The sequence below is a fragment of the Pseudomonas sp. BF-R-30 genome, assembly GCF_019956175.1.
GTDB classification, from domain to species: Bacteria; Pseudomonadota; Gammaproteobacteria; order Pseudomonadales; family Pseudomonadaceae; genus Aquipseudomonas; species Aquipseudomonas jessenii.
In genome coordinates this window covers 1-49,697 of the sequence record NZ_JAHBDE010000036.1, presented here as the reverse complement: position 1 = coordinate 49,697, position 49,697 = coordinate 1, and the positions used below count along the sequence as shown (strand labels likewise).

At 59.4% G+C, this 49,697-nt stretch carries 44 protein-coding genes; 24 read left to right on the top strand and 20 right to left on the bottom strand.

Features of this window, described 5'->3' with window-relative positions; genetic code table 11:
* Positions 1-589: 589 nt before the first annotated feature.
* The 6 genes from KGB20_RS19195 to KGB20_RS19170 all read left to right on the top strand — a co-directional run bounded on the left by KGB20_RS19195 (position 590) and on the right by KGB20_RS19170 (position 5,799).
* Positions 590-1,366: an ABC transporter substrate-binding protein gene (locus KGB20_RS19195; protein ID WP_154910548.1), complete on the top strand. Its 777-nt coding sequence runs from the start codon at positions 590-592 to the stop codon at positions 1,364-1,366.
* Positions 1,367-1,457: 91 nt separating this feature from the next.
* Positions 1,458-2,147 (top strand): ABC transporter permease, encoded by a 690-nt coding sequence (locus KGB20_RS19190; protein ID WP_057715357.1) that lies wholly within the window; start codon positions 1,458-1,460, stop codon positions 2,145-2,147.
* A 12-nt stretch (positions 2,148-2,159) separates the two neighbouring features.
* The gene (locus KGB20_RS19185) at positions 2,160-2,858 is read left to right on the top strand and encodes an ABC transporter permease (RefSeq protein ID WP_154910549.1); all 699 of its coding nucleotides are present in this window, start codon (positions 2,160-2,162) and stop codon (positions 2,856-2,858) included.
* A gap of 9 nt (positions 2,859-2,867) precedes the next feature.
* Entirely contained in the window at positions 2,868-3,980 is a 1,113-nt protein-coding gene (locus KGB20_RS19180) for a succinylglutamate desuccinylase/aspartoacylase family protein (protein WP_154910550.1), read from the top strand.
* A gap of 18 nt (positions 3,981-3,998) precedes the next feature.
* Positions 3,999-4,763 (top strand): ABC transporter ATP-binding protein, encoded by a 765-nt coding sequence (locus KGB20_RS19175; RefSeq protein WP_057715360.1) that lies wholly within the window; start codon positions 3,999-4,001, stop codon positions 4,761-4,763.
* 127 nt (positions 4,764-4,890) lie between these two features.
* Positions 4,891-5,799: a MurR/RpiR family transcriptional regulator gene (locus KGB20_RS19170; RefSeq protein ID WP_223532863.1), complete on the top strand. Its 909-nt coding sequence runs from the start codon at positions 4,891-4,893 to the stop codon at positions 5,797-5,799.
* A gap of 57 nt (positions 5,800-5,856) precedes the next feature.
* On the opposite strand, the gene KGB20_RS19165 is transcribed toward KGB20_RS19170, so the two are convergent.
* The 3 genes from KGB20_RS19165 to kynU all read right to left on the bottom strand — a co-directional run bounded on the left by KGB20_RS19165 (position 5,857) and on the right by kynU (position 10,015).
* Positions 5,857-7,266, bottom strand: a complete 1,410-nt coding sequence (locus KGB20_RS19165) for an amino acid permease (RefSeq protein WP_150814845.1) — start codon at positions 7,264-7,266, stop codon at positions 5,857-5,859.
* Between the two features lie 85 nt (positions 7,267-7,351).
* Entirely contained in the window at positions 7,352-8,665 is a 1,314-nt protein-coding gene (locus KGB20_RS19160; protein WP_154910551.1) for an OprD family porin, read from the bottom strand.
* Between the two features lie 99 nt (positions 8,666-8,764).
* A complete protein-coding gene (gene kynU / locus KGB20_RS19155) occupies positions 8,765-10,015 on the bottom strand; it encodes a kynureninase (protein ID WP_154862213.1) in 1,251 nt (416 codons plus the stop codon).
* Between the two features lie 209 nt (positions 10,016-10,224).
* On the opposite strand from kynU, the gene KGB20_RS19150 reads away from it, so the two are divergent.
* On the top strand, positions 10,225-10,698 hold the full coding sequence (locus KGB20_RS19150) for an Lrp/AsnC family transcriptional regulator (protein WP_007971266.1): 474 nt from the start codon (positions 10,225-10,227) through the stop codon (positions 10,696-10,698).
* Positions 10,699-10,713: 15 nt separating this feature from the next.
* Here KGB20_RS19150 and KGB20_RS19145 read toward each other — a convergent pair whose 3' ends face one another.
* A complete protein-coding gene (locus tag KGB20_RS19145; RefSeq protein WP_150814848.1) occupies positions 10,714-11,727 on the bottom strand; it encodes an AraC family transcriptional regulator in 1,014 nt (337 codons plus the stop codon).
* Between the two features lie 379 nt (positions 11,728-12,106).
* Here KGB20_RS19145 and antA point away from each other — a divergent pair, with 379 nt between their 5' ends.
* Genes antA through antC form a run of 3 tightly spaced genes read left to right on the top strand, consistent with a single transcriptional unit; the run spans position 12,107 to position 15,030 of the window.
* Entirely contained in the window at positions 12,107-13,498 is a 1,392-nt protein-coding gene (antA, locus tag KGB20_RS19140; RefSeq protein ID WP_154910552.1) for an anthranilate 1,2-dioxygenase large subunit, read from the top strand.
* On the top strand, positions 13,498-13,989 hold the full coding sequence (antB, locus tag KGB20_RS19135) for an anthranilate 1,2-dioxygenase small subunit (RefSeq protein WP_150814850.1): 492 nt from the start codon (positions 13,498-13,500) through the stop codon (positions 13,987-13,989). Before antA ends, antB begins: the two co-directional genes overlap by 1 nt.
* Before the next feature lie 18 nt (positions 13,990-14,007).
* Complete coding sequence (gene antC / locus KGB20_RS19130) at positions 14,008-15,030, top strand: anthranilate 1,2-dioxygenase electron transfer component AntC (protein ID WP_154910553.1); 1,023 nt, start codon at positions 14,008-14,010, stop codon at positions 15,028-15,030.
* Positions 15,031-15,113: 83 nt separating this feature from the next.
* Here the strand turns inward: antC and kynB are convergent, their stop codons facing one another.
* A complete protein-coding gene (gene kynB, locus KGB20_RS19125; RefSeq protein WP_154862210.1) occupies positions 15,114-15,770 on the bottom strand; it encodes an arylformamidase in 657 nt (218 codons plus the stop codon).
* 299 nt (positions 15,771-16,069) lie between these two features.
* Between kynB and KGB20_RS19120 the strand changes: the two genes are divergently transcribed.
* From KGB20_RS19120 to KGB20_RS19100, 5 genes are all read left to right on the top strand, one after another.
* Entirely contained in the window at positions 16,070-16,411 is a 342-nt protein-coding gene (locus KGB20_RS19120; RefSeq protein WP_057715362.1) for a hypothetical protein, read from the top strand.
* 100 nt (positions 16,412-16,511) lie between these two features.
* A complete protein-coding gene (locus KGB20_RS19115; protein WP_154910554.1) occupies positions 16,512-17,768 on the top strand; it encodes a TolC family protein in 1,257 nt (418 codons plus the stop codon).
* Positions 17,765-19,249, top strand: a complete 1,485-nt coding sequence (locus KGB20_RS19110; RefSeq protein ID WP_154910555.1) for an efflux RND transporter periplasmic adaptor subunit — start codon at positions 17,765-17,767, stop codon at positions 19,247-19,249. Before KGB20_RS19115 ends, KGB20_RS19110 begins: the two co-directional genes overlap by 4 nt.
* Entirely contained in the window at positions 19,246-22,404 is a 3,159-nt protein-coding gene (locus KGB20_RS19105) for an efflux RND transporter permease subunit (RefSeq protein ID WP_154910556.1), read from the top strand. Before KGB20_RS19110 ends, KGB20_RS19105 begins: the two co-directional genes overlap by 4 nt.
* On the top strand, positions 22,401-22,751 hold the full coding sequence (locus KGB20_RS19100; protein WP_150814857.1) for a copper-binding protein: 351 nt from the start codon (positions 22,401-22,403) through the stop codon (positions 22,749-22,751). The genes KGB20_RS19105 and KGB20_RS19100 overlap by 4 nt, the downstream gene beginning before the upstream one ends.
* 299 nt (positions 22,752-23,050) lie before the next feature.
* Here the strand turns inward: KGB20_RS19100 and KGB20_RS19095 are convergent, their stop codons facing one another.
* Positions 23,051-23,917, bottom strand: a complete 867-nt coding sequence (locus KGB20_RS19095) for a hypothetical protein (protein WP_223532861.1) — start codon at positions 23,915-23,917, stop codon at positions 23,051-23,053.
* A 359-nt stretch (positions 23,918-24,276) separates the two neighbouring features.
* On the opposite strand from KGB20_RS19095, the gene KGB20_RS19090 reads away from it, so the two are divergent.
* The 3 genes from KGB20_RS19090 to KGB20_RS19080 all read left to right on the top strand — a co-directional run bounded on the left by KGB20_RS19090 (position 24,277) and on the right by KGB20_RS19080 (position 26,791).
* Positions 24,277-24,762 carry an adenosine-specific kinase gene (locus tag KGB20_RS19090; RefSeq protein WP_057715369.1) on the top strand — a complete coding sequence of 162 codons (486 nt, stop codon included), beginning with the start codon at positions 24,277-24,279 and terminating at the stop codon, positions 24,760-24,762.
* A 332-nt stretch (positions 24,763-25,094) separates the two neighbouring features.
* A complete protein-coding gene (locus KGB20_RS19085; RefSeq protein ID WP_150815227.1) occupies positions 25,095-25,904 on the top strand; it encodes a glycosyltransferase in 810 nt (269 codons plus the stop codon).
* Positions 25,905-25,987: 83 nt separating this feature from the next.
* Positions 25,988-26,791: a 2OG-Fe(II) oxygenase gene (locus tag KGB20_RS19080; RefSeq protein ID WP_057715371.1), complete on the top strand. Its 804-nt coding sequence runs from the start codon at positions 25,988-25,990 to the stop codon at positions 26,789-26,791.
* Positions 26,792-26,883: 92 nt separating this feature from the next.
* On the opposite strand, the gene KGB20_RS19075 is transcribed toward KGB20_RS19080, so the two are convergent.
* From KGB20_RS19075 to KGB20_RS19060, 4 genes are all read right to left on the bottom strand, one after another.
* Positions 26,884-27,633, bottom strand: a complete 750-nt coding sequence (locus KGB20_RS19075) for a hypothetical protein (protein ID WP_154910557.1) — start codon at positions 27,631-27,633, stop codon at positions 26,884-26,886.
* A 102-nt stretch (positions 27,634-27,735) separates the two neighbouring features.
* Entirely contained in the window at positions 27,736-29,361 is a 1,626-nt protein-coding gene (locus tag KGB20_RS19070) for a DUF5666 domain-containing protein (protein ID WP_223532860.1), read from the bottom strand.
* Complete coding sequence (locus KGB20_RS19065) at positions 29,358-30,200, bottom strand: DUF6502 family protein (protein WP_150815230.1); 843 nt, start codon at positions 30,198-30,200, stop codon at positions 29,358-29,360. Before KGB20_RS19065 ends, KGB20_RS19070 begins: the two co-directional genes overlap by 4 nt.
* 205 nt (positions 30,201-30,405) lie before the next feature.
* Positions 30,406-30,978 (bottom strand): DUF2214 family protein, encoded by a 573-nt coding sequence (locus KGB20_RS19060; protein WP_150815231.1) that lies wholly within the window; start codon positions 30,976-30,978, stop codon positions 30,406-30,408.
* Positions 30,979-31,245: 267 nt separating this feature from the next.
* On the opposite strand from KGB20_RS19060, the gene KGB20_RS19055 reads away from it, so the two are divergent.
* Complete coding sequence (locus KGB20_RS19055; RefSeq protein ID WP_154910559.1) at positions 31,246-31,878, top strand: dihydrofolate reductase family protein; 633 nt, start codon at positions 31,246-31,248, stop codon at positions 31,876-31,878.
* A gap of 89 nt (positions 31,879-31,967) precedes the next feature.
* The gene (locus KGB20_RS19050) at positions 31,968-32,774 is read left to right on the top strand and encodes a glycosyltransferase family 2 protein (RefSeq protein ID WP_154862201.1); all 807 of its coding nucleotides are present in this window, start codon (positions 31,968-31,970) and stop codon (positions 32,772-32,774) included.
* 76 nt (positions 32,775-32,850) lie between these two features.
* Here the strand turns inward: KGB20_RS19050 and KGB20_RS19045 are convergent, their stop codons facing one another.
* From KGB20_RS19045 to mqo, 3 genes are all read right to left on the bottom strand, one after another.
* A complete protein-coding gene (locus KGB20_RS19045; RefSeq protein WP_154910560.1) occupies positions 32,851-33,489 on the bottom strand; it encodes a c-type cytochrome in 639 nt (212 codons plus the stop codon).
* Between the two features lie 10 nt (positions 33,490-33,499).
* Positions 33,500-34,759 (bottom strand): molybdopterin-dependent oxidoreductase, encoded by a 1,260-nt coding sequence (locus tag KGB20_RS19040; protein WP_154910561.1) that lies wholly within the window; start codon positions 34,757-34,759, stop codon positions 33,500-33,502.
* A gap of 1,130 nt (positions 34,760-35,889) precedes the next feature.
* Positions 35,890-37,536, bottom strand: a complete 1,647-nt coding sequence (gene mqo / locus KGB20_RS19035; RefSeq protein ID WP_150815240.1) for a malate dehydrogenase (quinone) — start codon at positions 37,534-37,536, stop codon at positions 35,890-35,892.
* A 391-nt stretch (positions 37,537-37,927) separates the two neighbouring features.
* On the opposite strand from mqo, the gene ilvD reads away from it, so the two are divergent.
* Entirely contained in the window at positions 37,928-39,610 is a 1,683-nt protein-coding gene (ilvD, locus tag KGB20_RS19030) for a dihydroxy-acid dehydratase (RefSeq protein ID WP_090454829.1), read from the top strand.
* 190 nt (positions 39,611-39,800) lie between these two features.
* Here ilvD and KGB20_RS19025 read toward each other — a convergent pair whose 3' ends face one another.
* Complete coding sequence (locus KGB20_RS19025; protein WP_154910562.1) at positions 39,801-40,451, bottom strand: DUF2238 domain-containing protein; 651 nt, start codon at positions 40,449-40,451, stop codon at positions 39,801-39,803.
* A gap of 157 nt (positions 40,452-40,608) precedes the next feature.
* Here KGB20_RS19025 and KGB20_RS19020 point away from each other — a divergent pair, with 157 nt between their 5' ends.
* Complete coding sequence (locus KGB20_RS19020; RefSeq protein ID WP_102672517.1) at positions 40,609-41,040, top strand: nuclear transport factor 2 family protein; 432 nt, start codon at positions 40,609-40,611, stop codon at positions 41,038-41,040.
* A 541-nt stretch (positions 41,041-41,581) separates the two neighbouring features.
* Here the strand turns inward: KGB20_RS19020 and KGB20_RS19015 are convergent.
* Entirely contained in the window at positions 41,582-42,397 is an 816-nt protein-coding gene (locus tag KGB20_RS19015; RefSeq protein ID WP_090454826.1) for an AraC family transcriptional regulator, read from the bottom strand.
* Between the two features lie 134 nt (positions 42,398-42,531).
* On the opposite strand from KGB20_RS19015, the gene KGB20_RS19010 reads away from it, so the two are divergent.
* Complete coding sequence (locus KGB20_RS19010; RefSeq protein ID WP_102672513.1) at positions 42,532-43,050, top strand: carboxymuconolactone decarboxylase family protein; 519 nt, start codon at positions 42,532-42,534, stop codon at positions 43,048-43,050.
* A 164-nt stretch (positions 43,051-43,214) separates the two neighbouring features.
* Here KGB20_RS19010 and KGB20_RS19005 read toward each other — a convergent pair whose 3' ends face one another.
* Together KGB20_RS19005 and KGB20_RS19000 are read right to left on the bottom strand one after the other, a co-directional pair.
* Positions 43,215-44,303 carry a polyamine ABC transporter substrate-binding protein gene (locus KGB20_RS19005; RefSeq protein ID WP_154910563.1) on the bottom strand — a complete coding sequence of 363 codons (1,089 nt, stop codon included), beginning with the start codon at positions 44,301-44,303 and terminating at the stop codon, positions 43,215-43,217.
* 54 nt (positions 44,304-44,357) lie between these two features.
* Positions 44,358-45,659, bottom strand: coding sequence for an NAD(P)/FAD-dependent oxidoreductase (locus KGB20_RS19000; RefSeq protein WP_154910564.1), 1,302 nt, complete (start codon positions 45,657-45,659; stop codon positions 44,358-44,360).
* Between the two features lie 163 nt (positions 45,660-45,822).
* On the opposite strand from KGB20_RS19000, the gene KGB20_RS18995 reads away from it, so the two are divergent.
* Positions 45,823-46,710: a LysR substrate-binding domain-containing protein gene (locus KGB20_RS18995; protein WP_154910565.1), complete on the top strand. Its 888-nt coding sequence runs from the start codon at positions 45,823-45,825 to the stop codon at positions 46,708-46,710.
* Between the two features lie 233 nt (positions 46,711-46,943).
* On the opposite strand, the gene KGB20_RS18990 is transcribed toward KGB20_RS18995, so the two are convergent.
* From KGB20_RS18990 to KGB20_RS18980, 3 genes are all read right to left on the bottom strand, one after another.
* Entirely contained in the window at positions 46,944-48,452 is a 1,509-nt protein-coding gene (locus KGB20_RS18990) for a tripartite tricarboxylate transporter permease (RefSeq protein WP_154862373.1), read from the bottom strand.
* Between the two features lie 15 nt (positions 48,453-48,467).
* Positions 48,468-48,950: a tripartite tricarboxylate transporter TctB family protein gene (locus KGB20_RS18985; RefSeq protein WP_154910566.1), complete on the bottom strand. Its 483-nt coding sequence runs from the start codon at positions 48,948-48,950 to the stop codon at positions 48,468-48,470.
* 1 nt (position 48,951) lies between these two features.
* Positions 48,952-49,697 (bottom strand): tripartite tricarboxylate transporter substrate binding protein (locus KGB20_RS18980; RefSeq protein WP_223532858.1); only part of this gene is annotated, 746 nt, incomplete at its 5' end.

The following is a 49,697-nucleotide window of genomic DNA, read 5'->3' as shown; positions in this document are numbered from 1 at the left end:
CCACCGCCGTGACCTCCACCGCCTCCACCGCTGCCGCCATCCTTGGCATACACGCTGGAGAAACTACCGATGTAATCGGGCACCAGGACAGTCGAAGCCGACAGGACTCCGCCGATTGCCAGAGCCAATAAACATTTCTTGAGCAGCATGCTGCACCTCCGCATGGAGTTGCGTACCCATCTCCGTATCGAACGCAATGTCCAGTGAGTTCCCGGCCGCCCGTTGGAGCGGCCGGCCAACCGGCACGGCCATCAATCTGCAGCATGAACGAGCTACTGCGGTATCCGCACGATCCCTGAAAGCCAGTTGGCATCGTTGCGTGGGAAACATTCCCATATTTTTTGGATAAGTGCTTTCAGCCCGAGTTCAAAAAATGAGCATCAGGGCTTACCCATGGGTTGAGCAAAAACGTCTACCTGGCCCAATGGAGCATCGTTGCGATCAAAACTGATATGTTTATTTTCAGTTTATTTGCATATAGAATTTTATTGTGTCATTTATAGACTCGCCGATCACAGGACTGATCCACCACGCCAACCTGGATGGCGGGCACCCGTTTCCCCCAAATGCCTTCCAAGGAGTCAACAATATGAACAAGACAGAACTTCTAGGTGCTCTGGCGCTATGCGCTTTCAGCTTCCTGGCACATGCCGACGAAGACAGCCTGCGTATCGGTATCGAAGCCGCCTACCCACCCTTCTCCTTCAAGACACCAGAGGGCAACGTCAGCGGGTTCGATTACGACATCGGCAACGCCTTGTGCGAAGAAATGAAGGTCAAGTGCGAGTGGGTCATTCAGGAGTTCGACGGCATGATCCCGTCGCTCAAAGTGCGCAAGATCGATGCCGTGCTGTCGTCGATGTCAATCACCGAAGACCGGATGAAGTCCGTGGACTTCAGCAAAAAGTACTACCACACACCGGGCAAGTTCGCGATGAAGGCCGGCAACGTGATCAATGATCCTTTGGTGGACCTCAAGGGCAAGAAAGTCGGCGTGCAACGCTCCTCGACTTACGATCGTTTTGCCACCGAGCAACTGGAAAAAGCCGGCGTCCTCGTGGTGCGCTACTCCTCACAAAATGAAGCCTTTCTCGATCTCGCCTCGGGTCGTCTGGACGCCACCCTCGCCGACATCGTCAACACCGATGAGAGCTTCATCAAAACACCGGCTGGCCAGGGCTTCACCCTCACAGGGCCCGACATCAACGACCCGAAGTATTTTGGCCGTGGCGCCGGGATCGCCGTGCGCAAAGGCGACAGTGCCAACGTTGCGCGCCTGAGTGCCGCGATCGACGCCATTCGCGCCAACGGCAAGTACCAGCAAGTGATGGCCAGGTACTTCGCGTTCGATATCTACGGCAAGTAAGCCTTACCCATAGCCCCGGTGCCGGCCTATTGCAGGCGCCGATTCGGGCTTGTCTTGCGCGCCTCGCGGCGCTCGCTTGAGGAACTTCATCATGCTTCACGGCTACGGATCGAGCATTCTCGATGGCGCCTGGCTGACCATAAACCTGGCCCTGACTTCCATGTCCCTGGCGATTGCCCTGGGCCTGGTCGGCGCGGCCTTTCGCCTGTCACCGCTCAAATGGCTGGCCCTGCTCGGGGAAAGTTACACCACCCTGATTCGCGGCATTCCAGACCTGGTGCTGATCCTGCTGATCTTCTACGGCGGCCAGGATCTGGTGAACCGTATTGCCCTGGCGCTCGGTTACACCCGCTATATCGACATCAACCCCTTTATCGCCGGCGTCTGCACCATGGGCTTCATTTTTGGCGCCTACCTCTCGGAAACCTTTCGCGGCGCCTTCATGGCAATCCCCAAAGGTCAGGCCGAAGCCGGCGTGGCCTATGGCATGGGCGGTGCGCAGGTGTTCTGGCGAATTCTGGTACCGCAGATGATTCGTTTCGCCATTCCTGGGTTCACCAACAATTGGCTGGTACTGACCAAATCCACCGCGCTGATCTCGGTGATCGGCTTGCAGGACATGATGTTCAAAGCCAAGAACGCAGCGGATGCCACACACGAGCCATTCACGTTTTTCCTCGCGGTGGCGGCGCTGTACCTGATGCTCACCAGCCTGTCATTGCTGGTGCTGCGCTATCTGGAAAAACACTACTCGGTCGGCATCAAAGCCGCCGAATTGTGAGGGGAGCCGCCCATGATTCTCGACTACAACCTGATTTGGGAAAACCTGCCGCTGTACTTCAATGGCGCCTTGTTGACCCTCAAAGTCCTGCTTATTTCCCTGGCCCTGGGCCTGGTATTGGCGATTCCACTGGCGTTGATGCGGGTGTCGCGATCACCGCTGATCAACTTCCCGGCCTGGCTCTATACCTACGTGATTCGCGGCACGCCGATGCTGGTGCAATTGTTCCTGATCTATTACGGCCTGGCGCAGTTCGAAGCAGTGCGCCAAAGCGTGCTCTGGCCTTACCTCTCCAGCGCTACCTTTTGCGCCTGCCTGGCCTTCGCGATCAACACCAGCGCCTATAGCGCAGAGCTGCTGGCCGGCAGTTTGAAATCCACCCCCCATGGTGAGCTCGAAGCCGCCAGGGCCATGGGCATGTCACGCCTGACCCTGTATCGCCGCATTCTCATGCCGTCGGCCTTGCGCCGGGCATTGCCGCAGTACAGCAACGAGGTGCTGATGATGCTGCAAACCACCAGCCTGGCCTCCATCGTCACCCTCGTCGACATCACCGGGGCCGCGCGTACTGTCAGCTCACGGTTCTATCTGCCGTTCGAGGCGTTTATCACCGCCGGCCTCTTCTACCTCGCCCTGACCTTCATTCTGGTGCGCCTGTTCAAGCTGGCCGAGCGCCATTGGCTGGCGTATCTGGCACCGCGCAAGCACTAAGGAGCTGCTATGGAGCACATTCAATACCTGTTGCCGTGGAGTGCCTCGGGCACCGAACGAACACTGTCACTGTTTCGTTTTGGCAGTGGAGCACGCAAAGCGTACATCCAGGCGTCATTGCATGCCGACGAATTGCCAGGGATGCGCGTCGCCGTCGAGCTCAAGCGCCGTCTTCTGGAACTGGAAACACAAGGCCGCCTGACCGGGGTGATCGAGTTGGTGCCAATGGCCAATCCGATCGGTATCGCCCAGATGTTCCAGGCCACCCATCAGGGGCGCTTCGAGTTCTCCAGCGGCAAGAACTTCAATCGCGACTTCCCGGAGTTGGTCGATGCCGTTGCACCGCTGCTGGAAGGCCGATTGGGAAGCGATGCCGACGCCAACATCGCACTCATACGCCGCGCCATGGGCGATGCCCTCGCCGCCATGCCGGCACCGACCTCGGAACTCGACGGCCTGCGCCGCCTGTTGCTGCAGCATGCCTGTGACGCCGATGTGGTGTTGGACCTGCACTGCGATTTCGAATCGATCATGTTGTTGTATGCGATGCCACAAAACTGGCCACGCCTGCAGTCACTCGCCGCTCGCCTCGGTGCCGGGGTCACGTTATTGGCCGAAAATGCGGGCGGCAGTGCCTTCGACGAAGCCTGCGCCATTGCATGGCTACGCCTGGCCGAGCTGTTTCCCCAAGCCAACATTCCCCTGGCGTGCGTGGCCACCACCATTGAATTGCGTGGCATGGCAGACACCGAACGCGAGCAATGCGTCGACAGTGCCCAAGCCATTCTCGGGTATCTCGCCGAACAAGGCCTGATCAGCGGTGACTGGCCAGCGGCACCGCCGAGCCATTGCCAGGCCGTGCCATTCGCCGGCGCGCAGTACGCCTGTGCGCCCCATCCCGGTGTGGTGAGTTTTCTGCAACCGCTGGGCGCGCAGGTCAAGGTCGGCGATCCGCTGTTCGAGGTCATCGACCCGCTGACCGACCGCCATAGCGTGGTGAGCGCCAGCACCGACGGCATTCTTTATGCCCGCGAACGGCTGCGCTTTGCCCAGCCTGGATTGTGGCTGGCCAAAGTTGCCGGTTCTACCCCCATTCGCCAGGGTCGCTTGCTCAGCGACTGATTCCAGAGAGTTCAAACCATGTACAAACTTGAAGTTCAGGACCTGCATAAAAGTTACGGCGCGCACCAGGTGCTCAACGGCGTGTCCCTGCAAGCACAGGCCGGTGACGTGATCAGCATCATCGGCTCCAGCGGCTCTGGCAAAAGTACGTTCCTGCGCTGCATCAACCTGCTGGAGCAACCCAATGCGGGCAATATCGTGCTCAATGGCGAACCGCTCAAGCTGGTGGCCAACAAGCTTGGCGGGCTGAAGGCGGCCGAACCCAGGCAGTTGCAACGCATGCGTTCGCAGCTATCGATGGTATTTCAACACTTCAACCTCTGGTCACACATGAGCGCTCTGGAAAACGTCATGGAAGCCCCGGTGCATGTGCTGGGCCTGGGCAAGAAAGAGGCACGGGAAAAGGCCGAGCACTACCTGAACAAAGTTGGTGTAGCGCACCGCATGAACGCCTGGCCGGCGCATATGTCCGGTGGCGAGCAGCAGCGCGTGGCCATTGCCCGCGCACTGGCGATGGAACCGCAAGTGATGCTGTTTGATGAGCCGACTTCGGCGCTCGACCCCGAACTGGTCGGCGAAGTGCTTAAAGTCATGCAGGATCTGGCGCAGGAAGGCCGCACCATGGTGGTGGTGACTCACGAAATGGGCTTTGCCCGCGAGGTTTCGAACCAACTGGTGTTCCTGCACAAGGGCGTTGTCGAAGAGCGCGGCGACCCGCGCGAAGTGCTGGTCAACCCACAGTCCGAACGCCTCCGGCAGTTTCTGGCCGGGAGCTTGAAGTAAGACCGCCGCCTAGCCATCGACTGCTCGGCGCTGCCCTGACAAGGTTGGCTTCGGATACACTCCAGCCAACCTTGTCAGGGCATCAGGCACAGCCCTTCTCTCACCTTCAGGAAATGTTGAGCCGGATATGCCCACCCCATCGAAAGACACCACTGTCTATGCCGCGCCGGTCATGCGCAAACTGACGGAAATCGTTTCCGAACTGCCGCCGTCATTGCGCAAGGTCGCGGACTTTATCCTGCGTCACCCGCTCAAAGCCGCGACGCTGACCATCGAGGAGATGGCTCACGAAACATTGACCTCACCCGCCGCCGTCAACCGCCTGGCCAAAGCACTGGACCTCGGTGGCTACAGCGGCATGAAGGCCGAACTGGTCGCAACGTTGCAGCAAATGGTGTCGCCGGTCGACAAACTGCGCAACGAACTTGCCCATCGCCCGGGCGGCGCGTTTGGTCTGCATGAGCAACTCCAGAGCGCCAGCAGCAACCTGGCCACCGCTGCGGGCAACAACCACGCCGACACCTTTGAAGCCTTCGTCACTCGCCTGACCAAAGCGCGCAAAATCTACATCCTGGGCTTTGGCAACAGTGTCTACTTCGCCGGTCTCACCGCCTCGACCCTGATGCCCTTTTGTGCGGACGCCACTGCCATCAGCATGGAGGGCGGTAACGAAAACGCCGCTTACCGTCTGGCCGCCATCACCGACCAGGACGTGCTGCTGGCGATCTCCCTGCCACGCTACTCCCTCGACACCCTGCAACTGGCACGCTTCGCCAATGAACGTGGCGCATCAGTGCTGGCAATTACCGACTCACCCGCCTCGCCGCTCACCGGCATTGCCGAGCACACGCTGTTTGCGCCTTGCGATCACCCGGTGCTGACCAGTTCCAACATCGCCGTACTGGCCTTGATCGAAGGCTTGGTCGCCGGCGTGATGGCACGCAATAAAGAAGCGGTCAAACTGGCAACCGAACTGACTGAAAGCGTGATGTCCTACCTGCACATCCCTGCCAGCGGTAAACCAGCGAAAAAGTGAGCGATGGAAATCCAACGCCCGCTTCTTGCTGATTGCCGCCCCGGCACGCCCTTCAGGCTATGGCTTGGGCTGCGCACTCAGCACCGCAACGGTCCTGGTTTTCCTGAAGAAAACACCGTAGACAATCGACAGCACCAGCAGGAACGGCACACCGAATACCAGGGTCATCTTGAAGGCTTCAGTGAAGTACGTCGTGATCATCACGGCCCCCATCAGTACCAGCCCGAGCAATGTGCTGTAGGGAAACAGGCGCATGCGGAACGACAGTTTGCGGTTGCCATTGCGTTCGTGAAAACGACGAAAACAGAAGTGCGTCAGGAAGATCATGAACCAGGTAAAGATCGCGCCGAACATCGAGATCGCCATCATCAGGGTGAACGAACTTTCCGGGTACAGGATGTTGAGCAAGGTCGCCAGGGCGATACCTGAACTGGAGAGCAACAGCGCGTTCAGCGGGATCCCGGTCTTGCTCAACACCCCCATGGATTTTGGCGCGTAGCCGGCACGGGACAGGCTGAACATCATGCGCGTGGTGATGTACAACTGGCTGTTCATGGCTGACAACGCCGCAATCAGGATCACGAAATTCATCACGCCCGTGGCGCCGGGAATGCCGATGGCTTGCATCACGGTGACGAACGGACTCTGGGCATGGCCAGCCTGGACCCAAGGCACGATCGCCAGCATCAACGCCAGGGTCAGCAGGTAGAACACCACCAGGCGCACGATAGTCCCGCGAAAGGCTTTCTTCACCGCTTGCTCCGGGTCTTTTGCCTCACCGGCCGCCACCGCGATCATCTCCACGCTCAGGTAGCTGAAGATCGACACGATCACCGCTATCCACATCCCTTGCAGACCATTGGGAAAGAAGCCGCCGTGAGCGCTGTAATTGTGCATGCCGTATTCCGGATTGCCGGAACCGAACACCACATACACCGCCAGGATGATGAAGCCGACAATCGCGCCGATCTTGATGGTCGAGAACCAGTACTCGAAGGTGCCGAAAGTCTTCACGCTGATGGCATTGAGCACGATCAGCACGCTGGAGAACGAGACGATCCATATCCACTCCGGCACGTTGGCAAACCAGTACTTCATGTACATCGCCACCGCCGTCACTTCCGTGCCCACCGCGAGCACAATCGCCGCCCAGTAGGCATAACGCACCAGGAACCCGGCCAGCGGGCTGACATAAAATTCGGCGTAGGCGCCGAACGAACCCGAGGTCGAATGGGCCACGGTCATTTCCGCCAGGCAGCCCATCAGCAGCAACGTGATGATTGCGCCAATGGCATAGCTGAGCAATACGCTCGGCCCGGCATAACCGATGGCATAGGCGCTGCCCATGAACAGCCCGGTGCCGATTGCACCGCCAATGGCGATCATGCTCATCTGCCCCGACGTCAGCTGACGCCGCAGGCCGTGTTCACGGTTGGATATCGTTTCGAAACCGGAGTTATCGGTCATTTTTATGTCCTCTGGATTTTGTCTTTCTTGAAGAGCACGTCGTGGGTTTAACGGTGGGGATCAGCCACACACAGCAGGACACGGATCAGAAAATACTCAGTGGATACTCGATGATCACCCGGACTTCGTTGTTGTCCGTGGTGTCGGCGCGGGCGACTTGCGCGGTGGAACGCACACTGGCCTGACGCACGCGGATTGAAAGATCCCGGGCCTTGCCCGACTGCACGACGTAGCGCGCCTCGATGTCGCGCTCCCAGCGCTTGCCGTCATCGCCGTAACGTCCGTAGGCGCCATTGGGGCCGCCGTCATAATGGCTGTCATCGATGTGGTCGCCATTGACGTAACGCGACATGAAGCTCAGGCCCGGCACGCCGAAAGGTGCCATGTCCAGGTCGTAACGCAGTTGCCAGGAGCGTTCGTTGGGGGCGTTGAAATCGAGGACCTGAATCGAGTTGGCGAGGAAAATCGAGGTGCCCGGTTGCCGATCGAACCCCAGGTAATCGAACGGTTCATCGCCATCGACCCGCTGGTACGCCAGGGTCACTCGATGGGCGCCGAACCTGTACGCGGTGGACAGCGACCAGGTGGTGTTGTCGATCTTGCCGGCCAGGCTCTGGCCGCTGTCGTTGGTGCGATAGAGATTGAAATCCAGGTTCAGCGACTGGCCTTCACCAAGGGCATAGGTGTAGTTGGCGTTGCCGTAGTACTGGCGCCAGATGTCGGTGAACTGCGAACCGTAGAGGCTGACACTCAGTTGATCGCTCAGGGCGTAACTGCCGCCCAGATAATCGACGCTGCGGGTTTCCACGCCGGCGTACAGCGCTTTGAGCGCGCCATCGGCATTGGTCGAATTGCTGTCGTTACCGGCTGTGAAGTGACCGATGTCCAGTTGCAACGCCTTGAGTTCATTGCTGGTCAGCTGAAAGCCGGTGGCAACACTGGTGAACAGTCGCGCATTGCCGGTGCCGAACACCGGGTTGAGCGGTGTCAGGTTGCCGTACTTGAGCTCGGTCTGCGAAATCCGCGCCTTCACCGCACCGCCCGCTTCGGAGTACTCATCCTCAGGGCGGCCATCGGAGTCGATCGGCAACAAACCCGTGCCCGTGCGTCCCTTGCCACTGTCGAGCTTGAGGCCCAACTGCGCATAGGCATCGACGCCGAACCCCACCGTTCCCTGGGTGTAGCCGGAGCGGTAATCGAGCATGATCCCGTGGGCCCACTCGTCCCGATAGTTCTGCCCGCCCGGGTTGTTGAGGTTATTGCGGTAGAAATAGAAGTTACGGTTGGTCAGGGTCAGGCTACTGTCTTCGACAAATCCGTTGTCAGAGGCAGCACAGGCCATTTGGCCAAGGCAACTGGAGATGGCAAGCGGCAAGGCAGGCCAGAGGGACAGTTTCATTCTGCGTGCTCCTTATTATTGTGATTGCAGAACTGGTTATTGGACGACCGAAACCCTGCCGCGTGGAAAATCCCGCAGCAGGACACGGACATCGGGGGTTCAGGTCACGCTGTGGCGAACCTGGAATTGCGCTTGCGACCAGGTGTTCCGGTCGAGGATCTCGCCGAGGATCTGTACCGCATCCCAGACTTCGGTGAAGGTCGTGTACAGCGGGGTGAAACCGAAACGCATGATGCGCGGCTCGCGGTAGTCACCTATCACGCCCCGCTCGATCAGGGCCTGGATTACCGCATAACCTTCGGGGTGTTCGAAGCTGACGTGGCTGCCACGTTTGGCGTGCTCACGGGGCGTGATCAACTTCAGCTCGTGCGCCGCGCAACGCTGCTCGACCAATTCGATGAACAAGTCCGTCAGGGCCAGGGATTTGCGGCGCAAGCTGGCCATGTCGGTCTGGGCGAACACATCCAGGCCACACTCGACCATCGCCAATGAGGTAATCGGTTGGGTGCCGCACAGGTAACGCGCGATGCCGCTGCTCGGTTCGTAATGCGACTCCATGGCGAACTGCCGCGAATGGCCGAACCAGCCGGACAAGGGTTGCGGCACCAGATCGCACAACTGCGGCGAAACCCAGACAAAGGCCTGGGAACCCGGCCCGCCATTGAGGTATTTGTAGGTGCAGCCGATGGCGTAATCGGCACCCGCCTGGTGCAGGTCGACCGGCACCGCGCCGGCGGAATGGGCCAGGTCCCAGATGGCCAACGCGCCACATTCGTGGGTCAGCGCGGTCAGGGCCTGCATGTCGTGCATGTAGCCGGTCTTGTAATTGACGTGGGTGAGCATGACCACTGCCGTGTCCTGGTCAATGGCTTGCGGCAACTGTTCGGGACTGTCGATCAGGCGCAGGGTGTAACCCTGTTGCAGCATCTGCGCCAGGCCTTCGGCGATGTACAGGTCGGTGGGGAAGTTACTCGATTCGCTGACGATCACTCGCCGCTGCGGCGACCTTGTAGCCTGTACGCGCAAGGCGGCGCTCAGCACCTTGAACAGGTTGATCGAGGTGGTATCGGTCACCACGACTTCACCCTCCCCCGCGCCGATCAAACCGGCCAGGCGATTGCCCAATCGCTCGGACAGCTCGCGCCAGCCTGCGCTGTTCCAGCTGCGGATCAAGCCATTGCCCCATTCCTCGGCAACCACCGCTTGCGCCCGCGCCAATGCAGCGACCGGCCGCGCCCCCAGGGAATTGCCATCGAGATAGATAATCCCTTCGGGGAGCGCAAATTGCTGGCGCAGGGGCGCCAGCGCGTCCTGGGCATCAAGCGCCAGGCAACTGTTTCTTGTCGTCATCGGGTGTCCTGTTTTTTGTTATGCGACGCCATCCGGGCAGGTTGCATCAGCCGGTTCAGGCGCCCTGATTCAAGGCGATTCACTTGCCTTTCGATGGAGAGATAATGAACGAACCTTTGAAGAATTTTCGTGCAAAGTAACCGACCATGTAGTAGTTATTTCGCAGAATATTCGAATCAAACCCCAAAAATCGCGGATTTATTCAAACCATGAATCTTGACTCGACAGACCTGAGAATCCTGCATCAATTGCAACAGGATGGCCGTATCAGCAATCAGGAATTGGCGGAGAAAGTCGCCTTGTCACCCTCGGCTTGCCTGCGACGTTTACGCCTGCTGGAAAGCGAAGGAATCATCACCGGCTATCGCGCGGTGCTGAATGCCGAGCGGCTGGGCATTGAGCTGGAAGCCATCGTTCATGTGTCGTTGCGACAGGACGTCGAGGACTGGCACGAGACCTTCATCAAGAAGGTTCAGCAGTGGCCGGAGGTGGTCACCGCGTACGTCATTACCGGGGCGAGCAACTATGTGTTGCGGGTCCAGGCCCGCAACCTCAAGCACTTCTCGGATTTCATCGTCAATCACCTCAACCGCACCGCCGGCGTCACCGACATACGTTCGGAAATCGTCCTGCAAAAAATCAAGGAGCGCGAACAGTTGCTCGATCTGGTGGTACGCAAGTAAGGCCGGGGCAGCCCGTCAAAGTCCCTGCTGGCGCCGGGCTTCATTGCGCTGCAAGGTCATGCTAGGGGTTTCGTCGAACAGCTTGCGGTACTCGGTGGAAAAACGCCCCAGGTGCATGAACCCCCAGCCCATGGCGATCCCGGAAATACTGCGTGCCGTGCCGTGCTCGAGGATCTCCTGGCGGACGGCATTCAAGCGATACTTTTTCAGGTAGGCCATCGGCGAAAGGGCGAAGTACTTCTTGAATGCGTCGAACAACTTGAAGCGCGAAACGCCGGCAGCGGCTTCGATGTCCTCCAGATGCAGCGCTTCCCGCGCGTTGTCGTGGATGTATTGCCGGGCCCTGACCAGGTAGTGCGGCAACTTCACCCCCAGCGCGTCCCGCAGTTCTTGCGAATAGTTGTTTGGCTGGGCGAGGATCAAGCCTTTGATCAGCGAGCTTTCAATGTCCCGGGTGAAGGCCACCTGCTCGAAGAGTTCACTGCTGCGCTCCATCTCGTCGATGAAATAACGCGCCATGCGCCACCAGGACGCCGATGGCCCATCGATCGCATCCATCATCGGCTCGAAACGCAGCGGCGCATCCAGAGGCCGTTGCAACATCCCCTCCAGAGCCTCGCTCATCGCCACTCGGGTAATCACCACCTGGACCTTGCGACAGTCACCGGAAATCGCCAGCAACTGGTTTTCATTGGGGGAAATGATGACCCCTTGATCGCGGTCGGACCTGACCACACTGCCATCCTTGCTCAGCTCCTGTTCACCCACCAACGGCAAGCTCAGGCTGTAGCTGCTGAAGTGCTCGGCGTCCTCGATATCGATGGTGACATCGGTACCGTATTCGATAGTGCCCAGGGTGGTGGCCATCGACTTGAACATGTTGGCGTTGTGATGAAAGCGGATCCGCTCGGGATTCGCGCTCACCAGCCGATGGGGTCCACAGATACCGGACATCCAGCTTCTGGCGGCCTCCAGGTCATCGCTGTCGACACGAATGTCGCGAAACTGCGGATCGACTTTGTTGCTCATCACGGTGCACTCAAGGTTTTTTTTCAGCGCGCTCTGATGGCGCGTATAGGGTTTGCCAAGGCAAGTTCCAAGCCACAAAAAGACGGCGCTGACCGGGTGGATAGCAATCGCCAATTAAGTGGATAACGCCTGGCGACTGCAGCCTGGAAATGCCATCAAAGGGTCTCGAACGCCCGCTCGAACAGTACCTGATTACCGCAAACCGCAGCAGCCGTTTATCGCCTTGTGCATACCGCTGGGTATTCGCTGCCCAGCCCGCCCCTTGAGTGTTACCGCCAAACTTTACGGACTGCCTTCGCCCACAAAGCGGATAGACCCAGGCACGCCCCACTCCCTCTAATGACGCACCGATTAGCCCCAATAAAAACAGGTACACCTCATGAGTGGCGAAAGAAACGTCGAGCAATGGAAAACGTTTATCGAAAGCTGCCTGGACTTCCGTCCGGCAGAAGGCGTATTCCGCATCGCCCGGGACATGTTCACCGAGCCGCAGCTGTTCGATCTGGAAATGGAACTGATCTTCGAGAAGAACTGGATCTACGCCTGCCACGAAAGCGAGCTGGCCAACAACCACGACTTCGTGACCCTGCGCGCCGGCCGCCAGCCGATGATCATCACCCGCGACGGTGACGGCCAGCTCAATGCACTGATCAATGCCTGCCAGCATCGCGGCACGACGCTGACCCGCGTCGGCAAGGGCAACCAGTCGACCTTCACCTGCCCCTTCCATGCGTGGTGCTACAAAAGCGATGGCCGCCTGGTCAAGGTCAAGGCACCGGGCGAGTACCCGGAAGGCTTCGACAAAGCCACCCGTGGGCTGAAAAAGGCGCGTATCGAGAGCTACAAGGGATTCGTTTTCATCAGCCTTGATGTACACGCCGACAACAGCCTGGAAGACTTCCTCGGCGATGCCAAGGTGTTCTTCGACATGATGGTCGCCCAGTCGCCCACCGGTGAGCTGGAGGTACTGCCCGGCAAGTCGGCGTACACCTACGACGGCAACTGGAAACTGCAAAACGAAAACGGCCTCGACGGCTATCACGTCAGCACCGTCCACTACAACTACGTGGCCACGGTGCAGCATCGCCAGCAGGTCAACAGCGAAAACGGCACCACGGCCAGCGGCACCCTCGACTACAGCAAGCTAGGCGCCGGCGACGCCAATACCGATGACGGCTGGTTCGCGTTCGATAACGGCCACAGCCTGCTGTTCAGCGACATGCCAAACCCGTCGGTACGCTCCGGATACTCGACCATCATGCCGCGACTGATCGAAGAACACGGCCAGCAAAAGGCCGAGTGGATGATGCATCGCCTGCGCAACCTGAACATCTATCCGAGCCTGTTTTTCCTCGATCAGATCAGCTCGCAATTGCGCATCATCCGCCCGGTGGCGTGGAACAAGACTGAAATTATCAGCCAGTGCCTGGGGGTCAAGAACGAGTCGGACGCCGACCGTGAAAACCGCATTCGCCAGTTCGAGGACTTCTTCAATGTCTCGGGTCTGGGCACACCGGATGACCTGGTGGAGTTCCGTGAAGCCCAGCGTGGTTTCCAGGCGCGACTGGAGCGCTGGAGCGACATCTCCCGCGGCAGTCACCGCTGGGCCAGCGGCGCCACCCCCAACAGCGAATCGATCGGCATTGCCCCGGCCATGACCGGCACCGAATTCACCCACGAAGGGCTGTACGTCAACCAGCACAGCAACTGGCAGAAATTCCTGCTCGATGGTCTGGACGCCAAATCCCTGAAACTCCGTGAGGTGCAATGATGAATGCGCAATTGCAGTACCAGGTCGAACAGTTTTTCTATCGCAAATCCGAACTGTGCGACGCCCAGGACTGGGATACCTACATCCAGCTGTTCGCCGAACACAGCGAGTTCCACTTGCCGCAATGGGACTCCGAACATGTCTACACCCGCGACCCCAAGCGCGAAATGTCGCTGATCTATTACCCCAACCGTTCAGGGCTGGAGGACCGCGTGTTCCGTCTGCGCACCGGCAAGTCCGCGTCCTCGACGCCAATGCCGCGCACCTTGCATCAGATCAATAACGTGCGAATCAGCGAGCTGGAAAACGGCGAGTTGGAGGTGCGCCTGAACTGGCACACGCTGTACTACCGCCTGGCGACATCCGAACAGTTTTTCGGCCGTGCGACCTATCACCTCAAGCCCCACGCCGATAGCTGGCTGATCACCCGCAAGCATGTGTTGCTGCTCAACGACACCATCAACTCGGTACTCGATTTCTACCACCTCTGAACCCAAGGAGACCGGGGCATGAACCATAAGGTCGCGTTCAGCTTTGCCGACGGCAAAACGCTGTTCTTTCCCGTGCAACCCAACGAAATTCTGCTCGACGCCGCCCTGCGCAATGGCATCAACATCCCCCTGGATTGCCGCGAAGGCGTCTGCGGAACCTGCCAGGGGCGTTGCGAGTCAGGCGATTACAGCCAGGACTATGTGGATGAGGAAGCCCTCTCCAGCCAGGACCTGCAACAACGCAAGATGCTCACCTGCCAGACACGGGTCAAATCCGACGCCGCGTTCTATTTCGACTTCGCATCCAGCCTGTGCAACGCCGCCGGCCCCGATCAACTGAGGGCAAGGGTTACCGATGTCAAACAGGTGTCGGCCAGCACGGCGATCCTGCATCTGAACCTGGGCAATGCGGGCCAGTCGCTGGATTACCTGCCCGGGCAGTACGCCCGTCTGTCGATCCCTGGGACCGAGAACAAGCGCTCCTACTCGTTCGCCAATCGGTCGAGCGCCAGCAATGAGCTGCAGTTTCTGATTCGCCTGCTTCCCGATGGGGTGATGAGCAACTACATCCGCGAACGCTGCCAGGTGGGCGACGAAATCGTCCTGGAGGCACCACTGGGGGCGTTTTATCTGCGACACGTCGCCAGGCCGTTGATCCTGGTGGCCGGCGGCACCGGCCTTTCGGCATTGCTGGGCATGCTCGACGAACTGGCCGAGCGCGGCTGCGAGCAGCCCGTGCACTTGTACTACGGCGTGCGCAATGCGGCAGACCTGTGCGAACAGGCGCGCATCCAGGCGTATGAACAACGCATCCCGGGGTTTCGCTACACCGAGGTGGTCAGCGAACCGTCGCCGCACTGGACTGGCAAGCGCGGCTACATCGCCGAACACTTCGACATCGCCGAACTGCGTGATGGCCAGGTCGACATGTACGTCTGCGGGCCACCGCCGATGGTGGAGTCGATCAAGACCTGGTTGCAGGCACAGGCACTGGACAGCGTGCACCTGTACTACGAAAAATTCACCGAGAGTAATGCCTGATACCGCTCACCCGAAGGGGACGCCGGAACCGGGCGCCAGGCGGGTGCCCGGTTCCGGCGTCCCCTTCGGATCTGTTGAATGGGTTACACGCGTTGTTGTGACGTACTCAGCGGCCGCAAAATTGCCCTGACCGGACTGGCGTCCAGATGAGCAAACCGCAACGGCAAGGCGATCAACTCATAATCCCCTTCCGGGACCTCATCCAGCACGATGCCTTCAAGAATCGCCATGTGATGGTGGGCCACGGCGCCGTGGGAATCCATGGTTTTGGATTGCTGCGGGTCCAGTGACGGCGTATCGATGCCGATCAAGCGCACGCCAAGGCTCGCCAACAGGTCGATGGTTTCCTTGGCAACCGCCGTGAAGTTCGAATCCCAGGTCGTCAGCGGTGCCTGTCGATAGGTTCGCAGCAGTACCCGCTCGGGCACATCGTGCAAACGCCCTTCCAGTTGCCCGGGCTGCACCAGCTCGCCGCTGTCCAGACAATGCAAAACGCGGCAAGGCCCGATATAGACATCCAGACCGACCTCGCCAATCGCCGCGCCGTCTGCGCTGTAATGCAGCGGCGCATCGACATGGGCGCCGGTATGGGGCGACAAGGTGATGCGTCCGACATTCACCGGACACTCGGGACCGTAGGTCCAGACGCGCTCCTCCCGGAATGGCGTATCACCCGGCCAGGTCGGTGTTTCGCTACTCAAGGATGGACTGATGTCCCACAACGTTGTGTTTTTTGTCATCGCAATGCTCACCGTGGTTTCCGGGTGAAATGATACGAGCGGCAGCCGTGAAGATTCGTGCAAAAAACCCAGGCAGCCCGGCGGGCTTTCGCACAATCCACCAAGGATGGGCGGGATGGCGGCAGGAAATTTCAACACATGTCGCTTGTGGGTTATTGCACAGGCTGCGTAAAGCCTCTGTCAGCGATAATGCTGGCTTAATTCCGGCACGGTGATATCGCCTGAATCAACGCCTTCGGCAGGCTGTGAGAACATTCATCCAATTGTAAGAGTCCATTTCAGCCTCTACACTCCAGCCCATGAAACGCTACCTGCGGTTTTGCCTCATTTTCGTGATTAGCCTGGTGCTTCCCCTCAGCGGGATGGCGGGTGTCCAGGCGCCCACAGAACCGTGCCCAATGAAGACGATGGGCATGGCGATGATGGATGACATGGGAATGGACTGCTGCAACGACATGAAAAGCCCGACAGAGCATGGCAAGCCCTGCAAGCCGGGCCAGGAATGCAAGACAGGCGGTATGCTGCAAGTCTCGATCCTCAAGCCTCCTGTAACCGTGTTCAGCCCCGTAGTGGTTTCCTTCTTCAGTGATTCCATGCCCGTACAAACCCCGTCCGGGGTATGGCGACCCCCTCGCGTTTGATTCCTGTCCAACATTGAGCCTCATTCCGTATTAGCGGGATGGACTGGCTGTGCGCATGTCTTTTTGACGCGTGCAGTGGATGATCACAGGAATCGTAAACATGAACTCCAAGTGCTATTGCACAGGCTGGTCCCTCGTGGCCGGTCTGGCGGCAAGCGTACTGGCATTGCCGAGCTTCGCTGCCGCGCTGACCCTCGATGAAGCGCTGCGGCTGGCCGAAAACAATGCGCCGTCGCTGGCTGCACAAGATGCAAAGATTCAGGCTGCCAGCAGTGCGGCTATTCCAGCGGGTGAATTACCTGACCCCAAGTTGCTGGCAGGTGTGCAGAACTACCCCATCGGCGGTCCGGATCGCTGGAGCATCAACGACGACTTCATGACCATGCAAATGGTCGGGGTCAGGCAAGAGATGCCCAACGGTGACAAACGCAAGGCTCGCATCGAGGTCGCCAACGCCGCCGTTGATCGCGCTGCCGCCGAGCGTCGGGTTGCACGACTGAACGTACGCCAGTCCACGGCATTGGCCTGGATCAACAGCTACTCGGTCGAGCGCAAAGATGCGCTGTTCCAGGACTTCTACAAAGAAAACCGCCTGCTGACCGATACCGTCCTGGCCCGGATTGCCGGTGGTCGCGCTCAACCCGCCGATGCGGTGACGCCCAGGCAAGAAGCGGCTCGACTGGCGGAGCAGCAGGACGATCTGGTGCTCCAGAGAGCGCAGGCCCGAGCGGCCCTCAAACGCTGGATTGGCTCCGCCGCCAACGACAAGCCTGTGGGCAGCTTGCCGCAGTGGCCTGTCGATTCCTCGAGCTACGCCCATAAACTGCAACACCACCCCGAGTTGGCAGCGTTTGCGCCGATGACCCGCGAAGCGCAAGCCAAGGTTCGTGAAGCCGAGTCGGAGAAAAAGTCAGACTGGAGTTGGGAGCTTGACTATCAACATCGCGATCGCCAGTTCGGCGACATGGTCAGCGTGCAATTGTCCTGGGACTTGCCACTGTTTCCTGACTCCCGGCAAAACCCCAAAATCGCAGCCAAACAGGCTGAGCTCAGCCAGCTTGAGGCTGAGCGCGAAGCCCTGTCACGGGAGCACACTCAGCAACTGGAAAACGAACTGGCTGACTATGAGCGCCTCAATCGTGCGGTAACCCGCAACCAGGAAAGCCTGCTGCCGCTGGCCAGGGAAAAGGTTGAACTCAGCATGGCCAGCTACCGTGCCAGCACAGGCGATTTAAACGCCGTTGTCGCCGCCCGACGCGAACTCATCGAAGCCCGACTCAAACAGATCGACGTGGAGGAGCAGCGAGCGCTGACCAGTGCGCGTCTGTATTTTGCTTATGGGGAGTCCGGCCAATGATCCTTGAAAAATGGAACGGAGCATTGCTGGTTGGCATCTCGCTGGCATTGGGTGTTGCCGGTGGCTACTGGTTCGCCCACCCGCGCATGAGCGCGGTACCTGTTACCGCCCAGGAGCAGAAACTCAATTCGCCGGACGAACGCAAGGCACTGTATTGGTACGACCCCATGTACCCGCAGCAAAAGTTCGATAAACCGGGCAAGTCCCCCTTCATGGACATGCAACTGGTTCCCCGGTACGCCAGCGGTGACGAGGATCGTGCGACCGTGAGCATCGATCCGGGTCTGACCCAGAATCTCGGTCTGCGTTTTGCGACCGTCACCCGTGGAGTTTTTGACTCCAGCCTCGATGTGACAGGTGTCCTGGCATTCAACGAACGTGATGTGGCGGTGATACAGGCACGTACAGCCGGCTTCGTGGAGCGAGTCTATGCCCATGCTCCAGGCGACCTGCTTAAAGCCAATGCGGCACTGGCGGATATCCTGGTGCCGGAGTGGGCGGCCGCCCAGACAGAGTTCCTTGCCCTGAAGCGCAACGGTGATGCCGACCTGTTGGCTGCGGCCCGCCAGCGACTGCGGCTCACAGGGATGCCGGCGGCGCTGATCGGCCAGGTAGAGCGCAGTGGCAAAGTCCAGCCGAACCTGACCATCACCAGCCCCATCAGCGGTGTGCTGCAAGAGTTGAACGTACGTGCGGGTATGACCGTGACGGCTGGCGAGACTCTGGCACGCGTCAATGGCTTGAGCCGTGTCTGGCTCGCCGTGGCCGTTCCGGAATCGGATGCCGCAGCCATCACCGTGGGGCAGGCAGTCGAAACGCGACTGCCCGCCTTCCCGGGGACAATGTTCAATGGCAAGGTCAGCGCGATTTTGCCCGAGACCAATCCGGACAGCCGCACCCTTCGCGTACGTGTCGAGTTACCCAATCCCGACGGGCGCCTGAGACCAGGTTTGACCGCGCAGGTCCGCCTCAAACACTCGACCGGGCACAGTGTGTTGTGGGTGCCTAGTGAGGCGGTTATCCGCACTGGCCGACGTGCCCTGGTAATGCTCGCCGAAGACGCCGGCCGCTACCGCCCGGTGGAGGTGCAACCCGGGCAGGAAAGCGATGGCAAGACGGAGATTTTGAAAGGTCTGGAAGAAGGCCGGAAGGTGGTTACGTCTGGCCAGTTCCTCCTCGATTCCGAGGCCAGTCTCAAGGGCATTGTTACTACCTCCGAGCAAGAGTCACCCGCCAGTGGAGCAGCCGCCAGTTTGCATGAGGCGGATGGGCAGATCGTTGAGATCAACGACAAAGAAGTTACGCTCGCCCACGGTCCTTTCAAGACGCTGGGCATGCCTGGCATGACGATGACTTTCCCTCTCGCCAGTGCGGCGCTGATGCAGGGCCTCAAGGCGGGTGACAAGGTTCGGGTCGCGGTGAGCCAGACCGACGATGGCTTGCGTGTCGAGCGCCTGGCCAAATCGGGGAGCCAGCCATGATCGCTGCCCTCATTCGTTGGTCAGTGGCCAACCGGTTCCTGGTACTACTGGCGACGTTGTTCGTCACGGCTTGGGGTATCTGGACGGTGCAGAGAACCCCCATTGATGCACTGCCAGATCTCTCGGATGTGCAGGTGATCATCCGCACCCCTTATGCAGGACAAGCGCCGCAGATTGTCGAGAATCAGGTGACCTATCCGTTGGCCACCACCATGCTCTCGGTGCCGGGCGCCAGAACCGTGCGTGGTTACTCCTTCTTCGGCGACAGCTTCGTTTACGTGCTGTTCGAAGACGGCACGGACTTGTACTGGGCTCGCTCGCGGGTGTTGGAGTACCTGAGCCAGGTACAAAGCCGGTTGCCGGCCAGCGCCAAGCCGGCGTTGGGGCCGGATGCGACGGGAGTGGGCTGGATCTACCAGTACGCACTGGTGGATCGCAGTGGTGGACACGACCTGGCGCAACTGCGCGCGCTTCAGGACTGGTTCCTCAAGTTCGAACTCAAGACGCTGCCGAACGTTGCGGAAGTGGCCACGGTGGGTGGCATGGTCAAACAGTACCAGGTGCAGCTGGACCCGCTGAAACTGGCCAGCTTCGGTATCACTCAGGCTGAGGTGACCGACGCTATCGGCAAGGCCAATCAGGAAACCGGTGGCGCGGTGCTGGAGATGGCCGAGACCGAGTTCATTGTGCGCGCGTCCGGCTACTTGAAAACGCTCAATGACTTTCGGGCAATCCCGCTCAAGCTGGGCTCGGGCGGTGTTCCGGTGACCCTTGGCGATGTTGCCACGATCCAATTGGGACCGGAAATGCGCCGTGGCATTACTGAACTCGACGGCGAAGGCGAGACCGTCGGCGGTGTGGTGATTTTGCGCAGCGGCAAGAACGCTCGCGAGACCATTGCAGCGGTCAAGAGCAAACTCGACGAACTGAAAAGCAGTCTGCCGGCCGGGGTGGAAATCGTCACCACCTACGACCGCAGCAAGCTGATCGACCGCGCTGTGGAAAATCTCAGCCACAAGCTCATCGAAGAGTTCATCGTCGTCGCGTTGGTCTGCGGGATCTTTCTCTGGCACTTGCGCTCATCGCTGGTGGCGATCATTTCGCTGCCGGTGGGGGTGCTTGCTGCCTTCGTCGTCATGCACTACCAAGGCATCAACACCAACATCATGTCCTTGGGCGGGATTGCCATCGCCATCGGCGCCATGGTCGATGCCGCCGTGGTGATGATCGAGAACGCCCACAAAAAGATTGAGGCCTGGCACGTAGCCAATCCAGGGGAGGAATTGAAGGGCGAGCGTCATTGGCATGTAATGACCGAAGCAGCGGTGGAGGTAGGCCCGGCGCTTTTCTTCTGTTTGCTGATCATCACCCTGTCGTTCATTCCGGTGTTCACGCTGCAAGCTCAGGAAGGACGGCTGTTCGGCTCTTTGGCTTTCACCAAGACCTATGCCATGGCCGCAGCGGCGGGATTGTCAGTGACCCTGGTGCCGGTGCTGATGGGCTACTGGATTCGGGGGCGAATTCCCAGTGAGCAACAGAACCCGTTGAACCGGTGGTTGATTCGTATCTATCAGCCGGCCCTGGACGCGGTCTTGCGCCGCCCAAAGATCACGCTACTGGTCGCGCTGTTGGTTTTTGTCAGTGCGCTATGGCCAATGTCTCGCCTGGGTGGCGAGTTTCTCCCCCCGTTGGACGAGGGCGACCTGCTCTACATGCCTTCTGCCCTGCCGGGATTGTCGGCGCAGAAAGCGGCGCAACTGCTGCAACAGACCGACCGGTTGATCAAGACCGTGCCAGAGGTCGAACACGTCTTCGGTAAAGCCGGTCGTGCCGAAACCGCCACCGACCCGGCACCGCTGGAAATGTTCGAAACCACCATCCAGTTCAAGCCACATGAGCAATGGCGTGCAGGCATGACTCAGGAAAAGCTGGTGGAGGAACTGGATCGCGTGGTGCGCGTTCCCGGTTTGACCAACATCTGGATACCGCCGATTCGTAACCGTATCGACATGCTGGCGACGGGTATAAAGAGCCCGATCGGTGTGAAGGTTGCCGGCACCAATCTGACGGAGATTGATGCCGTCACCCGGGCCGTCGAACGTGTGGCCAAGGACGTGCCCGGTGTCAGTTCGGCACTGGCCGAACGACTGACCGGTGGCCGCTACATCGACGTGGATATCGACCGCAAGGCGGCCGCACGCTACGGGCTGAATATCGCCGACGTGCAGTCGATCGTCGCCGGCGCTATCGGCGGTGAAAACGTTGGGGAGACGATTGAAGGACTGGCTCGCTTCCCGATCAATGTGCGTTACCCCCGTGAGTGGCGGGATTCGCTGGGTGCCCTGGAGCAGTTGCCGATCTACACCCCTCTGGGTAGTCAGATCACTCTCGGCACGGTGGCGAAGGTCAAAGTCAGCGACGGTCCGCCCATGCTCAAGAGTGAAAATGCACGGCCGTCGGGCTGGGTGTACATCGATGTGCGGGGACGGGATATCGCCTCAGTGGTCGCCGACCTGCGCCGGATCGTCAGTGAGCAGGTCAAGTTGCAGCCCGGCATGAGCCTGAGCTACTCAGGACAGTTTGAGTTTCTCGAGCGGGCCAATGCTCGGCTCAAACTGGTTGTACCTGCCACGTTGTTGATCATCTTCGTGCTGCTTTACCTGACTTTCGCCCGCTTCGATGAGGCCTTGCTGATAATGGCCACGCTGCCGTTCGCGCTGACTGGCGGGGCATGGTTCCTCTACCTGCTGGGATTCAACCTGTCGGTCGCCACCGGGGTCGGGTTCATCGCATTGGCCGGTGTTTCTGCCGAGTTTGGCGTGATCATGCTGCTCTATCTGAAGAACGCCTGGGCCGAACGTGAAGACCTCGGTGACAGTACTGAGCACGGATTGATGGCGGCGATTCGTGAAGGCGCTGTGCAGCGCGTTCGACCCAAGGCCATGACCGTTGCCGTCATCATTGCCGGTCTGCTGCCCATTCTGTTGGGCAGCGGAACCGGTAGTGAGGTGATGAGCCGAATCGCCGCGCCCATGGTCGGCGGCATGGTCACGGCCCCCTTGCTGTCCCTGTTTGTCATTCCGGCAGCCTTTCGATTGATGCGCCGCCGGCACCTCCTGCCTGTACCCACCACACATCAAGGAAAAGTCATATGAAACTCACCCTGACCGCAGTCGCAAGCACCCTATTCGCGCTTTCACTTTCTGCCCACGCGCAGGACATGCCGGGCATGAAAATGGACGGCATGGAAGGCATGCAAATGAAGCAGGAAACAAAACAGGCTCCGGTATCCAATGCCGAAGGCACGATCAAGGCTATCGATACTACGAAGCATACGGTGACCATCTCCCACGGCGCCGTTCCCGCCCTGCAATGGCCACCGATGACGATGGCCTTTTCCGTGACGCAAGATCAGTTGTCAGGGTTGGCGCCTGGAGACCGGGTATCGTTTTCCTTCCGGCTAGAGGGTAACAGCGCCTCGATCGTGTCGATTAACAAGTAAATTCCGGTGGTGGAAGTGTCCGGCACATATTGTCGTGCCGGACTAACCCGTTAAATCGGCTGGTTCAGGAAAAACGGAGGGTTCGGGGGATTGTGAACGGCTGGCAATTGCTTACCCGTCCAGTTCCGTCTCCTCTTGCGTCATCCTCGTCAGTGTTTCGGACCTGCAACAGATTTCGAAAAAAAGTCGCAAGCCCCCGAGATTCTTCAGGGCTTGCGACTCATTGCCGATACGTCCTTCAAACTCCCCGGACGTCATCGACGGGTATGCCTGCCGTGTTCATTGCCGAACGTGCGGGCCTAGTTCTGCACCTCAACCGTGTCGAAATCCGGCGCGTCTGGTGCATCTGGTGCGTCTGGAGCATCCGGTGCATCCGGTGCATCCGGGGCGTCCGCTACATCCTCTCTGGCGGCCCTCGCCTCAGCTTTGGCAGCCTCTCTGGCTGCGTTCGCCTCGGCTTTGGCTGCGTCCCTCGCGGCATCCGCAGTAGCCCGAGCAGCATCTCTGGCTGCATCTGCCTCGGCCTTGGCAGCGTCCCTGGCTGCATCCGCAGCGGCCCGGGCAGCGTCTCTGGCTGCATCCGCTTCTGCGCGCGATACGCCAGCAGCTCTTGCAGCATCCCGGGCTGCATCCGCCTCAGCCCTGGCGGCGTCACGGGCGGCATCCGCAGTCGCTTTTGCTGCATCCCGGGCTGCATCTGCATCAGCCCGAGCAGTGTCCCGGGCAGCTTTGGCATCAGCCCTGGCCGCATCCCTGGCAGCATCTGCGGCATCGTTATCATTGTCTTTGGCGTTGTCGTTGTCGTTGTCTTTGGCGTTGTCGTTGTCACGCGCATTGCCCGGACCTTTGTTCCCGGCTATACCACCATGGTCAGCGTCGCCGCGCCCCGGGCCTCCACGACCGTCACCGTCGTGGCCGTCACCACCATGACCGCCACCCTCTCCTCCATGACCGCCACCGCCGTCACCACCGTGACCACCGCCTCCGGAACCGCCGCCACCGCCGTGACCGCCACCGCCTCCGCCGCTACCACCACCGCCGCTGCCGCTGCCGCCATCTTTGGCATACACGCTGGAGAAACTACTGATGTAATCGGGCACAAGGACAGTCGATGCCGACAGGACCCCGCCTATTGCCAGAGCCAACAAACATTTCTTGAGCAGCATGATGCACCTCCGATTGGAGTTGCGTTTTCACCTCCGTATCGAACGCAATGTCCAGTGAGTTCCCGGCCGCCCATTGGAGCGGCCCGCCAACCGGCACGGCCATCAATCTGCAGCAATAACGAGCCACTGCGGTATCCGTACGATCCCTCAAAGCCAGCTGGTATCTTTGCGTGGGAAATATTCCCACACACCTTAGATTAGTACCCTCAGCCCAAGTGTCAACGACCACATATCAGGTCCAAGGCACGCGTTGAGCAATTGGCCAAAAACAGACAGAGGACGCAGCAACAACCAATGAGTAGCTATGCTTGGTTTGTGGCCAGGCTCTCCTGGCAACATCGTGAAAGGAGGCGTTTGAGATGCAACTCATCACGTTGAAAATCGAAAAGCCGGATGCGACGAACTTCATTCTGGGCCAGACGCACTTCATCAAGTCCGTCGAGGACATCCACGAAGCGCTGGTCAATACCGTGCCAGGTATCCAGTTTGGCGTGGCCTTTTGTGAAGCCTCTGGTCAATGCCTGGTGCGATGGTCTGGCACCGATAGCTCAATGATTGAACTTGCACAGAAAAATGCGAAAGCCATCGCCGCCGGCCATAGTTTCATCATTTTCCTGGGCGACGGTTTCTATCCGCTGAACGTGTTGAACACCATCAAAATGGTTCCAGAGGTATGCCGTATTTTTTGTGCAACAGCCAATCCAACCGAAGTGATTCTCGCTGAGACGCAGCAAGGGCGAGCGATCCTTGGTGTAGTGGATGGCTTTTGTGCCAATGACATCGAAGGCGATGAAGACATCCTGTGGCGCAAGAACCTGTTGCGGCAGATTGGCTACAAGCAGTGAATTGCAGAACGTGCTGGCACACCACATGACGTAACAAATTGCCTGAATGCCTTGCGCAAGAGCAGTTCACACCGTCCCGGGATGCTGGCCCGGCCAGCCTCCTGATGTAACGAATCAAGTCAAAATGTTTACCTGCAGAGCAGATCCTTATACGATGAAGTCCGCTTCTACTGCTCTCCATCGGGTCTGAGCAGCCCGTGGTTATTATGCATGACAAAGCGACTTAAAAAATTGTGCTCTATGGCCATGCAAGATTTTGCGCGGCAAACAAGAAAAAATTGTATACAAGTTAACTCATACAATTAAATAGAATAACATTGAGCACCTGAACGATGAACAACCCTGATTTACTGACTGAAAACTCCAAAACCTTCAGCATAGTTATAGTAAATTACAAAACACCTGAAATCACCAAGATATGCCTGGACTTATTACACCAGCATTTTGGCAGCAACAGCGTCCCGGTATGGGTGGTTGACAACTATTCCGCCGATGAGAGCACTGAGTACTTACGAACGCTTGACTGGATCAATTTGATTGAACGCTCTGTTTCTGAACCAGAAGCGGGCCATATTGCCCATGGCAAGGCACTTGACCTGGTTCTCGAGCGTATTGACACCGATTATTTATTCCTGATGCACACCGATACATTTGTTTTCGACAAGAATGTTTTTCCGATGATGCTGAATAAATGTTTGAAAAACCCAAAAGTCGTGGCCGTCGGTTGTGTCGAGCAAATTAACCGCGGCACCGCCAGAACTGTCTGGCGCTATAGCTCACGACTATTCAAGCATCACTTCAGACGCCTGAAAATCTCCATGGGATTGCGCTCCAGAGAACCAAAGCCGTACAAAGAAGTCTACTTGAAAAGTTTCTGCACATTGTGGAACTGCAAACTTGTAAAACAGCACAACATGCACTTTTCGATGGATGATCGCGTGCCAGGCTATACGCTTCAGGACCGCATGACCGAACTGGGTTATGCCGTTGAAATGCTTTCACCGCGTAAAATTTTCAGCTATCTGGATCACATTCAGTCCGGCACTGTTGCAGCGGTTGGCGGCTATGCTAAAAATCATAGACGAACCAAAATGTACAACAACATCCTTAAGCGTCTGAACAAGGACGACAGAACAAATTGAGTTGCGAATAGACGCAACGAGCAGTGCATTCAACGCTGCATGAAGTCACCCACAGGTTTTTATATCAGGTCATTGGAGCGGTAATGGCACCCATCACTCAGGCACTACCTATCACCCTGTCCCCGGAGCTTGATTTCGACCAGAATGCCGCCAGCGCCTTTGGTGCCTCATTGACCGATAGCTATGTTCAGGCTACGCCATTTCCGCACATAGTCATCGACAACTTCTTGCACGAAGACCTGATTGCGAGCATCTGCTCGCATTTCCCGGTCGAGCCAACCAACAACGAAATGCTCTACGAGCGCGGCTATAAAGGTCAACGCAAACGTCAAATCAGTCCCAACGAATGCGACCCCTATTTGAAGACTGTTTTCAACGCCTTTAACTCGGCCCCCATGTTGCAGTTTCTTGAAAAGCTCACAGGCATCGAAGGTTTGATACCCGACCCCTACTTTACCGGTGGCGGCCTGCACGAAACGAAAAGCGGTGGTTTCCTGGGGGTGCACTCGGACTTCCGGCTCAACAAAAAACTTAATGTTGAACGCAGACTGAACATCATCATTTATCTGAATGAAGACTGGCAAGAGGAATACGGCGGCAACCTGGAACTTTGGGATGTCGGCATGAAGACCTGCCTTAAAAAAGTCCTGCCCATTTACAATCGCTGTGTCATTTTCAACACAGACAAGGACAGCAATCATGGGCACCCGGAGCCTTTAACGACTCCGGAACACATCACCCGCAGGTCTATCGCGCTTTATTACTACACCGCGGGAACCATGGCGATCGATCCGGCACAAAGAAACAAAACCCACTACAAACCAAGGCCCAAGGATCGTTTGAGCCTGAAGTACTACATCAATAAACTGATCAAGAAGAAAAACTGAACTGCAAAACGCCCGGGAGTGAGGCAAGGGCCTGAGTCGAGGCGGTGAAACGCATCAATGCTGGAAGTTACCTGACAGGCAATGGCCAGGAATCAGAAAGCGTGGCTGAGCAACAGCCCGGCCTCGCCGTCCGGGCTGGCGTCGGAAAAGCCCTTGACGGCATACAACTGAAACTTCCATTCCTGATTGAGCTTGTGCGTGAGGAAGAGCGTCAGTTCCTTGATTTCGTCACCCGTGGAAACGACCTTCTGCCGCCAGTCATAGGACACGCCCGCCGTGGTGCGCACGAACACGGGCATGGCAAAGCCCAGGCCGGCGAATATCGGGTTGTCGAAGTCGGAGCCCGACGGGTCGCCGAACTTTTTCCAGCCCAGGGTCGCGAACCCGGTCACAGGACCGAAGGCTTTGGCGACATCGACCTGGGCGGAATAGTCGGTTTTGCCGGTGCCCAGGCACTCGTCTTCGTCGGCGGTGGGCAACTTGACCTTGCCGACCAGGTCCACGAACAGCCCTCCAACGCTGCCGTCCAGCACGGCATAGCCGGCACCGGCAACGGTGTCGCCCAGACCGCTTTCCACCTTGCCGCAACCGCCGGGCAGCGGTTCGCCGTCAGGGCCGACCGAAGGATTGGTGATGCGTAGCCAGGGCACGGTGAGCTTGTAGGTCATGGGGCCGGTTTCGTATCTGCCCACCAGCGGGACGTACCATGTTTCGGAAGTCGTACCGGTGCCATAGTCGCCCCGGGAGTAGTCGGTTCCGATCGAGGTCGTAAAGGTATCGGCCAAGGTCGGCAAGGCCAGGCTGGCAAGCCAACCGACGAGCAGGATGCGCTTGGGGTCCATGTTCACCTCGTGTCTGACGTCATCGAAGTTCACACGCATGTTTTGTTGCGTGACTTACCCAGCCTAGTTACTTATGACGAAAGTGCATCATGACTGCACTGCTTAACCCGACTTGCCGGAGCGATCGACTTTTTCAACCGGCTCGACTTTTTCGATCTTCTCAACTTTTTCTGGCCGATCAACTTTGTCTATCTTCTCAAACTTTTCTGGCCGATCAACTTTCTCGACTTTCTCCGGACGTTCGACTTTCTCCACCTTCTCTACCTTCTCCACCCTCTCCACCCTCTCCACTTTCTCGACTTTGCCGGATTGCTCGACCCTCTCGACCCTCTCGACTCGCTCTGACTTGCCGGACTTGTCCACGTCCACGTCCACGTCCACGCGTTCAATCTTGTCGCCACCGCCATGACTGTCACTCCCCCCGTGGCGAGTATCGTCGACAACGCGGCCTTCGCTCTCGGAGCGGCCGCTCCTGTCACCGCCCGAGCTCCCTGAACTCCCCGAGCTGTCAGAGTTGCCGGAGTTGTCGGAGCCGCTTGAGTCGATCGAGTTGCCCGAGCCACTTGAGTCGTCGGTGTCTTGCTCGTTGGTGCCGTGTCGGCCGTGCCGGTTGCTCGCTGGCGAATCGGAGCGATCGCGGGGCAATTCAACACGCGTTGCCTGCACCTCCCGCGCGCCGGTGAACACGCCGTTGATCCGCACCCGTCGATCCAGCGCCAGCTCCGAAGCCTGCACACCGACAAACACGGTGTCGTGCGCCAGCGTCACATTAATGCCGCCCACCACCAAATGGCGGTCCTGCCGGATCTGTACCAGGCCCTCGATCACCGCATTGTGTGCCCGGCCAATGAAAGGCAGGCTCGGATCGGGGCGGCTTTGGTTCACGTCCAGCTCGCGACCGGACCAATGGCCGCGCACCAGCATTTCCTGCGCCGGGCCTGGGTGATTGCTGAGCTTGAGCCCCTGGAGATAGCCACTGCGATCCACCGGGCCGATGGCACTGGCCTCCTTGAGGCCGGGCGCCCGGTCGATGCGGCTGGCCACCACTTCGCCACGAGCATCGCGTAGCCCGCTGACCCGCACGGGATCCCCCGGACGCAGGCCGGCAGCGACCTGGGCACCGTTGGCCAGGCGTACCGGTTGCCCCATGACGCGCATCGGCATGGAGTCGCGCGGCAGGGCTGTCAAAGGGCCTTCGTAGGCGTGCAGGATAGAAATGCGCCCGGCCTCCAGACCACGCCGGGAATTGAACGCTTCCACGGCAACCACTTGGCCTACCGCCAGGCGGGCACTGGAGCTGGCGATGCCGTTCTCGCTGACAGGAACGTTTTTGTTGAAGTGCACTTCCACGCCATTGACGCAGATCGAGGCGAACCCGGTGATGGTGCCGACAATGCCGGTGCCACCGATTCCTCCGTTATCGTTGCTGATGCCCGTGCCACCCACTCCGCCTGCAACGGCACCGGTGCCGCCAATGCCGCCTGGGCTCTTTTTCAGTGGTGCGCCGGTACCACCGATCCCGCCGTTGTCGGTGTCGATGCCGGTACCGCCCATGCCGCCAGGTGTTGCGCCCGTGCCGCCGGTGCCACCAGGTGCCTGGATGACCGGCACTTCGCTGGTGCCCGCATCATTCTGGCTGACACAGGCTGGGGCGGCTTGCAACACACTTGCAAGCCCGAGGCCCAGAACGAGGGCGATTGCACGAATCAGGCGCAATTTGACGGTCATGGTTCAGGGGCTGTTGGCGAATTGGGATCGGAAGCTTCAGTGTAGAAGTACAAGCCGACTGTGATGCGCTGGCGCGGTTGAAGGCTGGGCAGGTCCCGGGACTCCAGTTCGGCGGCGAGTCGGTTGAAGCTCAACAGGGCCTGCATTCCCTCGCTGGCCACGGCCTCGCGTAACGCCTCGACGCTCATCGGGGCCAGTGCGTCATAGTGGACGCTGCGTTCAAAAAAGGCCGGGGCTTCGCTGCTCAGGTTGTGAACCGCAGCGCAGGCATGATCGTGCAGATTGTGCCCCAGGTAAGCCGCTTTCTCATCGAAACCCTTTTGTGGCACGAAGGCCTGGGCTTCAAGGTGCACGCGCTCTTGTTCGTCAAGGCGCACGACCCCCAGGCGCAGCCACTCGTCCAGCACCACCCGCGCCCTGATATCGGTACTGACCTTCGCCACCAAGGCGTCAAAGGAACGGTCGCCGCCGACACTGGCCAATCGAGGCAACGGCAGTGGCTGGCCGGCGTCGTTGCAGAAAGGCGCGCTGGCCCAGGCGTTGACCAGTTGTGCACCAAACGTGATGTTTTCCGGAAGCGTGGAAGCAGCCGGATCAGCGGTATTGCGCAAGCGCCGTACATCCTTGCGGTGCACACCGGTGAGCAGGCTGATGCGGCTGTCGGTCGGTGCCTTCTCGCCCAGGCGGAACTCACGGTCCGCCACTTCGACGAAAACCTCCTTGAGCAGGTCGGCAAACACCAGGTAGGTGACGCCTTTGCGCAGCATCAGGCGCACCAGCGGCTGCATGACATGCCGCAAGGCTTTGAGGAGCGAGGTGGGCAGCGTTGACGATTGCATTCAGCGAATTCCTGGGTAGATAACCCCAGTATAGCCGCGTGGGAAATAATCCCATGAATTTACCGAGAGCCGTGCCAACGCAATACCCGTTGCTATCCGGGAGCAGCTTGGGAGCAATTCGTCAGACTTACAGCTTCGCCTGAATTTCATGCGCGGGAACTTTTCCCGCGCAATGAAGCTGGCGCGAATTTACAGGAATGGATCGCTACCCCGGTACCGAGTTTTTTTGCGCACCGACACTGCCCGCCCTGCCGGCAACTGCCAGTGCCACGCAACAGGCCAGAAACGAGAATGCGACGAATGCGCCCATCACATGCAGGTAAGGCAACACGTGATTCCAGGCTCGAGCCACGCCCAGGAAAGCGGCGAATAGCCAACCGCTCATGGAAAGCGCACCCAACAAGGCGAGCCGCGTGCGGCCTGCACTGCGCAGCGCGACGAATGGAGCCTTCTGCAGCAGCGGGAAGCCGACTCGATGCAAGAGTGCACCGTTGAGGCTCAGCAGCGCGACGACCGTCACCTTGGCCCATAGTTTCTGATTGAGCAGATACGCGTCGCCTTCATTGAGGTAACCCTGAAGCACCAGCAACAGTCCACTTGCCCAAAGGGCCAGCAGTGCAAGGCTGACGATCTTCTGAGTTTCATCGAGGTATTCAAGCCTCGCCTGGTCCAGTATTTCCTTGCGCCAACTCCAAAGCTTGTGATCCGCCTGCAACACCCTCCCCAGGGCAATACACGTAGCGAGCAGATGACCGTACACGAGAAGCATTTTGAGCATTGCCTTGACCTTATTATTGTTTTGGCGCTGCGTTCCCTGCTTCGCTGAATTGAAACCGAATGATACAAATTTGCAATTGCATCTTCAAGACAAATCCTCGCTAACACGCACCTACACAGACCACCATAAGACTTTCGTCGTATATGGGCCGCGCACTTTGTTGTCGATTTCACAGCGTCTGGTTCGACTACCTTTCAGGGAACGGTCTCAAGGAATTGCAGACTTCCCTGTCTAAACGCTTAAACCGGAATGAATCAGGAGAAGAGCATGCGCACACTGACCGTTGCCGCGTTCGTGAGTCTGGACGGCGTCATGCAAGCGCCCGGCGGGCCTGAGGAGGATTGCAGTAGCGGATTCCGCTTCGGTGGCTGGATCGTGCCCTACGCCGACAAAACCACCGGCCAGGCCGTAATGGACCTGTTTTCACAGCCATTCGAGTTGCTGCTGGGGCGTCGCACCTACGACATCTTCGCCGCCTATTGGCCGAACATTCAGGCCGATTCAACCCATCACACCATCGCTGACCTGTTCAACGCCGTTCCCAAGCATGTGGCCACTCATCACGCCGACTCGCTGGCCTGGCACAACAGTCATGCGCTGAAGGGCAACCTGGTCGACGCGATCAACGCGCTTAAACGCCAGGACGGTCCTCAGCTACTGACCCAAGGCAGCGGCGATCTGGTGCGCCAACTGCTTGCCGCCGGCCTGGTGGACGAGCTGCGGCTGATGATTCATCCCATCCTGCTGGGGCGCGGCAAGCGCCTGTTCGACGACAACGCACAAGCGTCTGCCTTCACCCTGGTGAATTTGATCAGCTCACCCGGGGGTGTGCTGATCGCCCGCTACATCCGCAGTGGCGAAGTGCGTACAGGTTCATTCGAAGGCGTCAGGCAGCGATAGCCAGCGTCGTGTCGCCCAGGTGAAATTAAGCTTGAACTAAGGTTGCCCCTTTAGTCTTCGACTCTTTTGAGTCGTCGAGCATTTCGAAGATGGGTAGTGTCGATACAAACGCCAAGCCACCATTCAGCATCGTTCTGGTTAATTACAAAACCCCGGAGCTCACCAGGATCTGCCTGGAACTGTTGCAGGAGCATGTCCAAAAATCAGGCATTGCGGTCTGGGTGGTCGATAACGGTTCGGCGGACGCCAGCGTCGAGTATTTGCGCTCGCTCGACTGGATCAACCTGATCGAACGCGATGCCCCCACCAAAGAACCGGGGCACATCGCCCATGGCAAAGCGCTGGACATGGCGCTGGCCAGGGTCAATACCGACTACCTGTTCCTGATGCACACCGACACGTTCGTCTTCGATGCAAACGTCTTTGCGATGATGATGGACCACTGCACCAAGGATCAAAACGTCATCGCGGTCGGTTGCACGGAGCAACTCAACCGCGGACTGCCAAGGACCGTTTGGCGCTTCACTTCACGCCTGATCAAGCACCACTACCGACGCCTGAAGCAATCGCTCGGCCTGCGCTCGAAGGAGCCGAAACCCTACCGGGAAACCCACTTGAAAAGCTTTTGCACGCTATGGAATGCCAGGCTGATGAAGCAGCAGGGTTTGCATTTTCAGATCGATGACCGTGTGCCCGGTTATGAGCTGCAAGACCGCGTGATCAGGCTTGGCTACAAAGTCGTGTTCCTTTCGCCCGGCAAAATCTTCAAGTACCTGGACCACGTCCAGTCTGGCACCGTCGCTGCTGCGGGCGGTTATGGCCAAGGTCATCGACGGACGAAAATGTACCAGGATATTCTCAAGCGCTTCAGTGCAACCCACTCCTCGATGTCTTGAACAAACCCGCGCTCGCAAAAAAAGCCCACTGACCGTCGCCGGTTCAGTGGGCTTTTCGCATCAGGCTGAGACTGACCTACTGCTGCAGGATAAAAGTCGCCAGGCTTTTCAGGTCGTCCGGGCTCAACTGCGCGAAAGGCGGCATGGGCACATCCCCCCACTTCCCGCTGCCACCGTGCTGGATGCTGGACATAAGCCTGTCCATTGCCTGCGGGTCCTTGGCATATTTGGCCGCCACGTCGCGGTAGGCCGGGCCTACCACTTTGTGATCGATCGCGTGGCAGGACAGACAGGCGTTGTTCTGCAGCAAAGCCTTGGCGTCGACATTTGCCCCAGCCCCAGCCACCACCGGGGCGTTCGAGGCCGCCAGAACATCGGCATCATTGGCCTTCGCACTGCCGTAGGTCACCGCCAGGTAAGCGCCGATAACACTCACATCCCGGTCGCTGATCGGGGCTCCGTACACGTGCTGCATCTTGCCCGCTTCGGCGGTCCACTGCGCCAGGCTCAGGCCTGGCGGCTGGAAGTTGATGTAGTCGGCCGAATGGCAGACGGAACACTTCTGCTGCGCCAAAGCGTAGCCAGGCATCGTGCTGGGCTTGAACGCAGCCGTTTCAGGCGGCAGCGTGATGGTCAGCGGTGCGGCGCCAGCCAGGGTCGCCAGACAAACCTGAGCCGCGCAGAGCAAGGCGGTCATGCATTTCACAAGTTTCATGCGGCCCTCCTCAGGCGACGGTCACGTGGGTGGTTTCGACGACGTGGCGGCGGTAGCCCGCTGGGTTCCAGTCAGCCTGCAGCGGTTGCGTCTCGCCAGCACTGTTGCTGGCCCGCACCATCAACGGTGTGGCGCCCTTGCCGGTAAAGGTGATCGGCAGTGTCCACTCACGGAAGGAGTAACGGCCAAGGTCCTGCCCGAGCGTGGATTCACGCCAGGTTTTTCCGCCGTCGATCGACACCTCCACCTTGTTGACCCCAACGCCACCGTCGAACGCGATGCCCTTGAGCACCACGCTTTTGTTCAGCGGCAATACATCGCCGTGTTTAACGCTGGTGATGAAGCTGCGGACCGGCAATCTGGAAATCGGCTGGGTTTTCGCCGCCGTGGTGCCCGGGGCAATACAGAAGCAATCGTTATCCGGAACCCGATAACCCTTGGCCATGAAGAAACCGTCGTAGGTGTGGTCGACGACTTCGATCTCACTCAGGTGCTTGACCCAGTACGTGCCGAAGTAGCCTGGCACCACCAGACGAATCGGGTATCCGTTGAGAAATGGCAGGTCGGTGCCATTCATCGACCACGCGATCATGGGCTCGCCGTCCATGGCATGGCTGATGTCCAGCGCCTTGATGAACTCCGGCGTGCTTGGCAACACCGGTTTATCGTGCCCACGGAAGGTCACTTGCCGGGCCTCGGCTTTCACACCGGCCTTTTCCAGCACAGCCTTGAGCGGCACGCCCACCCAGCGCGCATTGCCCATGGAGCCATTGCCCAACTGCGCGCCGAACACTCGAGGCATCGAGAAGCCACGGCTGTTACCCGAACACTGATTGACGGCCACCACTTCTACCGGTGCGGCAAGGGCCTTGAGCTCGGCAAGGGAGAGTGACAGCGGTGTGTCGACCGAGCCCTTGATCGTCAGGCTGTAGCTGTCCGGATCGATGCTGGTCGGGAAATTGGCCAGGTGGTAACGCACGAAAAAGGCGTCATTGGGCGTGATCGGTCCTTCGTTGAAGACCGGGAACGGCGTCTCCAGATGCGGCGGCCGAGTGGTCACCAGGGTCAACGGGCGTTTTTGCGGGTATTGCACCAGCGGTCGTGGGCCTGCGGCAAAGGTCACGTCTTCGACGGATTCGCTGGCCGCTGCGGATTCGTCGGCTGCCCTGGCCAGGCTTGCCAACGGCGAGGCCGCCAAAGCCAAAGTGAAAGCATCGCGTAAAACCCGCCGGCGGCTCGGCTGGCTGCTGTCTACAAAACTGAACTTCATTCTGCGCTCTCTATGATTGTTTTATTGAGATGCAACTGACTGTGGGAGCGAGCTTGCTCGCGATGGTCGTTAACGAAAACGCGTGCTTACTGACTAAACGCAGCGCACTTGAGTCCATCGCGAGCCAGCTCGCTCCTACAAATTCCCGCCAGGGCGGAGAGGTATCAGGCTTACGGTTTCGCCTTACCGAGGTCGGAAAACAAACCAGTATCGTCAGGGCCAAAGTGCCTGCTTCTCATTGAGCGTCAGTGACTTGACAATTGATGACAGGAACCCCCGTTACGGCCGGCGTAGACGCTCCGAGCTCAAAGCGTTGCCTGTGCCATCGCCCACAAAAAAACCCACTGACCGTCGCCGGTTCAGTGGGCTTTTTCACATCAGTCTAAAAACTGCACTCGCCTGCTGCCGCCAAGGCAATGGTCTGTCCAAATTGCATAAACGCCAGCTTGTAGGAGCGAGCTTGCTCGCGATGGACGTCAACGATAACGCGTGCTGCCTGAGTGCCCGCGTTGTCCTGGCGTTTTTCGCGAGCAGGCTCGCTCCTACAGGGAATCAGGGGTATTTCGAGGGATCCGAGAGCAAAAAAGCCCACTGACCGTCTCCGGTTCAGTGGGCTTTTTCACATCAGTCTAAAAACTGCCCTCGCCTGCTGCCGCCAAGGCAATGGTCTGTCCAAATTGCATAAACGCCTGCTTGTAGGAGCGAGCTTGCTCGCGATGGACGTCAACGATAACGCGCGCTGCCTGAGTGCCCGCGTTGTCCTGGCGTTTTTCGCGAGCAGGCTCGCTCCTACAGGGAATCAGGGGTATTTCGAGGGATCCGAGAGCAAAAAAGCCCACTGACCGTCGCCGGTTCAGTGGGCTTTTTCACATCAGTCTAAAAACTGCCCTCGCCTGCTGCCGCCAAGGCAATGGTCTGTCCAAATTGCATAAACGCCTGCTTGTAGGAGCGAGCTTGCTCGCGATGGACGTCAACGATAACGCGCGCTGCCTGAGTGCCCGCGTTGTCCTGGCGTTTTTCGCGAGCAGGCTCGCTCCTACAGGGAATCAGGGGTATTTCGAGGGATCCGAGAGCAAAAAAGCCCACTGACCGTCGCCGGTTCAGTGGGCTTTTTTTGATTTAGCTTCTAGTTACAGAGCCATATCACTCGCAGCATTAGCCTTCGGCGCTTTCGCATCCGTATCGACAGTCACTGGCTTCACAGCCGGCGCAATCACCGCTGGTGGCGGAGTCAGTTCCAGCACCTTGGCGGTGTAGGCCCATTCTTCAGCAACCTTCTCGGGGCTGGCGTTCAGCTGGGTGCCGTAGCTCGGTACGATCTGGTGCAGTTTTGCCTGCCACTCAGGGGTCGCGACCTTGTCCTTGAACACTTTCTGCAGCACGGTCAGCATGATCGGTGCGGCGGTCGAAGCGCCTGGGGAGGCGCCCAGCAGGCCGGCGATGCTGCCGTCTTGCGAAGCGACGATTTCGGTGCCCAGTTTCAGCACGCCACCGGCGGCTTCGTCACGCTTGATGATCTGCACGCGCTGGCCGGCCTGCCACAGGCGCCAGTCTTCAGCCTTGGCGTTCGGGAAGTATTCCTTCAGGGCGTTGAGGCGGTCTTCGTCAGACAGCATCAACTGGCCTGCCAGGTACTCGACCAGCGGGTATTCCTTGATGCCGACCTTGGTCATTGGCCACACGTTGTGGGTGGTCGTGGTGGTCAGCAGGTCCAGGTACGAACCTTCTTTCAGGAACTTGGTGCTGAAGGTCGCGAACGGGCCAAACAGGATCACGCGCTTGCCGTCCAGCACGCGGGTGTCCAGGTGCGGAACCGACATCGGCGGTGCACCAACGGAGGCTTTACCGTAGGCCTTGGCCAGGTGTTGCTCGGCGATGGTCGGGTTCTCGGTCACCAGGAACGAGCCACCTACCGGGAAGCCTGCGTATTCCTTGGCTTCAGGAATGCCGGACTTCTGCAGCAGGTGCAGGGCACCGCCGCCGGCGCCGATGAACACGAACTTGGCGTCGGTTTCGGTCTTGCTGCCGTCTTTCAGGTTTTTGTAGCTGACACGCCAGCTGCCGTCTTCGTTCCGGGTGATGTCCTGTACTTCGCTGGACAGCTTCAAGTCGAACTTCGGCGTGGTTTGCAGGTGCGCAACGAACTGGCGGGTGATTTCGCCGAAGTTCACGTCGGTACCCAGCGGGCTCCAGGTGGCCGCGATCTTCTGGCTCGGGTCACGCCCTTCCATCATCAGCGGCACCCACTTTTTGATCACAGCCGGGTCTTCGGAGTACTGCATGCCAGCGAACAGCGGGCTCGCTTGCAGGGCTTCGTAGCGTTTTTTCAGGAACTTGATGTTGTCATCGCCCCACACGAAGCTCATGTGCGGTGTGGAGTTGATGAACGAACGCGGGTTCTTCAGCACGCCTTGCTGAACCTGCCAGGCCCAGAACTGACGGGAGATCTGGAACGCTTCGTTGATTTCAACGGCCTTCGGGATCGAAACCTTGCCGTTCTCGTCTTCAGGGGTGTAGTTCAGCTCGGCCAGGGCGGAGTGACCGGTACCGGCGTTGTTCCAGCCGTTGGAGCTTTCCTGGGCGACGCCGTCGAGGCGCTCGATCATTTCCATCGAAGTGCCGGGTTCCAGCTCATTGAGCCACACACCCAGGGTCGCGCTCATGATGCCGCCGCCGATCAGCAGTACGTCGACTTTCTTGGCTTCTTCGGCCTGGGCTGTCGTCATCCCCAACGACAAGGCCAGCCCCAGCAGGGCTGTGTTCACTTTCTTAAACATCTGTAGCACCTATGATAAAACGCCATCCGCCCTTCCGTCCTCATGCGCACAACCCCGTGTTTCACGGCAGTCACGGGTGCGGCACTCAAGGATTGCAGGGTGGGCACACAAGGCCGACGAACCGCATCGACCCCACTTTAATGTCCCTTCTGAACTGACTTTTTATCTTTATTGGCTTCAGCTACTTGAGCGACAGTGATTCTGCTCGCCCGTCTCAAGGACAGGAAAACTGAATAGATCAAACCAAGTTGTCGCGAAGAATATCACGACAAGGCTTACCCGCGCGTCTGTTCCCGACCGGTTAGCCCGGGCCCGGGCGCCCGGCCTTCTATACTCTTCCTGTTTTTCTCAACGAGTGTGTGAGCAACAGCCATCAGCGATAGGAGCAGTCATGAGCGACAAAGACGATCTGCGCAAGTACTCCTCTCAGGTAATCGACGGCGTAGAGGCCGCACCGGCACGCGCCATGCTGCGGGCCGTGGGCTTTACCGATGCAGACTTCACCAAGCCGCAGGTAGGCATCGCCTCGACCTGGGCCATGGTCACGCCCTGCAACATGCACATCGACAAGCTGGCGCTCGAAGCCGAAAAAGGCGCGAATGCCGCCGGTGCCAAGGGCGTGATCTTCAACACCATCACCATTTCCGACGGCATCGCCAACGGCACCGAAGGCATGAAGTATTCGCTGGTGTCCCGCGAGGTGATCGCCGACTCCATTGAAGTGGTCACCGGTTGCGAAGGCTTCGACGGCCTGGTGACCATCGGCGGCTGCGACAAGAACATGCCGGGATGCCTGATCGGCATGGCGCGGCTGAACCGACCGTCGATCTTTGTCTATGGCGGCACCATCCAGCCGGGGGCTGGCCACACCGACATCATTTCCGTGTTCGAGGCCGTGGGCCAACACGCTCGGGGCGACATCAGCGAGATTCAGGTCAAGCAGATCGAGGAAGTGGCGATTCCCGGCCCCGGTTCCTGTGGCGGGATGTACACCGCCAACACCATGGCCTCGGCCATTGAGGCATTGGGCATGAGCCTGCCTGGTTCCAGCTCCCAGGACGCCATCGGCGCCGACAAGGCGTCGGACAGTTTCCGCGCCGGCCAGCAGGTCATGGAGTTGCTCAAACTCGACCTCAAACCTCGCGACATCATGACCCGCAAAGCCTTCGAGAACGCCATCCGCGTGGTGATCGCCCTCGCCGGCTCGACCAATGCCGTGCTGCATCTGCTGGCCATGGCCAATGCGGTGGATGTCGAACTGACCCTGGATGACTTCGTCGAGCTGGGCAAGGTTTCCCCGGTGGTCGCCGACCTGCGCCCCAGCGGTAAATACATGATGAGCGAGCTGGTGGCCATCGGCGGCATTCAACCGCTGATGAAGCGCATGCTCGATGCCGGCATGCTGCACGGCGATGTGCTGACCGTCACCGGCCAGACCCTGGCGGAAAACCTGGCCAGCGTGCCCGACTACCCGGCCGGCCAGGACGTGATCCGGCCTTTCGACCAGCCGATCAAAAAGGACTCCCACCTGGTCATTCTGCGCGGCAACCTCTCGCCCACTGGCGCCGTGGCCAAGATCACCGGCAAGGAAGGCCTGCGCTTCGAAGGCACGGCCCGGGTCTATCACGGTGAAGAAGGTGCGCTGGCCGGCATTCTCAATGGCGAAGTCCAGCCCGGCGAAGTGATCGTGATCCGTTACGAAGGGCCAAAGGGCGGTCCGGGTATGCGCGAAATGCTCTCGCCGACGTCGGCGGTCATGGGCAAGGGCCTGGGCAAGGAGGTGGCGCTGATCACCGACGGGCGTTTTTCCGGTGGTTCCCACGGGTTTGTGGTCGGGCATATCACGCCGGAGGCCTTTGAGGGCGGGCCGATTGCGCTGGTCGAGAATGGCGACAGGATCATCATCGATGCTGAAACCCGGCTGATCACGGTGGATGTCTCCGATGCCGTGCTGGCCGAGCGCAAGTCGCGCTGGGTGCGGCCGGAATCAAAATACAAGCGCGGGGTGCTGGCCAAGTATGCGAAGACGGTTTCCAGTGCTTCGGAGGGGGCTGTGACGGACAAATACCTGTAGCCCGTAGTTTTGCGTTGTATGGTCTGCCGCCTTCGCGAGCAAGCCCGCTCCCACAGAGGATCTCCCTATGCCGAAGATCCCTTGTGGGAGCGGGCTTGCTCGCGAAGGCGTCCTGTCAGGCAACCTCCACCTCAAAACCTGAACCGATCAACCGACCGCGACAACTGCCCCGCCGAAGCCGTCCACCCGATCACCTTGCAGTCGTCACCGGTTGCTTTTGCGCCATGCCCCGCAAAGACACCAGCAACAGGCTGACAAACGCACCGGCAACCGCGATGGCCATGTCCTTTTGCGAATCCCAGGGATCGTTTTGCGCACCGACGAAGGCCTTCGCCGTGTCTTTGCCCAGGAAAGCCCCGCCGATCCATTCCACCAGTTCGTACAAGGCGGATGTCGACAGCATGATGTTCAGGGTCACGAAAAACAGCCAGAACCCGCGCAGCGGCGTCAGGCGCCACAGCACTTCGCGCACCGGATAAACCAGCAGCAGCCCATAGCTCAGATGTACCAGGCGGTCGTAGTGATTGCGATGAGCACCTGTCGCCTGGTCGAAACTGAAGCCCAACCACGCCGAAGACCATTGTTCGTAAGGCACCAGGGAATAGGTGTAGTGGGCGCCCAGTTCATGTACGCACAGAAACGCAAACACCAGCGTGATAGACGTCGCCGACAAGCGGAACCGCCGTGAAACCGCCACCAGCGTCCCCACCAGCAACAGCACCAGCAGGTTCTCCAGCGCCCAGTCCACCCGGCTGCGGGGAGCAAAACCCGACACCACGACAATCACCAGAAACACCATGAGCAACGTCAGGTCGTGCCGTAAACGCGGGTCAGGCTGCATGGCGCAATACCTCGAAGTCAGGACATCCCCCTTTTAACTTCGAGGTACGGTCACCGGGCAAGTTCGCTTTTTTCCTCCATCGCATGCTACGTTGTACGATGACTGACGAATACTCGAGCAGTCATCGCGCTATCCCTACAACAACAAGGAAACACCCATGAAAAAAGCAACAGTGCTGATTGGTTTTCTGTGCCTGTTCAGCGGTTACGTCGCCGCCACCCCGGCCGCCGCGGACAAGGACGTGGCCCAGGCTGTCGACCACCTGACCCAGGCCATGCTGCACAAAGACATCCCTGAGCTGAACGCCTTGACCGCCGAGAACCTGACCTACGGGCATTCCAGCGGCAAGATCCAGGACAAGCAGGCCTTCATCGCCGACATCGAAACCGGCAAAAGCGCCTTCAAGACCCTTGAGATGCAAAACCAGACCATTACCGTCTCGGGCGATGTCGCGCTGGTCCGCCACCACTTCTCGGCCCAAGCGCTCAAAGGCACTGAGGTGGTGCCGACGGAAATCGAAAACTTCCAGATCTGGCAAAAGCAGAACGGCAAATGGCTGCTGGTAGGACGGCAGGCGTTCAAGTTCTGATGCATTGCTAAAACCACCTCATAACCTGTGGGAGCGGGCTTGCTCGCGAAGGCGCAGTGTCAGTCAATCTCCCTCTTGGATGTGCCGGCCGCTTCGCGGGCAAGCCCGCTCCCACAGGAATGTTGGCCGGCCACAGAATTGGCATTCACTGAAGATCAGAACTGTGGGAGCGGGCTTGCTCGCGAAGGCGCAGTGTCAGTCAACCTCCCTGTTGGATGTGCCGACCTCTTCGCGGGCAAGCCCGCTCCCACAGGAATGTTGGCCGGCCACAGAATTGGCATTCACTGAAGATCAGAACTGTGGGAGCGGGCTTGCTCGCGAAGGCGCAATGTCAGTCAACCTCCCTGTTGGATGTGCCAACCTCTTCGCGGGCAAGCCCGCTCCCACAGGAATGTTGGCCGGCCACAGAATTGGCATTCACTGAAGATCAGAACTGTGGGAGCGGGCTTGCTCGCGAAGGCGCAATGTCAGTCAACCTCCCTGTTGGATGTGCCGGCCTCTTCGCGGGCAAGCCCGCTCCCACAAAGGGGATAGACGGTGGTCAGTTGCCCCTCCATTCCCGCGGGCTGAGCCCGGTCTTGCGACGAAACGCCCGGGCCAGCGCCGAGGGGCTTTCGTAACCGACTTCCTCGGCAATCAGCGCAATCGGCCGGCCCTCGCGCAAGCGTTTCTGCGCCAGGCTGATGCGCCAGCTCACCAGGTAATCCACCGGCGTTTGCCCGACCACCCGACGAAAATGTTCGGCGAAACTGGCCCGCGACATGTTGGCGGCGACCGAGAGTTCGGCCACGCTCCAGGCCTTGGCCGGGGTTTCATGCATCAGGCTCAGGGGCCGCGCCAGGCGCGCATCGGCGAGGCCGGCCATCATGCCCGGTTGCTGGCCACCCGTACTCAGAATGTGCCGCAGCAACAGAATCACCAGCAATTCAAACAACCGGTCCATTACGGCTTCACGCCCGCATGTGCCGTCAAACGCCTCGTTGAACAGCCATTCCAGAGTCCCGGCCAGTGCCGGGATTTCATCGAGCTTAAGCACCAGGTAATCAGGCAGTGCCGCCGCCAGGGCATTGCCCGCGCCGCCGTCGAAATCCAGGGTCGCGCAGACCAGTTGCGTGCCAGACGCTTCTGAAGCGAACAGGCGATGCCGATAGGGCCGGGGGAAAAAGATCAGGGTCGGTTCGGTCAGTTGCAGATCCGGCTGATCCCCCAACCTGAGCAGCAACTCACCCGCCTGAAGCAGGTGCAAATGACCGCTGACCTGTTGGCCGTCGAAGGCGGTGGTACCGCAAAACGTGCCGCTATGGAACGTGCCGGCATTGACGCCAAAGTGTGTGAGCAACGTGGACAAGCGATCCATGACAAGGCTCCCGAAGGCAGTTCTGGACGATCTGTCGCATATCCTCGACTATTTGCACCCAACAAGCCAGGCGTTCTCCCTAACATCAGCTCCGTACCCAGCGCATTCCGCGCTTCACACCACGGAGTATCACCATGACTCGCATTGCCCCGATCAGCCTGGAACACGCCACCGACGCCACCCGCCCGCTGCTGGAAGGCGTGCAGAAGAAAATCGGCTTTTTGCCCAACGTCTTCAAAGTATTGGCCCACGCCCCGGCGGTGTTGGCCTCGTACCTGCAAAACTCGGCCGCACTGGGCAAGACGTCCCTGAGCGCCACGGAAAAAGAAGCGGTGTCCCTGGCTACTTCGCAGGTCAACGGCTGCGACTACTGCCTGGCCGCTCACACGCTGTTCGCCGGCAAGGCCGGGCTGTCGAAGCAGGACATCCTCAGCGCACGACACGGTGAACTAAACGCCATAGCCACCCTCGCCCGCCAGATCACCGAAAGCCGTGGCCACCTGACCGTCGAACAGATCGCCGCTGCGCGTGCCGCCGGTATCGACGACGGCAAGATCATCGAAGTGATCGCCCATGTAGCTTCGCAGACATTGACCAACTACCTGAACAACGCCGTGCTGACCGACATCGACTTCCCGGCCATCGATGCCTGAGCCCATCTAGCGTAAATCCAGTCTGAAAAAACCTGTGGGAGCGGGCTTGCTCGCGAAGGCGGTGTGTCAGTCGACAGCATTGGTGTCTGATACGCCGCTTTCGCGAGCAAGCCCGCTCCCACACTGACTTTATTCAAGCGACAGATATGCGCATGACGTCACGATCAGGTATTGGTTTTCAGCTTGGTCCACAGCCTCGTGCTCAACCGTGCGATGGCCGCGGGCAAATCCTCGACGGTGAACAGCTTGTCCATCACGTTTTTCGGCGGGTAGATCGCCAGGTCCTGCTTCACCGCCGGGTCAACGAAGGCATCCGCCGCACTGTTGGGGTTGGCGTAATGGATGCTGTTGCTGATGTTGGCAATCACCTTCGGCTCCAGCAGGTAGTTCATGTAGGCGTAGCCGTTGCGCTCATGGGGCGCGTTCTTGGGCATGACGACCATGTCCAGCCACAAGGTGGAACCCTCCTCCGGGATCGAGTAGGCAATATCGATCCCGTTTTTCGCCTCCCTGGCACTGGCGGCGGCCTGCACGATGTCGCCGTTGAAACCGATCACCGCGCAAACGTTACCGTTGGCCAGGTCACTGATGTACTTGGACGCATGGAAATACTGGACGTAAGGCCGGATCTTCAGCAGCGCCTGCTCGGCTTTCTTGTAGTCGGCAGGCTCATGGCTGTGGGGCGGCAGGCCCAGATAGTTAAGCGTGATCGGCAGGATCTGCGTCGGGTTGTCGATGATCGCCACCCCACATTCGCTGAGTTTCTTGATGTTGTTCTCGTCGAAAAACAGGCTCCAGGACCGGGTGACGTCGGTATTGCCGAAGATCGCCTTGATCTTCTCGACGTTGTAACCGATGCCCGCCGTGCCCCACATGTAGGGGTAGCCGTACTGGTTGCCCGGATCGTTGACCTCAAGTTTTTTCATCAACGCCGGATCGAGGTTTTTCCAGTTGGGCAACTGGCTCCGGTCGAGTTTCTGGATGGCGCCGGCCTTGATCAGGCGCGACAGGAAGTGGTTCGACGGGCTGACCACGTCATACCCGGTGTTGCCGGTCATCAGCTTCGATTCCAGCACTTCGTTGCTGTCGTGGATGTCGTAGGTCGCCTTGATCCCGGTTTCCTTGTTGAAGTTGACCAGGGTGTCGTCGGCGATGTAGCCGTTCCAGTTGGAAATATTGACGGTTTCGTCGGCATGAGTCACGGCGGAAAAGGTCGAGATCAGGGCCACAAGGGAAAGCATATTGAAGCGCATGTTGAATCACCTTCGATGGGAAGTGCTTTTGTTCTTGTTGTGAAACGGGTGTTTTCAGATTTCGCTTCTGGCCCGGACCGCTTCCACGCGCATACGCAGCATGGCACCGATGTCGAGCAACGGCTTGGGCGGTAGCCAGCCTGGCTGCGCCCGTTGAATGACCGAGTGCAGCAACGGCGAATCACGACCCGAGGCCAGCTCCGCCAGCAAGCGGCCCCACAGCGTGCCCCGTGCCACGCCGGAACCATTGCACCCGGCCACGGCGAAAACGCCCTCCTCGACTTTGCCGAAATACGGCTGCCCGGAACGCGAAGCGCTGAGATGACCGGTCCAGGTGTATTCGATGTCCTGCTCGCCGAGCATCGGGAAACGTCGTTGCAACCCCAGTACATGGTGCTGGCGGCGGATCGACAATTCGCTCAATGAAAGATCCCGCGAGCGGTATTCCGCGGTGTTGCGGATCATCACCCGGCGATCCGGGGTCAGGCGCACCGTGGCGCCCAACGGGCGGGTCGACAGCACGCCCCAGGACGCTGGCGCACCAAGGGTTTGAAACTCTTGATCGCTGAGCGGCCGCGTAAGGCTGGCGCTGAGCTCCATTGCGAAAGTGCCGCTGTCATCGATGCCCGCGCGAGGGATAAAGGCGTTCAGGCAGACCAAAACCTGTCTGGCTTCGACACTGCCGTTTTGGCCCCGGGCGCGAATCCGGCCGTCGCCCAGGCGCTCAAGACCTGCGATATCGGTGTTCTCGTAGACCGTCACTGTCGGCGGCAAGGCATCGAGCAAGCCCCGAACGTACTTCGCCGGTTGCAGCAGTGCATTGCCGTTGCCGCACCAGATCGCGGCGCGGTAGTGCCGGCTGCCGAGTTTTTCGATCAATGACTCGCCTTGCAGAAATTGCGCGCTGGCGCCAACGGCACGCAGGGTCTGCAGCTTGGCTTCGACGTGAGTCAGCTTGCGTGGGTCGCTGACGGCGAAGAAATAGCCCGACTCCCTGAAGTCGCATTCGATGCCATGGCGGCTAATCTGCTTGCGGACTTCGTCGGCGGCTGCGCGGCCGATTGCCGTATCCGCTTGATACCCGGCGAACCCGTCGCTACCCAGTAGCTCCCCGGCAGCGGGATGCTCATGAGCCACCACAAAACCGGAGTTGCGAGCCGAAGCGCCTTGCGCGGCACGCCGGCGGTCAACAACCACGATACGTGCCTGGGGGTGCATTTGCGCCAGAGCGTGCGCCGCACTGAGGCCGGTGATGCCAGCACCGATCACCAGCCAATCGGCTTGCTGCGCGCCTTTGAGCGGCTCGCGCAAGGGGGAACTCCCCGCTTGCGCAATCCAGCCACAGATATTTTCCATGTGTCACCTCAGGTTCTTGTTCTGCGAACCGTCTCGATCCAAAACAGCACTGCATGCAGAATTTGCATAAGCTGTTTTCGAGGACGGTGGCGATGACTAGAATCTAAAGGCTCAAAACGCGGGTAACCAACGTTATTAAATCATCGAGGCATTCTGAAAACGCATGGACAAGATTCGCCACGTGCCCTCGCTGCAGGGCTTGCAGGCTTTGGTCGAGGTTGCCGGGTCAGGCAGCTTCACCCAAGCGGCGCAAAAGCTCTGCCTGACCCAGAGCGCGGTGAGCCGACAGATTCAGCAACTGGAGAGCCACTTTGGCCTGCCGCTGTTTGTCAGGAGCAGCCGCAGCCTTCAACTGACCGCCGAGGGCGAACAGGTACTGGCCAGCGCCCGCAGCATCCTTGAACAGTTGCGCACCCTCGAAGACCGGCTCGCGCCGCAAAAACGCCCGTTCCGCATTCGCATGCACGTGTCACTGGCGGTGCGCTGGCTGCTGCCCAAACTGAGCGATTTCTACCGGCATCACCCGGACGTATCCCTGGCAATCGAAACCGTGGCCACCGAAGTGGTCGAGCCGGCCAGCGACAGTGACGCCTACATTCTCTATCTGCCAGAGCCGTCCACAGCGCCCGATTGCCTGACCCTGTTCGAAGAGGCATTGGTGCCCGTGTGCGCGCCAGGGCTCGGCACCAACGACCGGCCGTTGGCTTCGCAAGAAGATCTGTCGGGTTTCGCGTTGCTGCACCGCTCCTCCGATCAACATGACTGGAAGGTCTGGCTGTCAGCTCATGGTGGCATGTCGCTGCATGACTACCGGCACATCCCTTTCAACCTCGACGAACTGGCACTCGATGCCGCCGCCCGGGGCCTGGGTGTGGCGATGACCGACATGACCCTGGCGGGTGAGTCGATTCAACGGGGCGAACTGGTGATTCCGTTCGGTGAGCCGTTGAAGACCCGGGGGATCTACTCGCTGTGCCTGCAACCCTCGGCCAACGCGCATCCCGCCTGTGGGGCGGTGATGCAGTGGTTCACCGCGCAAGCCACTGCATGACCCTGTAGGAGCGAGCCTGCTCGCGAAGAAGCCTTCACATTCAAAATCAATGTCAACTGACACACCGCCTTCGCGGGCAAGCCCGCTCCCACAGGGTGAGTGGGTGTACGCACTATTCGTGAGCTACTGAAATAACTGTGGGAGCGGGCTTGCCCGCGAAGACGGTGTGTCAGCGAAGCAAATATCAACTGACCCGACGCCTTCGCGAGCAAGCCCGCTCCCACAGGGGTTGCTCAATCATCCTCATGCAACTTGATGCCGCGTTTATGCAACACATAGGGCACCAGTAGCACCAGCAGCGTCAGGGCGAGGAAGAATGCCGAGATCGGTTGCGTGACGAACACCGTCCAGTCGCCCTGGCTGATGGACAAGGCGTTACGCAGTTGTTTCTCGGCCATCGGCCCCAGCAGCATGCCGACGATCACAGGGGCGACGGGGAAGTCGAAACGCCGCATCAACACCCCGCCCCAGCCAATCGCCAACATCAGTATCAGGTCGAAGGATGAGTGGCGCATGCCATACACGCCGATGGTGGCGAATACCAGGATGCCGGCATTCAGGTATGGCCGGGGGATTTGCAGCAGTTTGACCCACAGCCCCACCAGCGGCAGGTTCAACACCAGCAGGATAACGTTGCCGATATACAGCGACGCCACCAATGTCCAGACCAGGTCGGCGGAGGTTTCGAACAGCATCGGCCCCGGTTGCAGGTTGTAGTTCTGGAACGCGGCCAGCAGGATCGCTGCGGTAGCGGACGTCGGGATGCCCAGGGTCAGCAACGGCACCAAAGACCCGGTCGCGCTGGCGTTGTTGGCCGCTTCCGGGCCGGCGACGCCTTCGATGGCGCCCTCGCCCTTGTTGGCGGAAAACTCCTTGGGGTACTTGCTGAGCTTGCGCTCGGCGGAATAGGACAAAAAGGTTGGAATCTCGGCGCCACCGGCCGGAATCGAACCAAACGGGAAACCGATCAGCGTGCCCCGAAGCCACGCGGGCACCGAGCGTTTCCAGTCCGCGCGGGTCATCCACATCGAAGTCAGGCGATGCCGTCCTTCGTTTGATTCCCCTTGATAGAGCAGGCTGTACAAGGCCTCGCCCACCGCGAACAAACCGACCGCCACCAGCACCACTTCGATGCCGTCCACCAGTTCGGGCACGCCGAGGGTGTAGCGGGCAATGCCCGAGGTGGAATCCAGGCCGATCAAACCGATGGTCAGCCCGACGCCCAGCGAAGCGAACCCGCGCAGCATCGAAGCGCCGAGCACTGCCGACACGGTGGTGAACGACAGCACCAGGATCGCGAAATATTCGGTCGGCCCAAAATTCAGGGCCAGCCTGGCCACGACGGGTGCAAACAGTGTCAGCAAAATCGTGGCGATGGTGCCGGCGACGAACGAGCCTATCGCCGCCGTTGCCAGCGCAGGTCCCGCCCGGCCGTTGCGCGCCATCAGGTTGCCTTCCAGGGCCGTGACCATGGAGGACGATTCACCGGGTGTGTTGAGCAGGATCGAGGTGGTCGAGCCACCGAACTGTGCGCCGTAATAGATACCGGCGAACATGATCAAGGCGCCGGTGGGGTCGACCTTGGCGGTGATCGGCAACAGCAGGGCCACCGTCAGCGCCGGACCGATCCCCGGCAATACGCCGATGGCGGTGCCGAGCAGGCAGCCGATGAACCCCCACATCAGATTGATCGGCGTCAGTGCCGAGGAAAACCCCATCGCCAGGCTTGAAAGAATGTCCACGGTGTCGATCTCCTTTCAAAGCCAAATGTTGATCAGCGACGGCAGGGAAACCCCCAGCCCGGCGTTGAACAGCCAATAGATCGGCAAGGTCAAGGCAATGCCGATGGCCAGGTCCCGCACGGGATGACGGCTGCCAAACCCCCGCGCCGAACAGGCGAACAGCAAACCGGCGGCCAGCACGAAACCGATCAGGTTGATCAGCAGGGCCACCCCCACCAACCCTCCAGTAACCCAGGCGGCTCCGGATTTACCGCCAGGGATCGCACCATTGCCGCTGTCCAGTTCGCGAAAGCCGCCGGTGAGCGCCTGATAACTCAGCAACAGGCCCACCACGCCGAGAAAGCCGGCGACGATCCAGGGATAGACGTAAGCCGGCAGAATCACGAAGCCCATCTCGGCTGGAAAGCGGTTGGCCCCTACGGCCAGCAAGGCGCTAAGGGCGATCAGTCCAAGGCCGATCGCCAATTGCGTCGGTACGATTGCGCGTGACCCGGCCATCTCAAAGCAGCCCGACCTTGACCAGCATCGCCCGCAGACGCACGTGCTCTTCGTCGACGAATTTGCCGAAGTCATCACCGGTCAACACGCTCTCGGTCCAGGCATTGGTTTCAATGTTGTCTTGCCAGACTTTGCTTTTGCTGGCGGTCACGACCGCGTCGGTCACTTCTTTACGCTGCTCGGCTGTGAGGTTCGCAGCACCGTAGACACCGCGCCAATTGCCGATGATCACGTCGTAGCCGCTTTCCTTGAGGGTCGGCGCATCGATCCCCGGGACACGCTCGGGCGCACCGATGGCCAGCACCCGGATCTGGCCGTTCTTGATGTATTGACCCAGTTCGGCGTAGCCCCCGGTGAGCACCTTGATCTGGCCGCCCAGGGTCTGGGCCACGATTTCACCCCCGCCGCCGGTGGCGATGTAATTGACCTTGTTGACCGGGACATCCAGTTTGCCAGCCAGCTCGGCGATGCCGATGTGGTCGATCGACCCCTTGGAACCACCGCCAAAGGTGACGTCGGTGGGCTTTGCCTTGAAGTCCTTGATCAGGTCATCGAGGGTCTTGTAGGGCGAATCCTTGCGCACGGCAATCACGTTGTACTCGGTGAACAGCCGGGCAATGGGCGTCACATCCTTAAGGCTGATCTGCGGTTTGTTCTGTTCGATCCCCGCGACCATGATCGCGCCGACCACCAGCAATGCGTTCGGGTCACCCTTGGTGCTGTTGGCAAATTGCGCCAGCCCCAGGG

Coding starts and splice junctions, on each gene's coding strand:
- KGB20_RS19105 (WP_154910556.1), top strand. CDS start 19,246: ATGATCGCTGCCCTCATTCGTTGGTCAGTGGCCAACCGGTTCCTGGTA.
- KGB20_RS19080 (WP_057715371.1), top strand. CDS start 25,988: ATGGCACCCATCACTCAGGCACTACCTATCACCCTGTCCCCGGAGCTT.
- kynB (WP_154862210.1), bottom strand. CDS start 15,770: ATGACAAAAAACACAACGTTGTGGGACATCAGTCCATCCTTGAGTAGC.
- KGB20_RS18995 (WP_154910565.1), top strand. CDS start 45,823: ATGGACAAGATTCGCCACGTGCCCTCGCTGCAGGGCTTGCAGGCTTTG.
- KGB20_RS19160 (WP_154910551.1), bottom strand. CDS start 8,665: ATGAAACTGTCCCTCTGGCCTGCCTTGCCGCTTGCCATCTCCAGTTGC.
- KGB20_RS19090 (WP_057715369.1), top strand. CDS start 24,277: ATGCAACTCATCACGTTGAAAATCGAAAAGCCGGATGCGACGAACTTC.
- KGB20_RS19025 (WP_154910562.1), bottom strand. CDS start 40,451: ATGCAGCCTGACCCGCGTTTACGGCACGACCTGACGTTGCTCATGGTG.
- KGB20_RS19165 (WP_150814845.1), bottom strand. CDS start 7,266: ATGACCGATAACTCCGGTTTCGAAACGATATCCAACCGTGAACACGGC.
- KGB20_RS19000 (WP_154910564.1), bottom strand. CDS start 45,659: ATGGAAAATATCTGTGGCTGGATTGCGCAAGCGGGGAGTTCCCCCTTG.
- KGB20_RS19110 (WP_154910555.1), top strand. CDS start 17,765: ATGATCCTTGAAAAATGGAACGGAGCATTGCTGGTTGGCATCTCGCTG.
- KGB20_RS19070 (WP_223532860.1), bottom strand. CDS start 29,361: ATGACCGTCAAATTGCGCCTGATTCGTGCAATCGCCCTCGTTCTGGGC.
- KGB20_RS19115 (WP_154910554.1), top strand. CDS start 16,512: ATGAACTCCAAGTGCTATTGCACAGGCTGGTCCCTCGTGGCCGGTCTG.
- KGB20_RS19065 (WP_150815230.1), bottom strand. CDS start 30,200: ATGCAATCGTCAACGCTGCCCACCTCGCTCCTCAAAGCCTTGCGGCAT.
- KGB20_RS19055 (WP_154910559.1), top strand. CDS start 31,246: ATGCGCACACTGACCGTTGCCGCGTTCGTGAGTCTGGACGGCGTCATG.
- KGB20_RS19020 (WP_102672517.1), top strand. CDS start 40,609: ATGAAAAAAGCAACAGTGCTGATTGGTTTTCTGTGCCTGTTCAGCGGT.
- KGB20_RS19170 (WP_223532863.1), top strand. CDS start 4,891: ATGCCCACCCCATCGAAAGACACCACTGTCTATGCCGCGCCGGTCATG.
- KGB20_RS19190 (WP_057715357.1), top strand. CDS start 1,458: ATGCTTCACGGCTACGGATCGAGCATTCTCGATGGCGCCTGGCTGACC.
- KGB20_RS19175 (WP_057715360.1), top strand. CDS start 3,999: ATGTACAAACTTGAAGTTCAGGACCTGCATAAAAGTTACGGCGCGCAC.
- KGB20_RS19120 (WP_057715362.1), top strand. CDS start 16,070: ATGAAACGCTACCTGCGGTTTTGCCTCATTTTCGTGATTAGCCTGGTG.
- KGB20_RS19145 (WP_150814848.1), bottom strand. CDS start 11,727: ATGAGCAACAAAGTCGATCCGCAGTTTCGCGACATTCGTGTCGACAGC.
- KGB20_RS19095 (WP_223532861.1), bottom strand. CDS start 23,917: ATGCTGCTCAAGAAATGTTTGTTGGCTCTGGCAATAGGCGGGGTCCTG.
- mqo (WP_150815240.1), bottom strand. CDS start 37,536: ATGTTTAAGAAAGTGAACACAGCCCTGCTGGGGCTGGCCTTGTCGTTG.
- KGB20_RS19150 (WP_007971266.1), top strand. CDS start 10,225: ATGAATCTTGACTCGACAGACCTGAGAATCCTGCATCAATTGCAACAG.
- KGB20_RS19075 (WP_154910557.1), bottom strand. CDS start 27,633: ATGGACCCCAAGCGCATCCTGCTCGTCGGTTGGCTTGCCAGCCTGGCC.
- KGB20_RS19045 (WP_154910560.1), bottom strand. CDS start 33,489: ATGAAACTTGTGAAATGCATGACCGCCTTGCTCTGCGCGGCTCAGGTT.
- KGB20_RS19100 (WP_150814857.1), top strand. CDS start 22,401: ATGAAACTCACCCTGACCGCAGTCGCAAGCACCCTATTCGCGCTTTCA.
- ilvD (WP_090454829.1), top strand. CDS start 37,928: ATGAGCGACAAAGACGATCTGCGCAAGTACTCCTCTCAGGTAATCGAC.
- KGB20_RS18985 (WP_154910566.1), bottom strand. CDS start 48,950: ATGGCCGGGTCACGCGCAATCGTACCGACGCAATTGGCGATCGGCCTT.
- antA (WP_154910552.1), top strand. CDS start 12,107: ATGAGTGGCGAAAGAAACGTCGAGCAATGGAAAACGTTTATCGAAAGC.
- KGB20_RS19060 (WP_150815231.1), bottom strand. CDS start 30,978: ATGCTCAAAATGCTTCTCGTGTACGGTCATCTGCTCGCTACGTGTATT.
- KGB20_RS19180 (WP_154910550.1), top strand. CDS start 2,868: ATGGAGCACATTCAATACCTGTTGCCGTGGAGTGCCTCGGGCACCGAA.
- KGB20_RS19185 (WP_154910549.1), top strand. CDS start 2,160: ATGATTCTCGACTACAACCTGATTTGGGAAAACCTGCCGCTGTACTTC.
- kynU (WP_154862213.1), bottom strand. CDS start 10,015: ATGACGACAAGAAACAGTTGCCTGGCGCTTGATGCCCAGGACGCGCTG.
- KGB20_RS19010 (WP_102672513.1), top strand. CDS start 42,532: ATGACTCGCATTGCCCCGATCAGCCTGGAACACGCCACCGACGCCACC.
- KGB20_RS19050 (WP_154862201.1), top strand. CDS start 31,968: ATGGGTAGTGTCGATACAAACGCCAAGCCACCATTCAGCATCGTTCTG.
- KGB20_RS19015 (WP_090454826.1), bottom strand. CDS start 42,397: ATGGATCGCTTGTCCACGTTGCTCACACACTTTGGCGTCAATGCCGGC.
- KGB20_RS19085 (WP_150815227.1), top strand. CDS start 25,095: ATGAACAACCCTGATTTACTGACTGAAAACTCCAAAACCTTCAGCATA.
- antB (WP_150814850.1), top strand. CDS start 13,498: ATGAATGCGCAATTGCAGTACCAGGTCGAACAGTTTTTCTATCGCAAA.
- KGB20_RS19040 (WP_154910561.1), bottom strand. CDS start 34,759: ATGAAGTTCAGTTTTGTAGACAGCAGCCAGCCGAGCCGCCGGCGGGTT.
- antC (WP_154910553.1), top strand. CDS start 14,008: ATGAACCATAAGGTCGCGTTCAGCTTTGCCGACGGCAAAACGCTGTTC.
- KGB20_RS19005 (WP_154910563.1), bottom strand. CDS start 44,303: ATGCGCTTCAATATGCTTTCCCTTGTGGCCCTGATCTCGACCTTTTCC.
- KGB20_RS19195 (WP_154910548.1), top strand. CDS start 590: ATGAACAAGACAGAACTTCTAGGTGCTCTGGCGCTATGCGCTTTCAGC.